A 57,671-nucleotide genomic window follows, 5' to 3' on the forward strand; every position below is an offset into this window, starting at 1 on the left:
AGCTGGGCGCGCTTCTGCGAAGTCGTCAAGCATCGACGACGGTTTTTCTTTGCGCACCTAGGTGGCACGGACGACGATAGGGACTCCTACTCATGCGGCGCCCTCCTTCACGAAATCGCGACAATGTCAGAGCGAATGGGACTCGTCAACACACTGCCCAGTGAGACATTGCTTTGGCGCGCCAGAACGGACATCAAAAAAGGCAAGAAGGTCGTATGGACTGACTTTGGCCCACCACCCGAGGAATTTGCCAATCAGAGCAATCGCATGAACCCTGCTGGCATTCCGATGATGTATCTCGCCTCGTCTGCGGCAGGCGCAACGAAGGAAACGCGAGCCACCTCGGCTCGGGTCGGCTGCTGGACCACTCTTCGCGATGCGAGGATCCTTGATCTTCGTAGCATACCGGCCGTGCCAGGGATATTTGCGGAAGCCACGCGCGATGCAACCCTCGCGTTGAGCTTCCTGAATAGCTTCGTCGCGGCAATTACAAGTCCCGTCGCACGTGATGATCGCGTCCACGTCGAATACTTGCCATCGCAGGTCGTCTCGGAATTTCTTCGAGGCTTCAGATTCGACGCCGGCGCTCTAGCAGGCTGTTGAAATATCCTTTTGTGAACGCGCGCTCGCTTATTCGGAAGAGCTGGCGCGATGCGGTGTTCGGAATGAATCGATGCCGACGTTCCTTGATTCAGGTGCTGCCGATGCCGCTTTACTTCTCACTGACGCTTTCAAGCTGCCCGAGCAGCAAGGGTTCGCATGCGGGTCAAGTTGTACGCTGCCTGAGTCAGCAGAAAAAGCTGGTCGATTCGCCTCAGACCTCGATACATCGCCTGCCGAATCCCGCCGACGGTCTTGCCCCACCTAAACACCTGCTCGATGCGTTTGCGTTTGCACTGACTGATTGCATAGCCAGGCCATCGCGTCGTTCGAGCGTCAATCGCGGAACCGCCCGCGCGTGCATCGTTTTGCGCTACATGCGGTGTCACATTGTTCGCGCGGCACGTTGCCACGAAGGCGGCCGTGTCGTAGTTCTTGTCAGCACCGACCGTAATGGACGCACCGGCAAATCGCGCAGCATCTGCAAGCATCTCTGCGGCCGCATCCCGCTCGGCGGTGCCGTTGGCCTGTGTGACCTGTGCGTTCACTACGAGGCCGTGCCGGTTATCGGTCAGCACGTGGCCCATGTAGCAAAGCACCGCGCCCGTACCACGACTCTTGCGGAACAGTCGCGCCTGATTGTCCGTGCTCGATTCATGGGTGTCGTTGCTGCGCTTCTCGCCGCGCCAGTTTTCCTGAGAGCCGGCGCCGCCGTCAGGCGGCGAGTCGTCATCCGGCTTCGTCTTAGGCACAAAGCTCTTGTGTCCCGCCCAAGCCTGAATGAGCGTGCCGTCGACGCTGAAATGCTCGCCCGACAGGTGCCCGCGCACGCGCGCCGTCTCGACCGTCTCGTTGAACAGACTGACAATGACATCATGGACTATCAGCCGGTCGCGGTTCTTGCTGAAGGTGGAGTGGTCCCAAACCGCATCGTCCATTGCCAGTCCGACGAACCATCGAAACAACATGTTGTAGGAGATTTGCTCCATCAACATGCGTTCGCTTCGAATCGAATACAGCACTTGCAACAGCAGGGCGCGAACCAGCTTCTCTGGCGCAATGCTCGGACGACCGTCCCTCGCATCGCTCTCGTACATGCGAGAAAAGACCGTATCCATGCGGGCGAGCGCCTCGTTCAGCCACAAGCGAATCGGTCGAAGCGGATGATTGGCCGGAACGAAGTCGTCCAGCTTGGACATCGTGAACATCGATTCGGTGTAGCCGTCCGCTCCGCGCATCGTTTCAGTCTCAGTGTCGTTCGATTCCTTGAATCAACGTTTCTCCCTTGCGCACGGATGACCCCCGCAGAGGGTATTTCAACAGCCTGCTAGACGTTCAAACCGGTGTCGTTGCAGCGTTGCAGCGTACAGGGCAGGCGCTATACTCGCCGCCTCTCCCCACGCCCTATCGAACCATGAAACGATTTGTTGTATGTCGCTCGCCAATCCACGGCAGAGGCGTCTTTGCGCTTCGCCCCATTCCAGCGGGCGAACGGATAGTCGAATACAAGGGGTTGGTGACATCCTGGAGTGAGGCCGCGCACTACTGCGCGCAGAGAGCAGAGGACGGACACACGTTTCTTTTCGGGCTGGCTGATGGCCGCGTTATCGACGGCGCGCGAGGGGGCAACAGTGCACGCTGGTTCAACCACGCGTGCGTTGCCAATTGCTCGGCGGTCGAAGAAGCCGGCCGCGTCTATTTCGACGCAAACCGCGCAATCAAGCCTAGCGAGGAACTGTTCATCGATTATGCGCTGGAACTTCCAAAGCCCAGGACGCGAAAATCTGTGGCGGCATATCGATGCTATTGTGGCGTAAAACGCTGCCGCGGGACGATGCTCGGCTCGGCTCCGTGATCTGGCCGGTGCTGCCGCCGCGCTGAACGACGAGCATAGGATGTTTCAACGAGGATTTGGCTAACAGTCCTTGAGCAGTACGCTGAACGAGCCAATGGGAATGGCCGGCTGTTCATCATGCGAATGCCGTTGCGATGCAGAACATATCCTGACCACGGTATTGATTAACGCCGCATCGTCGCCGGACCAGTGGTGCAAGAACGATTCCAGACGCACAGAGCCGTCTTTCTCGCCGTAGAAATAACGCATCGACCACCCGTCGAAGCGGCGCACACCAATGGTTTCGATGGCGAGAATCTTCATCGCGCGATGCCGGGGATCGGTTTCCATGCGCCGCAACAGAGCGGCCACGCGCGCACGGTCGCCCTCCAGATACTGGATAAAGTTTGGTCCCGCGCGGACCAGAAATCCCGAAATTCCCCGGGCACTGTTCAGCCGTTGTGAATCCGCCACCAACTGCTCGATATCGGAGGCGCGCAGTCCTTCTGATACTTCGCTGATATACACAGCGCTTAACATCTGGATCTCCGTTCATGCACCATCGCAATATTCCAGTTTCCCGGGCAGAGGGGCTTCTTACGACAAACTCCGAATCCCGGTGTAACGGAAAGCAACCGTCGTGCCTCGGCGGCGCGTCCGGGTTCTATCGACCACCCGGCCCCGCCGCCCACAGTCACTGTCGCCAGCCAAGATCACGAATCAGGCGATTGATGTGTGAGGACGAATAGCGAATGTGAAACTCCCGCTCAATGAAGTAACGAATTAGCTCATTCGTCCAGTGATCGCCAGGCAAGCCTTGATGTTCAGGTGCCATCTTCAATGCTCTGGAGATCCGTGCCAACGCTTCAGCAGGAAGCTGACGGCGGCGACCCACGTCTCCAAGCTCCATCAGTGCCTGCACGCCCCCGCTTTCAAACGCAGCACGATAGCGCCGCGCGGTGGCCGGACTTAGCATGAGCTCCTGTGAAACCCGCTTCAGACTGATTCCTGATGCCAGCATCTGCGCAGCACACGCGCGTCGATCCGACCAGGGGGGGCGGCAAACCGGCTTGTTGGTCATCGTGATCGCTCCCCTCGCTAGCGTTCCTGATTATCGCCCAGGCGATGCAACCACGTCGTCCGGTGGCAGCGCGAGGCACGCGCGTGCGCTGTCCGAAACCTTGGAGGCGAATTTTTAGGCGGTCGTGGTTCCCGCGAAGATCCTTATCTTTTTCCAGACGACACCACGCTTGACGGTTAGTTGCACGAAATATATTCAAAACCGTCAGATCCTGTGTCAGCCGTCTGGCTTGACTTTGCGGCACGCTCTGTAGCCTGGACTAGCCGTCGCTGTGGCGGTAATCTCCAAGGAGCATCCCATGTCGTATCGAAGTTCTTTCTTCCCCATCGTCTATCCCGGCGAGACGGGCCGTCCGAGCACCATGGAATACCGCGTGGTGTTCACTGCTCGAGAACCGTGGCTGGCTATCATCGAACTGCGGCAAAACCTCGTCGAGTTCCCCAGTCCCGTCGCGGCGGCAAGCGCGCGCGACCAGGTGGTCAACCGCGTGCTCGACAATGACGTCCGCGGCCTGCCACTTGGCGCGCTACGGCTTGTCGCAACCGACGACTCCGGTTCATTTGAGTACGAGATGCAGCCGGACATTCACGACTATCTCGAGCGTGGCAACCGGTATAAAGCCACACCGCATCGGACGCGCGGTGGCCAGCACATCGAACGCATCGAGATTAGCCCGGCCAACCTTGTTGCAGGACGGGTGCGCGTCGACACCGTGCACGCAACGGCCGCAGCCCTGTCCGGCGAGGTAGCTGCCGCATTGCGCTGACAAGCTTGCCGGTCTGGTTGTCGCTCATTGACAGGTGGAGCACGCCGGCGGCGCAAGCTCAAAAAATAAAGCCCGCGACGTCGGAGACGTCGCGGGCTTCTTCATTGCAGGACGGTCGGGAACGACACGACGTTGACCGTTGCGTGCGATTTAACCCGGTAGCGGCGTGAGACCGCGCGCCGGAGACATGCTGCAAAGATTGCGCGTGTCAGCATAAGCAGAGAGTGCGCACAGACAGGCCGCAGCGACGATCGACGCCGCGACGGTTGCGATAACGATCTGCCTTCGCATCTGTACCTCCTTTGCTGGAATGGCAGTTCACATGATCGACGACGGCCCGTACCCCATGCCGGGGGACAAGTCGTCGCCTGATCAACGTGTCCGGTGTTAGCCCGTATAGAAGACCGCCCAGGTACGGCGGCATTGAACAGTTCACGTTGCGATGTGCGGTGCCGGCGGCTCGCTGACGTTCACCGTAATCCAGCGGCCCTCAACGAGCACGTCGCGCAGACGCGAGCCGTTGAGCATGTACTCGTGCTCTCGACCACAACGAGGCATGGCCTCACGCACCGCATGCGTGGTCGAGCGGACAACCGAAGAATGCATCTGAAACATGGTTGCTCTCCAGAGAGAAGACGAAGAGCGCCCCTCGCGGGGAATCGCTCCCCGCAAGGGTTAAAAAAAATCAACCAGCCATCGCTTCAACGTCGATAACCGCATCGGCTTCGAGCAGGAGGTCGAGTGTCTGTGAAATGAAGAATTCACGCTCGTAGCCCCCCTGTCGGAGCACTTCGCGCTTCATCTTCATGAACTGCGCCTTGCGTTCAGGGTCGAGCGGTCCGTCCGACTCGTCGCTGAACAGGGTCCCGTACGGCTGGGCGGCATGGCGTGCGAGATAAAGGGCAATGCCACGCGTAAGGCACTCGTTGATCCAGACCTTCTGTCCACCCGACATCACCGATACCGCCTTGGCGCTGTCGTTATCGGCGTCGTGGACCAGGATCTCGAAACCTTCGCGCAGATCGCCGTTTGCAAGCTCACGCTGCGTGCGGATCTCGACCGTGAAACGCGGTCCATAGCACGCAAGCAGCAGGTCATTGACCGTCTGCGTCAATGCCGGGCCCGCGTCGTCGATCGTCAACGCAACCAGACCGTCGTTCCCGAGGCCCTTTGCGAGCAGCTTCCAGTGCGCAATCTCCCCGGACAGCAGGTCAGCCCGCAAGCGGGTCGCATCGAAACCGCCAAGTTCCGTCGTCATGGCGTCGCGCTGTGTTTCGCGCGTCGCATGCTGACGGATCAATGCCTCGATGCGTGCGTCGAGCGCAGCACTGGCCTCGCGGTTCGCGACCATCTGCCGATCCAGACCTGCGATGGCGACCGAGACATCCAGTGCCGAAAGTCGCGAGACTTCCGTCTGGACATCCTGCAAGGCACTCTCCAGACGCTTCGTCTCGGCGTCACGATGCTCTGTGACCTTCGAGCGTTGCGCATCCACGCCCGCCAGCTCCGTCCGCGCCTCCGACAGCGCTCCCGCGGCCGCCTCGAGAAGCGGCTTGCGCGCCGCAAGTGTCGTTGCCGCCTGCAGATCACCACGTGCTTTCGACAACGTGTCGACCGCCTCCTTCAACGCGACGCGTTTGGGCGCAAGCCCGGCCACGACGGGCGTCAGCTTTTCCACGACCGCCTTGCGCTCACGATAGTTCGCACGAAGCTGCTCGATGGAAACGCGCTGCTCGGCCGCCCTGGAAGACGCCTCGCGCGCCTGGGCAAGCAACGGGCAGGACGCGTGCATGGCATGACCCGTACATGGCACCTGATGGATCACCGCTGCCTGCTGCTGCAACGTCGCCAGCAATGCCGCTTTCGTCTGCCCCCGCTCGTGCACGCCTTGCAGCGCGGCACTTGCGTCAGTCAGGACAGTCTGCTGCGGCTCCAGCTGCGCGATATCGTTCTGGAGCGCCTGAATGCGCGCTTCTTCGCGACCGATGATCAACTGGGCCTGATCGCACTGCGCCTGGGCGCCTTCGATCTTGGCGCGCTGCGAGAGCGTGGCTTCGTGCATGACAACACTCTTTCCAAGTGCTGCGCGCCGTTCATCGAGGTGCCTGAGAAGCTCAGCGGCCTGCGACGCCATGCGCGAGAGCGATGCATTGATCTCGCCACGCTGCTTCTCAAGCTCGCGAAGGCGTGCCTCGACCGTGGCCGATTCCGCCTGCTTCGCTGCCAGCGTTGCCCGCTGCTGCGTGAGCGTCTGCGCAGTGGCCAGAAGGCCCTCGCGCTCGCGCCGTGCAGCCGCAATCGTCTCGGCATCCGTTGCGATCGCGCGTTCGGTCGCCGTCAGCGTGTCGCGCTTCTGGCTCAGGGCTGCGAGTTCGCGCTGGATGGCGTCAAGCTTGCCACCAAGCACCTTTGCGACCTCGCCGGCTTTCGCCGACAACGCCCGCAAGTGATCGATGTGAAGCAGCTCTGCAAGCAGCGACTTGATCTCGCTGGCGTTGTAGGAGGCAAGCGGTCGCCGGTTCTGGGCAGAAAAAACGCTCGTGAAAAACGATTCGAGCGAACCGCACACCGACTCGACGCAGCGGTCGTAGGTGTCCGCCTTCCCATCCGATCGCGTACCATCCGGCGCCGTGAACGGTTGCCAGAGACCGGCTCCATCACGCCACGCAAGGAAATATTCCGCCTTGTTGGTCTTGCCGGGTTTGCGAAAGGCGAAGGTCGAGCGGTAACGCACGTTGGCGTGGTCCCATTCGAGGATCTTCTGCGCATGAGGCCCACTCACGTGGTCCCAGTACGAGAAGGCGTCGACCGAGAGCTTCGCGGCGTGCGAGGGCATGATCCGGTACGGCTGCAGGTTATCCATGAGCGTCGACTTGCCCGCACCGTTTTTCCCCTTGAGGGCAATCAGGCCAACGGGCAGCGACTCGAGATCGAGCGTGACGCTCTCGCGACGCATGCCGTCCCGCACGCCGTGAAAGCCTTCGAGCGTGAGGGTCAGTGGTCGCATGGGAGGCCCCCGTCCGTCGTACCGGGCAGACCGGCTGGATCATCATGCAGGTAGTCCGAGGGCAGCCACGGCACATCGTCATCGTCGGGAAACGACGATGAAACGATCCGGTCGACGGGCGCAACGGCAACCGTCGTGGCAACCCGCTCTACCGGTGCCGCTGGTTGCGCAGGCGCCGGCGGCACAATGGTGCCGTCAATCGCACGCTCGAGCGCCGTGCAGGCCGCGGAGAAGCGCATCCCTGCCATCTTGAGAAGCTGCTCCCAGTTTTCGCAACCGGTGAGCGCCTTGATCTCACGAGCCGACCACTGACTCGCATAGCCGTGGCTGTGCGACCAGAGCAGGTTCGTCATCTTCACGTCCGGTGCGACGACGAGTTCGAGCTCGTCGGCGTCACGTTCATGGACCATCACAACGAAGCCGTGGCGGACAGCAACAACGGCGCCGCGCGCGGGCCCGTAGGGCTGATGGAAAAGCGCCGCGGTGAAACCGGCATGCTTCACGAGAAGCTGCTGGATGTCGACTGCGGACAACGTTGCATTGAAATGCCGGACCCAGTCGGGACCAGCGGGATAAAGACCAAACATGGATACACTCCGGATAGAAAGGACGGAGTGCGCCCCCGTCGGGAGATCGCTCCCCGTCAGGGTCAAAAGAAAATGGATGCAGTGCGTGCTGCGATCGATGCGCCAGGGCGCGGGGTGAACCTTGTTCCGGCAGTGCGCTCGCGGGCGTTACCCCGAACGCACTTCCGGAACACGGCAGTGTTCCGCGCGTGAGCGGACCATACGGGCCCCGCTCACGTGATGGCGGCGTGTTGGCTACGCCGCGAAAAGATCGCCTTCTAGCCAGTCACGATCGGCCGCGACTGGTGCCGGCGACGCCTGTGAGGGCGCCTCGACTTCGACGGCTGCGCTGGATACCAGCGACAGTCCCTTGGCCACAGGCGGCCCGTCAAGCCCGGCCAGCACCGCATCTACGATCAATGCGGCATCGCCGGTCTCGAGCATCGGCAGACGTTGCAGCAGCGGCGATGATTCGACGCTGGCCACACTGCACCAGCGCGCGAGCTTCGCTTCGACCGACGTCTCCAGACTGATGCCCTGTGCGCGGCTGCGCACGACCGGAAGAATGCGAGGTTCGAGCTTCACGCCAGGAGCGTGGGCGAACAATGCCTCGATTGCCCCGCGATCCACAGCCTGACGATGTTCCTCGTCGATCTGCCAGCGGATGCGAACGAACGCGTCGCCCGACGCCGCAGCGAGCGTGGCAAGCCGCTCCATGTCGGGCGGGCCGTCGAAGTCGATGCACACCATGCGGCGTGCAGGTGTGGCCACCAGTTCGGCCGAGGCCGAACGGGTATCCACTTCCCATAGGAGGTAACCCTTCTCCCCCTGCTCACCGAAATGAAAACGGCCGATCGACCCGGGATAGGCAATGCGACGCCCGCCGCTCTCCCAGGACTGATGCTTGTGGATGTGGCCAAGTAGAAACGCAGAACACTGCGCGTCGAAGAGTGCCGAGAGCGAGAATTCATGATCGAATCCCGCCATCGTGACGCCGTGCTCCGTCTCACAACCCACCACGGTGCCGTGCGAAATGCCGACGGTCGCAATGCCTGCCTCACGCAACTGCGTGTTCACCGTGCCGGATGCGGCCAGATACGTACCCAGCACGTCACCAAGATCGGTGGCCGCAGCGAGCGCGCCAACGCTTGCCGCGAACTGCCCCTTGTTGATCGTTGGAACACAGGTGAATACCGCATCGGATCGCATGGCGACAACGAGCGCCAGTTCCTCTTCGCTGAACACCGGGCCCGCCGACGCGAGAAAGCCGCCGTTCGCAAACGCCACCTGCTGGATGCGATCGGCAACAAACACCGTATTCGCAGACCCCATCAGCGCAAAGTTATCGAGCGTGCCGGGTGGCTCGTGCGAGAACGTGCCCTGGAGCATGATGACCGGCATCGCGGCGGCGAGCCGGTGAACGCGGCGCGCGAGTGCGTTGAGCGCCGGCGAATGTGCATCGAGCCGGTGATCGGTCGAGTCCCCCGAGATGATTGCGACGTGCGCGTTGCGTGCGATCGCGTCCTCGACGGCAAAGCCGAAACAGTGATCCGCTTCGTCCAGCCGTTCGGGCGAGTAATGCAGGTCAGAAAAATGGGCAATCTTCAAAAGTCACCTCCGTAAACGAAAATGGCTGCCCGGAGGCAGCCTTCAGTGGATTTACCGGTCGGGCCGGCAGGGATTTATTCGAACACAGCGTCCCGCACCGCTTTCGCAATCTCACGCTCAAGCAGGGTGTGATCGTCGAGAGCAGCGGCGAGGGTCGTGTTCATGCTGTCAACGTCGGCAGTACGCTGCGTCCAGCCGCGACCGAACTTCGCATGCGCGTAACAGCGGAAATCCCGCTGGCGCGTCTCTGCGTTCAGGCCGAGGCGGTTCAGCAGATCGGACATGCGGTCGCGCTTTTCTTCCAGCGTTTCCTCATGCGGCATGGGCTCACGCTCTGCGTCGTCGGCATGTGAATCGCCAACGCCCTGAGACACCGCCTCTCCAACGCTTCCGGACATGGCCGGACGCAGCGTGTGAACGTTGCCGCTGCCCTCAAGCAATGCCGAGGCGTGCGTTGCCGCTTCCAGCGCCGGGGGATGATCGTCGGCGCCGTCGAGCAGTGCGCTGATATCGATCTCCGCGTCGAGCACAGTGAGCATCTGCGCCTGCCGTACCGGATCGCCCGTTTCGTTGATCCGCGTGATCTCGAATTCGCGCTTGGAGAGCGTGAATCGCGTGCCGGTGAGCCGGCCGCGCGCAAGCGCAACGGTCTGCATCGCCGAATATGCTTTCTGCAGCACGTAGATCGAGTTGGTCGGCAGCTCGATGAGTCCCAGCCCCTTGATCTCCGGTACCGCAAAGACGAAGCGTGCGGAGAGATTGCATTGCCGCGACTGGTACTGCGGACACCGCTCGGGATTGCAGACGCCATCGGGTATCGCATCGTCCACGCGCAGTACGCTCTGGCGGGGGCCAAAGTTGCGCTGCGCCCGCTGTGCCCGCGGGTCGCGCTCCGGCTTCGCATACAGCTTGCAGAAGCGCGTGCCGTCCGGGCCGTATTCAGAGAAATACTTGCGTCCCGTCGTGCCCCACGTCGCCATCTCGTTCGGGATGTTGGCCATCCAGTCGTTGAAGGCAAAGGTAACCGGGAAGCGGTAGAGCCTTAGCCCGTCCCCGCGGTCTTCGCCGTACAGCCGCAGGATTTCGTCGGCGATCTCGGGATTCGTGAAATCGGAACGCCGGCAGGTGAAATACGGCACGTTGCGTGGTGCGAGCGCATTGCGGACGTTGCAGCGGCGCTCGATCTCCTCGCCGATCCGCTCAAACGACTCGCCGGCGGCGAGCAGTTCGTCGTACAGCTTCGCGGCACGTTCGTTCTTGCGCGCGACCGACGTGAGCACCTTGATGCCGGGCCGGATACGCCCAATGACGGGCGGCCGCGGGGCGCGCTCCTCGACGATGCTCCGCACGGGCGCACCGTTCATGCTGATGACAGCGTTCATGATGGTTTTCTCGCAAGGATAAAGATCGCCGAGGTGCGCATCTGGCTGGCCGACTGCGCCAGGTTCGATGCTGCGGCCTCACCGCGGTGCGTGGCGATGTGGGAAAGAACGACACGACGCTCGCTGTCGGCAAGCATCGCGATCTGCGCGACCTCACAGCGCGCGCGCCAGGTGGGCGTCGTGGTGTCGTTTGTGGCGCGCTCGCTTTCGATCGTGCGGCTGATCGTGTCGGCGATGCGCTGGTCAACGGAACTGGAGAGAAGCATGAGGCGCCTCCGGGAAGGGAATGAAAAAACACAGGACGAAAAAAAACGCGTACCTCGCTGTGGAGGAACGCGTTTTCTGGAACCGGATGGAGATGACCCGCACGCCACGTCCCTTTCGGGGACGTGGCGCACAGGGAGCCGTTGGGCTCATAGCGGGGAACGGAAAGTCGTTCCCGGCGCGACATGGTCACGTCGCGCAGGACAGCCCTTTTTCGAAAACATCCAGTTTTCGCCGCAGGATCACGGGTCAGTCCACTTCGATCGCTCTGCCCAGGCTGGCGCCTTGAGAGAGAACACCCGAATGACAGGGCCTCGAACGATGTCGCGGCGCAAATGAATGCGACCGGCAACGAGTATCACGACTGACTGAAGGGGAGCGCGTGGCGAGACGCTCAGCACAAGAGAGATTCCACACCAGGGCCAGCTGGTCGGAGCATGCCGCGAGGGCATGGCTTGGGGCAGTAGACGGACTCCGGGCTACGGAGTCGAGGTCGATGCGTCGGTAGACGCGAGCAATGAAGTCAGTATCAGCGAAAAACGCCCCTGCTGCGCCCGGAATGATGACCGATATCGTGCAGCTTTTGCCCATTCTCGTCCGACGAATACCGTTGACAATGGCATCCGAGAGAGACCACACCGCAAAACACATCATGGCCGCCGTACTTGAAACGGCGCCGCTGCCGGACGATCGTCCCGGCGGGCCGGCGCATGGCGGGACGCCCGACGCGCCCGCCAACCTCACTGCAGTGCCGTCGGGCACCGGGCTCAAGCCCATCGAGCGTCTAACGAGCGACACGCGCTACGCGAAGATCATCGCCGAAGCGGAGCACCTCACGACATTGCAGTATTGCTCCCTCTTCACGCGCACGTTTGTCCGGTCTGATTACAACTTCTGCGCGAGCAAGATCTCGGTCGCGCGGGGAGGCAAACTGCAGGCTCTCGACGCTGCCATGCGTGAAACCAGTGAATGGTTCCGGATGGCCATCGACTGGGTCGAGCAGCTCGGTGCACGCCAGATGCCCTGGCCGTCGGAAAGCATCGGGCTGGAGGTGAAACGTCCCCTCGCTGGCCAGCTGGTCCGCTGCCTGTCGCAATATGAGCGACTGTTCAAGCGCGCTGCCGAAGCCAACCGCGAAGGCAAGCTCAGCGCCGAACGGACCGCTGCCATGCTCGCGAACGCCGAGAAAAAGCTCAAGCACATCGTTCAGGTGTGTATTCCCGACAACGAAGAATACGAGGCCGGTGGCGAACGCCGCGACGGCTGAATACCGATACGTCCGCCATGCCCGTCATGTTCGCCAGCTTGACTTCGTTGCTGGCCGGATACGCTCGCCCCTAACCACCGTGAGGAGAACAAGCATGGAGATCGATCTCCGCGAAATCCAGGACCTGCACGCGCGCTATGCGCGCGTGCCCGTCACCATTGACCTTGAGGCGCAGGTCCGTTCGCGCCCCGCCCCATTGCTGCTCGCACACGATGCCGCGATTCGCCCGTCCGGAGTCCGGCGAGTCTGGGACGCGCGAGGGAAGGTGGGGCGCAGCGCACTGATGGTGATTGGTGGCACCGTTGTCTGTGCAGCGATCGGTATGGGAGCCGCGAAGCTCTACGGACTGGGGGGCAATACCGCTCACGTTCAACCGCATGACGCGGCGACGAAACCAGCGGCGTCGATTGCGACGCCCAGCGCGGCCGGTGAAAATCCCGTGAGCGACGCCGACGCGCTAACGCAAGGGGATTTTGACCAGCCCCCGGCACGCGCCAGCGGACTGACCGCCATTGATCCGTCTCAACTGACGCATCAGGCAGCTACGGCCGCATCGACTTCCGCCTCTCGCTCCGGCTCGACACCAACGGTTACCGTTGCCGCTATCGACGAGCAGCGCGTGGCCGCTTCGCCGATCCGCCAGCACAGCGTCCAGCACCCGGACGCGCTCGCCGTGTCGCAACCCGCGTCCGCGTCCGCGTCGGCGTCGGCGTCGGCAGCAGCGGATCCGCATGCGAAAGCGGCGGATAACAGTAGCGTTGAGCCGGCCACGTCGGCACGAACCGCATCCGGCTCGCCATCACCGGCGCCGGCGCAGCTGCCCGTTCGTCGCACGGCGCATCGCGTCCCGTCGACCGCGCATGAGTCGCAGCAGTCAACCGCCGACGGCAAGACGGTACAGACCAAACCTCTCGCCCCCGCAACCCGCGGCGGCGACGTCCAACTTTTCTGAGGCATACGCGAATGAAGAACCAGCTCAACGTTACGCTGCTGGCGCCGGGCGCCATGATCGAGGGCAATCTCATTCTGGATCATGGTTTGAGCCTGTTCGGCATCGTCGACGGCAACCTGATTGCCAACGAGGGCCTGCTACACATCGGTCAGGGTGGTCTGGTCAAGGGACAGGTCGAGGGTGAACACGTGCGCGTCGACGGCACTGTCGAAGGCGATCTGCACGCGCGAGGATCGCTGGAAATCAACGGGCGCGTAAAGGGAAACATTTTTTACTGTGGCTCCATCAGACTCGGACCATCCGCATCACTCGACGGACAACTCAAGCGGGTCGGTCGCGAACTGGTGATCGAGAACACCGCTACGGCTTCCGCCGACCCGACGCCATCCAACGTTCAGCATCTCTCGCGGCCTGCCAGCGCCGTTTAGTCTCGAGATCCGGAAAGGTTCAGGCTTTCAGCCCTCGAAAGGCCTCACTCGCGCCACCCATCCTCGCGACGCGCTCCAGCAGGTCCTCAAGGCTCGCGGGATCAACGGGCTTGACCAGGTGCTCGTCGAAGCCTGCGGCCTTCGTACGCTGATAATCCTCAGCCTGCCCCCAGCCCGTTATCGCTACCAGCCACACCCCCGCCTGCGTGGTCCTCGCACGGAGTTCTCGGGCCACGGCATGGCCGTCCATGCCGGGCATCCCTATGTCCACCAGCGCGAGCGCGGGTGCGATCCCGTCGACCGCGTCCAGCGCGTCTGCGCCCGAGTAAAACACGTGGGCGTTGCCCCCCGCGAGTTCGACAAGTGCGCCAAGACTGTCGGCCGAGTCGCGGTTATCGTCGACGATGAGAACCTTCAATCCCATACAAGAAAATGTCCTACGGGCACGCGGAGCCCCTTTTCTCCCCGGGGCCGTGATGAGCGGTAGTGTGACGGTAAAACAACTGCCCTTGCCGGGACCCTCGCTTGTCACCGCAATCGCTCCAGCGTGCAATTCGACGAGCTTGCGGGCCAACGCGAGTCCGACGCCAAGTCCTTCGCTGTGCACCGAAGCGGGCTCAAGACGCGTGAACAAGGCAAACAGCCGGCCAACGTCGGCGGGCGCGATGCCTATGCCCCTGTCGACGACGCGCACGACCGCCCTGTCGCCCACTCGCTGCATCGACAGATCGATGAGCCCCGCTTCGGGCGAGTACTTTGCGGCATTGTTGAGCAGGTTGGAAAACACCTGCGTCAGTCGTACCTCGTCTCCGTTTACCCAGAGCGGCTCTGCGGGGAAGCGGATCTGAAGTTCGTGGCTGCCCTTCTCGATCGCAGGCCGGCTGAGATCAAATGCCGATTTCAACGTTTCGGCCAGATCGACGTCTGCCCGACGAAGTTCAAGACTGCCCGTACTGATTCGCGCCACGTCCATCAGGTCGTCAACGAGGCGAACGAGATGCGTGACCTGACGCTCCATCATCGTCACAATGCTGCTGGCCTTTTCACCGACTGCTAGCGTTCTGAGCAATCGCAAGCCGTTGCGGATCGGGGCGAGGGGATTGCGCAGTTCGTGCGCGAGCATGGCGAGAAAGCGGTCCTTCATGCGGTCCGCCTCGATCAGGCTTCGTTCGGCATCTTTCTGTACCGTGATATCGGTCGCGGTACCGAACCATTCGACGACTTTGCCATCAGCATCGCAGATCGGGACCGCCCGCGAAAGCGCCCACCCCAATGAACCATCCGCACGAATCACCCGGTGTTCCAGTTCAAAGGAACCTTGTGTCTGTACCGCCTCGTCGATCGCTGAGCGAACGCGTTGGCGCTCCGCCGGCGGCACATAGCTGTCGAACCACGCACAGTCTGCCCTGGCATCGCTGACGAAGCCACGCCCCTTGAGCTCGCGCAGTTCACCCCAGTCAGCGCTCAACCGGTAGATCGCGTTGGAACTCGCCAGCGTGAGCGCCCGCAACTGGGCTTCGTTTTCCCGCAGCCGCCGCTGAGCAAGCATCTTGTCGGTAGCCTCCCACACCGTGCAGACTAACCCTTGAATCGCGCCGGTCTGATCGCGCAGGGGTGAATAGGAGAAGGAAAACCATGTCTGTTCCGCTTGCCCAGAGCGGTCGATCACAAGGGGCAGATCTTCCCGATATACAGGGTGCCCATCCAGTGCGGTCTGGACGAGCGCACCGACGTCGGCCCAGATCTCACCCCAGACGATCTTTAGCGGACTCCCGAGTGATTTTGGATGTTTTCCTCCAAGCATCGACACGTACGGCGTGTTGTAGACCATACAAAGTGAAGTTCCCCACGCAGCCCACATCGGGACATGAGAATCCATCATCAGTTGCACGATCGTGCGAAATTCAGGAGCCCAGGTATCCGGAAAACCAAGCGGACTCGTACTCCAGTCGTGCGCTGCGATCACCTGTTCCATTTCTTGCGACTGAGTGGGCCGCGTCTGCTGGCGTGCCGAAGCGACCCTCGCATAGCCTGGGCTCGGTGGCACGTCAGATGTGACGGAAACGTCAACGCGTCGGGTCATTGTGTAATCCAGGTGTTTTGCGTCAGAAGACCGTCGGACGTTCCAGTTTAACGTGCGATGAAAACGGTTGGGCCGTACAGCCGGAATCCTTCACAGCATGGCCTTCATGAATGGTGGCCGCCAATGTACCCAACTCACAACCCGGCACGCCCCGTGTGTGGGCTGTCGCAGCTCTCAAGGTAGTTCGACATACGGAGGAACCGAACATGGCTATCGTTGACCCCCAACCGGGTACACCCGGGGCGCAAATCATTGGCAACGGAGCGGGCCAAGGCCCGGGTCCCGAGATCATGGCCGCAGGAACGCTCGACGGCACCAGGGTCTTTTCGGCAGACGGCGAGCACGTTGGCAAGATTTCATCGATCATGCTGGACGTCAGTGGCGGACACATCGCCTATGCTGTGCTCGCCGAGGGAGGCTTTCTCGGCGTGGGCGCGACCCTTCACGCCATCCCGTGGAATGCGCTGACCCTCGATACCAGCGAAAAATGCTTCCGGGTAGGGATTTCGGCCCAGCGTATCAAGGATGACCCGGGCTTCGACAAGGATCACTGGCCTACCATGGCCGATCCCTCCTGGGGCGCGCAGTTGCACGAGCACTATGACCGGCGACCGTACTGGCTCGCCACCGGGGCTCTGCCGGGGCGCGACGCCGAAGCCGGCAATCCGCCTGTCGACCTATGATCAGGTCCTGAATCGCTCAGGGAGAAAAAAAATCGCCATGCGCCGGGGCCGGAAATACCGGCGCAGCCGTGACCTCGACACCCCCAAAAAGCTCCCAACCGGGAGGCCAGACGTTCTCGTTTGCATGCGGGTCATCATGGCCAGCACGCAGCGTTGATTGCCGTCCAGTGAGAGGCGGCGGTAAGCTCACACCGCAAAATTGCCTGCCTGCAAATTGGGCCATGTTGCGTCGCGCGCGTCGGCGCGGCGAGACGCACCGCCAACAGCGCTGAAACGGCTTCCAGCAATTCGTTGACCACTATCGGCTTGCGAAAGAACCGCGTCCAGCAATGCGGACAGTCATCGGGTTCCACGGCAGCAGAGAGGAGGAACAGTGGAATGCCGGCAAGCGATGGATGGGAGCGCAAGGCGCAGCACAACTGCACGCCGTCGACGTACGGCATCTGGTAATCCGTGATGACACACTCGATGGCGTCGCGATGAACGATCTCTGCCGCCCGTCTCGAATCATCGGTCATGCTCACCCGGTGGCCGTCGCCTTCGAGAGCGAGAGCCAGTGGCAGAAGATTTTCCAGGTCGTCATCAACGATCAACAGATTCGCCACGGCACCCGCTCCTGGATGTTTCGTTATCCAAAGAAATGCCAGATCCCTGCGGCCAGCTGCCATGCAGGCGTTTGCTGTCCGCTCAGGTCGGCGTGGCATAAAAGGCCGTGACGCATTTTCCGCAATCGGTATGCCACATATCCGCGATTGTGAACCTGCTCACGGTGCGCGGCGGCCGGATATCCAGATGAGGAAAGGCCCGCCGGACGTCTGTTGCACGGGTTTTTGAGGAATCCGGCAGATGAGGCAAAATATCGTCAATCGTGCCCCAGAATCTGTGCAACCTGTCCCGCACGTTGCCGCGCACGCGTCCGTCACCCGTTAAACAATGGCAGGCAATTTAATGACAGGCATCCGCCACCCCATTCTCCTTGTCGAGGACAGCGAAAACGACATCGAGCTGACGTTGATTGCCCTGGAGCGCGGAGGCATCCGCAATCCCGTTCATGTCGCTCGTGACGGCGTTCAAGCCATGGAATTCCTGCGCCGTGCCGGGAAATGGGCCGATCGCGAAGACGAGCATCCGGTCCTGGTGATCCTCGACAAGAAGCTTCCCCGACTCGATGGGCACGAGGTCATCGAACAGGTCAAGGGCGACCCGGCACTACGTGGCATTCCACTCGTCATGCTGACGTCTTCCCGGCATGAGGCTGATCTGCTGCGCAGTTACGATCTGGGCGTGAACGCGTATGTCGTGAAGCCCCTGAAGTTTGACGACTTCATGGAGGCCATAGGCGACATGGGTGCTTTCTGGATTGACCACAATACGCTGCGGCCAAGGGGATTTCTCGCCGGCGAGTAACGGCAGGCGTGCGGGTTACGTCTCCAGGGCCGGAAGCCGGACCGTGAACGTCGCGCCCTGCCCGGCGCCATCGCTGCGAACTGCGATGTCGCCGCCATGTCGCTCCGTCAGCGTTTTGGCCAGCCACAGTCCGAGTCCCAGTCCGCCTACGCGCCCCGCATGGCCAGCGTTGACCTGCTCGAAACGGTCGAAGATTTTTTCCATCGCATTGGCGGAAATACCGCAGCCGGTATCGCTCACCTGCAGCACTGCCCAGCCTGCCTGGCGGGTCAGTGTCATCGTGATACCGCCCGACTCACAGAACTTGATGGCATTTCCTGCCAGGTTCCACACAATCTGCCGGATGCGCGCTTCGTCGGCCCGCACGCGGACCGGCTCACGGGCCGTCACCTCAAGCTGAAGACCCTTGCGCTGCGCGTCAAAGCGCAACCCGTCAGCAATATCGCCTACCAGCGCGTCCAGTGAAAATTCGACGGGATCGATGGAAAGCTTGCCCGACACGATCGCGCCCGTGTCGAGAAGGTCGTCGACCATCATCGACAGTTGCCGCGCACTTCTCTGGATCGTTCCGCCGACGGTAACAGCATCAAGGCGCGTGGAGAAACGCTGCAACATTTCCGCCCAGTTCAGGATCACGCCGATGGGCGAGCGAAGCTCGTGCGTGACCGCGGCAAGAAAATGGTCCTTGGCGATCGAGGATCGTTCGCTTTCCTCCCGTGCCTCGCGCTCGACACCCGCAAGCCGCTGGTGCTCCAGCTCTCCCATCTTCCGGGCAGTAATGTCCAGCGAAAATCCCAGCATGCGCACCGGCCTGCCCTGTCCGTCGTAACGCGTGCTGCCTCCCGCCAGAACCCACCTGCCCGCCGGATAAACGATGCGGTACTCTGCCTCGTAGGTACGTCGGTGTCCTATCGCATCGGCCAGCTCCGCGCGCACCCGCTCGCGGTCGTCCGGATGCATGATCTCGTTGAACAGGCTCTGTTCCGTCAACGGGTCTTCCCGACGGATCCCCATGTTGAGTTTGCACTGGTCGGTGCACGAAATGGCACCGGTCGAAAAGTCGAGTTCCCACGCACCCACCCGGGCAAACGACAGGGCACTCTCAAGCAGTTCGCGGCTTTCGGCCAGTTTCTGGCCCGCCTCCTCTGAAATCACCTGCCGCAGTTGCGCCTGGGAGCGAAGCAGCGCCTTCTCCCGCCTTTCCTCGATCCGGGCCTCCGCCTCGCGGGTCACGTCGGAAACGCACAAGGCAAACCGGGCCGGGGAGCCGATCGGGCCGATCATCGATACCCGGATTTTCAGATATCGCGAAGCCGGGATTTGCCCTGCCGATACCGCCTCGTAACGGAAAAAAGGGGACGTGAGTGCTTCGTCCCGGGTGACGCGCGCCAACGCTGCGCGTATCCACGTTTCGCGGACCTCATCATCCGGCCCCGAAATTGACCAACAGACGCCGGAGATGACCGACCCACCGTTTCCCGGGGCGGGTGTTCCACACCAGCGGACGAAGGCACGGTTAAGTGCGACGGCGCGCCATGTCATATCGGCGATGAGGTACGCGTCATCGAGCCATTCGAACAGATCCAGCCCGGGGTTAATTTCAGGGTTCAAGACGCAGGTACTCTCGGATACATAACCGGCCTTTGGTGCCACGGACCGGCATTGGCCCATGCCAGCATGATAAGGCACGGATCGTTCGAATGCGGAAAGGCTACCGTTACCGCGTTAGCAAGCTCGCGGGCGCCCTTTGCTGTCTCTGCGAACTAGAGACATAATCAGCCGCCGAAAAGGTCAGCCATGACCAGAAAGGCCGCGGCTACTTACCATGCTCAACATCCGCGAACATCGGCGTAGAGGCGTTCAAAAATCCCATCACCATTCGCGCGAGCGCGTCTTCGAACTGCTCTGTGCCTAGTCGAGTAAAGCCCTGTAGCGTCGCACGACGCAACGTCTCGACGAGCCCACCGGACAGAACAAAGACTTCGCTTTCGTCGAGCGGCCGCGCATCTGCGCCTCTTCCTTGCCAAACTTCAAGAATTGCCTGAACGGCCGTATCAGGAACCGCGGGGAGCCCGTTTGCCAACGCATGCCGGGTGAGCGCCTGAACGAGCCGGCGCTCTGGCAAGCGATGCCGGGCAAACGCCCGATGCAGTACCTGAATGATGCTGCGGATCTGTCTTTCCGGCGTTGCGTCGCCCTCAACATCCAGGACAATCGCTATTTGTTGGCGCACCTGCTCGCGTTGACGTTCGATCAAACCAAGCACGATCGCTTCCCGATTCGGAAAGTACTGGTAAACGGTGCCAATCGAATACCCGGCCTTTTGCGCAACATAGTTGGTCGTAAGGCGTTCGCTCCCTTCGGTGGCCAAAATCTGAGCAGTTGCTTCGAGCAACGTTTCCAGCGTTTTCCGTGCGCGAGACTGTCGGGGAATTTTCCTCTTCAGATCAGACATTTACGTGGTGGGCTTTGAAAGATTAAACCGCGCTCGTAAAGCGAGTATGAAAACCGAGCATTGCTCATTATATTGGAATCGACACAACGAGCGGATATCCCATGCATTTCGAGCCGACGCGCCTTTGCCGGCGTTTATACACAAAAACGCTTGCCCTGACCGTCCTGATCAAAGGCATTCTTCTCACGCCAGCGGTTGCCATCGCAGGACCGTCGGGGCTGGTGCCATCGCGGGACGCATCGTGGCACGAGCAGGTGAAAGCCGCCGGCTACGTCCACAAGACCACCCAGGTCAATAACGTCACCCTTAGCTATGTCGAAGGACCCGACAACGGCCCACCGCTCGTGCTGCTTCACGCGCAGCTGCTCGACTGGTTCAGTTACAGTCGCGTACTTCCAGCCCTCGCCAAGACTTTTCACGTCTTCGACATTGATTACCCGGGACACGGTCAAACGAAAACGCCCGCCAATTATCCGATGACGGCCAACCAGATCGGCGCCGATCTCGGCGACTTTATCGAACACGACATAGGCAAGCCGGTCTTTATCACCGGTAATTCTTCGGGAGGCCTCCTGGCCACATGGCTTGCTGCGTATCGCCCCAAACTGGTTAGGGCTGTAGTCCTGGAAGACCCGCCCTTATTCTCCTCTGAATATCCCCGCATCAAGCAGACCATCGCTTATCGCGCGTTCAGAACGAGTTATACCGCCGCCGCGCACGATCATCCGGACGATTTTCTGCTGTACTGGATACACGAAAATGCACCTTTCTTCCGGAAAAATGTCGGTCCGGGGACGCCCTTCATCCTGACGCGCGCGATACAGGGCTACCGAAGAAAAAACCCGGGCCGACCGCCAGAGATTGCACTCATCAAGGACGACACCGTCCGTATGATGTTGCGAGGTCTCGATCGATACGATCCACGCTTCGGCGCGGCCTTTTACGATGGCACCTGGAATCAGGACTTTGACCATGCGCACGCATTGCAGAAAGTTACCTGCCCGGTCCTGCTCATGCAGGCCAATACTTCCGCACTGCCCGACGGTACACTCAACGGTGCCATGAGCGAAGAGGAAGCGCTGCGAGCAGCGTCCCTGTTGACGCATGGACAGTATGTGAAAATCGATTCAGGTCACGTCATCGATCTTGAGAAACCGGAACTCTTTGTGGAGAAGCTCAATCACTTCTTCTTTTCTCCTTAAGGCGTCGGTCAAACAAAGACGAGATAGCGACGAAGCTGCAGGATGCGCAATTTATCCAGCGAACGAGGCCGGCTACGATCGCAGTCAGCCTGCTCAGCGTTGCATTCTCTGGACAGCATGTGCCGGAACCTTGCAATCGCCACCGAACGAGCAGCCCTACCCATCTGCATAAATGCAGTAGAGCCGCCTCTCGCTGTGGTCGCTCAACTCTGCGTGAAAGTCCGGTCAATAGGTCGCCTCATTCTGCATAAAAACGCAGCCATAACTGCGCATCCGATAAGGACCATTCCATATGACTGCGTGGCCACTGCCAACGCCATTCCCATGCCGATCAACAGATAGTATATAAGCCCAAAAACTGCGCCGGCTGTGCCAACCAGATCCTGATAACCGTTCAGCGCCTCGCCAAGCACGTTGGGAATCGCAACGCCAAATGCCACCGTTACCAGCGTTGCCGGCAACAAAAACCAGAGAGTCCCATCCAGCAACTGGACGCCAATACCCGCGAGCAACGTCAGCATCGCGGCGCGACCGACAATCCGCATGGTGGCAACCCCTCGATGCACCAGTCTTTTATTTAGCCAGGTGCCCGCGGAAGATCCCACGGCCATCAACACGCCGCTATATCCATAGGGCAACCCGCCTCGATGCAGCCGCTGGAAGATAAATGGGCCAAGCGCATAGTAGCTAAGCAGCGCAACGTTGAACGCGGCAACAAGTAACGCCGAGCGCCAGAGTTCGACATCTGAAAGCATGGCCCGGCAGGTCGTGCGAAAGGACGACGCCACATTGCCTGACGGGCGTGTCTCCGGAAGCACCAACGCGCACCAGCAGAGAAGCGCGAGCGCCAGTCCGAGCAGCGAGAACAGTGCTCCTTTGTAGCCGAATCCCCGCACGGAAGCGGCGCCGACGATTAGCCCCACAGCTGGACAGGCAGCCGCGGCCGTTCCAGCTACGGCAAACGCCTTCGCCAGTTCACTGCCCGAAAAACGGTCGCGCAGGACAGTCTGGGTTACCACAGATCCCACCGCGGCGCCGGCCGAAGCAACCCCTTGGGTGAACAGCAGAGCAGTGAAAGAAGTGACCATGAGCGCCCCGCTACAACCTGCCGTATAAGTTAACAAACCCAGAATCATGGCTGGCCTGCGCCCGATCCTGTCGCATGCGAGTCCCCATACGACGACGCCCGCCGCGAAGCAAAGAAAGTACGTAACCGATACCTGCGCTGCGCTCGCAGCGGACACGGCGAACGTCCGCGCGAGATCCTCAAGCGCCGGACTGTACAGAGCCTGTGCAAACTGTGGAAACATGAGCAAAGCGATCGCAAGAGAAAGAAGCCCCGAGTTTTTCATCGTTGGTACCATGAACCGAAAACTGCATTGTCGAGTGCCGAACGGATTCCCGGCATCGATGTATGGACATTAAATGTGTAAAGTTGGACAATCTCTCGATGGCATGGCTTGAAGAAACGTCCCGTTTCGATCCCGATGCATACACGTCAGAGGTGATCGGCCTCGCGACCGTCCTGTCCCATCACGACTCGGGCATACACTCTCACCGCAAGGCGCAGCTCCTTTATACGCGCCATGGATGCGTTCGCATCACGCTAGCCAATTGCCTCTGCCTGTTACCGCCGTCCCGCGCAGCCTGGATTCCCCCTCGCGTCACGCATCGTGTGCAGATCCGCAGTGCTGTCGAGTACCGGTCGGTCTATCTCCGTGAGGACATCTGTGCCACGTTGCCGGCAGACGTGCGCGTGATTGCGGTCAGCCCGCTACTGGAAGCTGTACTGGAGGCCATCGCAAACTCGGATTTTGAGCAGGAGTGGGCCGATGGCCGCCACACCCATATACTTGGATTGTGTATCGACGAGATTCGCAACTCGAAGCTTGAGCCCATGTTGCTAGTGTTGCCAAAGGACCGTCGGGTTGCCCGCTCAATCACAAAAGGCAACCGGGTACCCCCGGAACTGAAGGTCCTTGAACGCGAAGCCGGGGCAACGGGCAAGACAATCACGCGAATTTTCCAGAAAGAAACCGGTATGACTTACCATCAATGGCGGCAACAATGGCGCGTAATGAGAGCCATTGAACTCCTTGCCACAGGTCAGAGCATCTCTCATGTCGCGGCAGAACTGAAATTCTCCAGCAATAGCGTATTCATCGCCTTCTTCCGGAAAATGGTCGGAAGCACGCCCGGGAGGTACCTTCAAAAGGCCGGGGCATAAACAGTTGCTCCTGGAACGATTTCGCGCCTAGAGAATGAAAGGGGCCTCCCTCACCTGTGACTCATGAATGAATCGCGTGGGTGAATTCTTTCGGATAGAGGAAATCACTAGGGTTTCCCTCGCGCGTGTCATTGCGACGTAAAAAAGCCGCCGCTCTTCCGACTCCGGACTTTTCAGATCCGGGACGATATTCTCTTCGGCCCGTGTGATCCACACATGATCCCATTCCAGCCCTTTCGAACTGTGCATCGTCGTGAGCACCAGCGCGTCTTTCGCGGGCTCGTTGTTCGCTCGTCTCAGGAATTCGATGCGCTCCGCGAACGTGCCATTCAGGCGCGATATCACGTCGTAAGTAGCCTGTACGGCTCGCTCAGCCGTTTCCTTGCGCACGTACGTCATCATCCACTCGCGTACACCTTCAAGCGTCAGCGAATGGAACTGCCGCTCGCAAAGCGACTGCCATTCCGCCAGCCGCTTCATGAACGCGCGATACGCCGTCGCGGTGTCCTCGCTCAGGCCAAGGGCGAGAAGGTCTTTCTTCTGCTTTTGCAGGAGCGTCGCGCCCATGGCGTTGTGTAGCGCGGTCAGGTCGCGCGTGCTCATGCCGGCATAGCCAAGCACAGCATCCAGACCATTAAGCTTCACGCGCTGCACGATCTGCAGGAGGTTGCACATGAGCGCGCCCTCGGGCTGATCCAGGACCGAGCGTCCGGACGCTCGGTAGTATTTCACGCCGTGAGACCGGCACACCGACTCAATCGCATCCAGTACGCGGTTTGTGCGCGCGAGGATCGCGCACGTTTGGCCCGCTCGCAGCTGCGGTTGCAGCGTTTCGACGGCGGCCGCCGCGTCGTCATACTCGTCGTTAAAACGCCGCGCGACGATCGTGCCGCCCTCGCCTCTATCCGCGTAGAGGATCTTCGCGATGCGGTCCGTGTTGTGCTGGATCAACCGGTCCGCGGCCGAGAGAATTTCAGCGCGGCACCGGTAGTTGCTGTCGAGAATAACGCGTTGCGCTTCGAACTTCGAGGCGAAGCCCTCCATGCCACGGTAACCCATCGCAGCACGGAAGCCGTAGATGCTCTGGTCATCGTCTCCGACGACAGTTACGCAGGCCCCAGCCTGTGCGTGCAGTTCGACCCAGCGATACTGTAGTGGGTCGGTATCCTGGAACTCGTCAACGAGCAGATGGGTGAACGCGTAAGGTTCGATGTCGCCCGACTCCATGCCTGCGATCGACAACCGCAGCATGTCCTGGAAGTCGATCTTGTCATTGCGCGCGAGCGCCTCCTCGTAGGCGGCGTACAGGATTGCCTCGGGCGAGCCGTCGATCGCGTGCGTGATACCCGTCTTCAACTGCTCGATGACCGGGACGGCTTCCTCGACTTTCCAGTTCAGGCCCGTTTCCGCGAGCACGCGAATCAGCAGTCCGGTCCGGTCGCCGTCGGACGCGATATCGCGTTTGCGCCCCGGCTTCTGGATCTGCCGGAATCCGAGCGAATGGAATGTACCCGCCACGAGGCGAGTTTTCGCACCCGGGCCCGCAAGCTTGAGGATGCGATCCCGCAACTCGATCGCAGCGTCCTTGCTGAACGTCACGGCCCCCACGCGCGCGCCAGGCTCCGCGAGCAATGCCGCTGCTTTGGCCGCGATGGTCTTCGTCTTGCCCGCGCCCGGACAGGCGACGGCCAGACAATGTCGCCGCGCCTGCGCGACCTCCAGTTGCTGCGGATTCAGCCCATCGAGCATAGCCGGTCGCCTAGATCGAGCGAACCGTCGTCATCAGACGCAGATGGGTCATGTACCCGCGCACGCCGACCGGATGGAACTTGCGCAGGAAGCGCCCCACCTCTTCGTCAACATCGCCCTGGTCACGCACGCCGTTCCACACGAGAAAGTCGAAGTGGTCCATCACGCGGTCAAAGCGCGTGATGACGGACAGCAGGCGCATCGAAAAGCGCGAATACGCCTCCACCTCGATCGCCAGCGACGGCTTCGTCACCGACGGCTCGAACACGATGTCACCACGCCCCACCATCTCGCGCTTCGTGCGCTCACGGAAGCTTTCCGACACTTCGAACTGCTCGGTCACGTAGGCCTCGAGGCCGTCGAGCTGCTTGTCGAAGAACGCGTTGACCGTGGACATGTCCTGCTCACCAAAGGTCGAGCGCCCGAAGCGCTGCATATTGATGCTCATGCGGTTCAGGTACGGCCACCATTGTTCGAAGAGCGGGCGCAGGCGCGTATGGTTAAGACGGACCGCCGCAGGCACGATGGCCGCGCCCGTGAGCTGCCGGTCCAGCAGGATTCGCCCGATCTCTCGGCGCCGGCGGATGATCGCGGCGCGCTCGGCCGGCGGCAGTTCGCGGAAAAGCTTGCGCGTGCGCGCCACCTGCTCACGTTTTTCGTCCGCCTCGCTTTCGGAGATCATGCCCTCGCGATGCAGCGTCGCAGCGTCGCTTTCCATACGCTGCAGTTCGTCTTCGAGTTCGTGATCGTCCGCGCCATCGGTCACCGCGCGATTGTCGTCCAGGCCAGCCGGGCCGGCGGACGCAACCGCCGGGTTATTGCTGCCTGCCGCATCGATCTTCGTCGTCTCTTCGTTGAGGGTACTCATGGGTCGATCCTGAGGAAATTGCACGCGCACCAGCGCGCGGCACACCCCTATTGTTGCGACCTTGCGTCATCGGGGACCGCGAAAACGCGGCAGATTAAAGCGCCTTTTTGGATCGAGGCGGCGGCCGCGACATCGTTCGCGGGCACGATAGCCCTTCGTGGTGCAGTCGCCTGCGCTCCAAAACGCAAAAAGCTCGCGAATTTCGCGAGCTTTCCGGAACGAGAGCGATAACGACGGAATCTACCGTGTCACGTCGACGAGTTGGCGACCCACAGCAGCAGCGGCAGCAACACCGCGAGCGCCGTCCAGCTCTGCGCAACAAGCGGCACGGGTAGAAGAAGCACAACGAAGGCGATGCCCGCTGTCACCAGCAGCGCATGGACAGCCAGGTGAAATTTCAAGGGACTGGCGAAGCCGGCAGCCGCCGCCCGGATCTTGCGTCGCACAGCACCGTCAACGGTTGCAGCGATGCAGAGCAGCAGGATGCCCGCCAGCCACGTATGCATCACGACCGCGCGGTAAATTGCTCGGTAGATGAGCATCCAGAACTGCCGGGCCCAGGTTCGCGCGAAACTGTGCATGCCGTCGGCGTCGAGCTCGTCGTCGCCGCCTGCGTCAAGGGTCGCCTGCACCGCCCCCGTGTTGACAAACATGCGCCGGAACGACGCGTTCGTCGTGTCAACCGCCGCCGCTGCGCGATCGTCGCCGAGTGCGCGTGCCACCGATTGCGATTCCGCGTCGCTGATCTCAAAGAGCGCGCGATCGGGGACTGCGGGAAGAATCACGCACGCGAGCAGCGGCAGCACGAAAAACCACCATTTCACGTGGCTGACGAAGCGGCTTCCGCTAGCCATGGATCCACGCTCCGATCTGGAAGATCAGATATGCGGGGAACACCAGCAGACCCGTCAGCCCGATCCAGAACCGCACCGGATTTCGGGCCATCACGACTGCGAGCGCCCACGCACGTGCAGATCGGCCGCCGCGAAACTCCGCGGGCGGCATGGCGGTCAGATCGTCCTGCGCGCGCACCGACAGCACAATGCGCGTCGCATCGGACTCGTCAAGCCCCGACAGCTTCGAGATCAGCGTAGTCGTGAGCGACATCGTAGTCCTCGAAGTAGAGACGAAAGCTTTCGCCGTTCAATGCCCGCGCGGCAAGCTGGAACGCAGCGGTTTTGGGCGTGATCCGCTCCGGACAGGCCTCGTCGATCATCTCGGTCACGCTATCGCTATAGCGCGCTTCGAACGCCGTCACGGCCTCGAACATCGGCGACCAGACATGCACGCGCTCGCCCTCCCGCGCGACATAGCGACGGGCGTAGAGCAGATGCGCGCGCTGGAACAGCCCGCGCATGAACGCGACGTGCGGCTCGCCAGTCTTGCGTACCCGCTTGTACCCGTCGAGGCCGTCTTCGAGCATTTCGCGAAGGAGCGGCTCCCGTTCCCCCACGAAACGCTCGCCGATGAAATCGGCCAGGCGCGTGCACGCCAGCTCAAGCTCGGGGGCGAGGGTAAAGACGGGCACGAGCCGGGAGGACAGCCTGTTTTCACGGATGATTTTCTTGAACACGGTCGAATTCATGTGTTTGCTGGATTAGCCCTGAAGGATTGGAATACGGCCCTGATATACCGCGCCACCGGAGATACGCAGGAAGTACTGAAGGTTGGGAAGTCGCTGGATCAGCGCGGTCGGGATGAGCGGCGCGGTCTCCTGCTGCAGCGAGCGTGTGATGCTTCCGTTGAACTCGCCCAGATGCCCCTCGCTGCCGCGGCTCGTGCCGCCCGATACCTGGATGTTGCGGATGACGGTGTCCCCTACCTTTTCCGAGAACCACTTTGCGGTGTCGGTGTCTTCCAATCTTAGGATGATCTGAACTGTAATCCTGTAACAGTTACCGCAGATAGCCCGGTTATGTCCTATATTTCGCGGCAGCAGTGTCGTTCAGGAGTGCTTTCATGGGACCGTGGACTGTCGCCGACATCGAGCGCGCTAGGGCTGTGCCTTTCCATGTGCTCCTTCGCTTCACTGGTGCTTATTGCAAACTTGATCGAGACTACCGGTCACACACATCACACGAAAGCGTCCGCGTTCACGTAAATCACGGCGGACGCGACTTCCGATTTGTGTTCACCGGAGAGAAATGGGTCAACGAGCTATTGCCACCTCACCAAGGGAAAAGAGGGGGTGCTGGCGCCATCGATCTGATAGCGCATATTACGGGGCTCGATTTCGTTCTGTCAGTAAAGGTTTGCCTAGACGCGCTTAAGAGCGAGCACTCAAAATGAGGCTCTTTTACTCAACGAATGAATTCGTCTACAAAGGTCATCCCTACCCCGGGATACCGTTCATTTGCCACGAGGACCTAGAACTAGTCAAGCCAGCGAGCGATTACCTTCTATGGCTAGCGCTCGAGAATCCCAGAACAAGAAGTCCAGCCACGTGGAAGAGCTATGCGGAAGGAATCTACGACTATTTTTCGTGGCTCGAAGCGAATTCACTGTCGTGGGATGTAGCACCGTTACGAACGGACACTATCGATGAGGTCTCCAACGTCGCACTCTATCGCAATTGGTCCCTCGAAGTCCGAGAAGCATCCTCTGGGCGCCACTCTATGCAGCCGAGCACGGTACGCAAACGACTAGCTCAGATCATGCGTTTCTACAATTGGGCCGCGGCGCGAAATCGGATCAATAACATTCCGTGGGATATCTCGCTCTGTGACTGCAAGGAGGATTCGCTTTATCGCGTGATCAAAGAGTCTATGCTTCCGATTGTACCTCGCCAACCGATCAAATTTCTCGATATAGACCAGTGCCGGCTTCTCATTCGACACTGTGGCAGCCGGACACTGAGGCTGATGACGAAACTCATGCTTCAAACGGGTCTACGTAACGAGGAATGCAGAACTTTTCCTACGAAGTACCTTTTTGACCCATCGCCCAGCAGGTTTTCGCACCGAATCGCAATCGACCTCCGTCCCTCCGACATGAGACTGAAGGGCAACAGGCCACGCCGAATCTATGCCTCGGGACAACTGCTCAAAGACCTGTTTGACTTCATCAGTTTCGGCGAGGGCGCCGGGCGTGCAAAACTCTATCGAATCGCTCAAGGTGAAGCTTCACCGTATGTATTCCTCAATCGGCACGGGGCGCCGTGGAGTGAGAAGGGGCTATGTAACGCCTACCGAAAATTGTGGTGCCCAAGCGAGCCGCTCCGCCCTGATCTTGGCTTCAAAGTCACCCCGCACATGTTGCGCCATACGTTTGCCACGTTAGAACTATATGCGGAAAGCCAACACCGCAACCTGGGGTATGCACTTGCGTGGGTCCGCGATCGCCTAGGTCACGCTTCGATTTCAACCACGACGATATATGTCCATTGTCTCGACATGCTTGGTGAACGACATCTCAACCGATACCAGCAGGAAATTGATGCACTCCTCGCTGCAGGAGACACCGAGTGAAACGCAAGGACTATCATCGCGACCCAGTGCCGCAGCGCGCTGATACGCTCCAAGTTGAAGAAGAAAATCCGTGGATCGTCGAAACGACATCAATCCTGGATTTTCGTCGTTGGCAATGCCACAGGGAGACACGGGTTCACGCAGAGCGTGACGATCTCCTCAAAACGATGGCAACCTGCCTGCGACGGCTCACGACAACGCGCAATGCCCGGACGATCAAGGCCATATTTCAAAGCTCCTTGCAGGTATGGTTCGAGTTCCTCGACATTGAGAAAGCTTCTCTTCCTCCTGTTCATCGAATAGCGGACCTCAATCGTCCCTTGCTCGATCAGTTCATCAACTGGCTGACGAATCGCCCTTCTCGAACAGAAACCGGTCGCTTGTCCTATGCGACGACGCGCTCGATCTACGGTGGCCTCCGCACAGTTCTTGCGCAGTGCGTTCTAACGGGCCAACTAAGCATGGACTGCTTTCCACGACGGCCATTCCCTGATGTGGCGCGAACCTACAAATCGCATCAGCCCTACACAAAAGAAGAAATGCAGGCACTGATGTTCGCCCTCGCTCGCGATCTACGTGCAATCAAGGATGGCGCTTTCGACGGCAACGAATCAGACAGGTTGCTAGTCTACTTTTTGCTTGTTGCGGCAAGGACAGGCAGGAATCCGACCGCGCTCTACGAAATGGAACGTGACGCCGTCCAACCACACCCGCTAAAACCTGATACGCACTGTCTGCTAACGACGTACAAACGACGTGGCAATTCGGTTTCCATACAATCGTTTCAAAAGCCACAGCCTGCAGAACATATCAGCATGCTTACGGCGGACACTACCGCACTCATACGTGATTTACTAACTATGACTAGTGACCTAGTCGACGAGGCTCCTACCGAGCTTCGGAACCGCCTTTGGTTGTATCGCCGAGGTCACCGGAAAGATCTTGGCCCTGTCGGACTCTTCTCCATTCACATGTTCATGTATTGCGCTGAACGTTTTGTGGAACGTCACGGTCTGCTCGCATATAGCGCATCCACTCGTTCCGAGAACGCACCACCCCTACGAATCACAATCATGCGATTGCGAAAGACGTTTGCCTCGCGCATGTGGGAACTCACGGGAGGAGATGTGGTCACGACCGCCAACTTGCTTGGCAACAAACCGCAAGTCACAGACACCCATTATCTCGCGGTAACTCCTGACATGCTTCGCAACCACCATTTTTTAGGCAAGTGTCTCGAAGCTGAGCTTCGTGGAACGACTGACGACGCGGTAACGTTGGCGAGTCTTGCAGAAGAGATGCGTATCGGGATCGACGATGTCAAGCGAATTCTCAAAGGGGAAAACAACACGGGCGTCGGTCGGTGCTCATCTCCATTTCAGGGACGATACGCACCGAAAGATGGGAGAACGGCATGCTCTGCATTCCTTTATTGCTTTAGATGCCCAAATCAGGTTGTTATGGAAAGCGATCTGTATCGCCTCTATAGCTTCTATTGGTTGCTCGTTAAAGAGCGCAACCTCATTGGCAGAAATCAATGGCACAAAATCTACGGATGGGTAGTAAGGGAAATTGACAAAGTCATTGCATCTCAATTTCCCCCTCATAAGATAAGGGAAGCGAAAGAAAAGGCTTTGACAGCCCCGCATCCAATGTGGCGTGACCGCTCAATGCTCTTGGCTGTCGGTCATGCATAGCACGGGTCAACATCTCGTCGATCTGGCTTCGGTGCAGGCTGGCGACCTGGACAATGTCATTGTCAGCCAACGCGGAGGCACAGTCATCTCCCGTTATGGTGACGACACGTGGAATCTTGCGCCCTACCTCGCACCGAAGAACAGCCGGGAAACGCGTATCATATTCAATTACCCGTTCAAGGGAGGATACCGGCTTACGGACCCCGCTTATTCAACATTACTCGCTTCGGTCAAGCGCTTCTTGTACACGCGCTGGCGCGTTCCGGGCGGCCATCTCGGACGGCCTGTATCTGCCGCAACGGTGCGTTCTACCTGGAGCCAGATCAGGCACGTTGTCTCATGGATGATAGACGAAGAGATTTTCTCGTTCAGTGAGCTTACGCCAGAACATTGTGGCCGCTATGCCGCAAGTGTTGGGCGAGGATTCCAACCGGGGACAGTTGCAATGGTGTTGGGCGCAGTCACGACCTACTACAGCTTGCGTGATCACCTGATAGACCGGATGCCTGACTATCCTTGGCAGCCGAAGTACGGCTCAGCTACTGGCCTCGCCAGAACGGGGCGCCGACCAAGAGGAGAGAATTGGAGGCAGGCGACAACCTAAGTAATTCCTCTTCGGATTCTGAGCAGGCTTGTGCAAACCGCTTTGGACTATGTCGAAAATCGCGCGGAAGCACTACTGCTCTTGCGTGATCGGCTCGCAGGGCGTGCCCGGCGCAAGTACCTAGATGTAAAAAAGGCACACCGCAATACGTATCCGTCAAGTTTCGCCAGCGTTTGTAATACTGAGGAGGAGTATCTACGCATCAAAGCTTCACATCGTTGGACCCAACGGGAATCCGATGGCCTTATGATGCAAGGTTATCGGTCGCGGCGACAGGTACAGACTGAGCTTGTTCACCTTAGAACTGCTTGCTACATCCTTTGCGCCGCGTTCTCGGGCATGCGCGACTCGGAGCTCGCTTCGCTGGAGGTAGGATGCTTCGTCAAACGAACCGGTTATGACGGCGAGACCGTTTGTTGGTTGAAGGGAACGACTTACAAGCTCGAACGCGATCCAAAACCCGCTGAATGGATGGTTCCGGCGATTGTCGGCAAGGCGGTTGCCGTTGCAACAAGGCTCGGGCTAGCTGAGCGTGCACGAATCGCCAACAGGCTCAAGGCCTTAGAGCGTGCAGCGAAGTCCCGCGATCTTGACGAACGGGCTCGGGTCGAAATAGAAGTCGAAATAGAGCGTGCGAAACGGGGGATAAATGCGCTGTTTTTGACCGACAAGGTGTCCGGGAGGTTTTCTGCTGTCGGTCGCGATGTGGCTCGGAGGGCGCTGCATGAGTTCGGCAAAAATTCTGGAGTCAAAGTCGAGGAGGAAGACATGGAGGGTGTACTTAGACGGGACCAGGTGCATCCCGGTGGAGAATGGCCCTTCTCACCCCATCAGTTCAGGCGTACGTTTGCGGTGTACGTTGCAAAACATGTGCTGGGAGATATTCGCTACCTGCGGGAACACTTCAAGCACTGGTCCCTCGACATGACTCTTTACTATGCGCGGCACGACAGTGCGGCAGACCGTTCTCTTATCAGCGACATACTGACCGAGCGCGAAGAATTGCAGGCTCTGCTGATCGAGAGCTGGATGCATACGCATAGCTCGCTAGCTGGCAAGGGTGGGCACCGCATAATGGCGTTCCGCGGCCGTGGAGAGCTCAAAACCGTACATAACATGCGCGACTTCTGCCGCAAGCTGGGTGAGAACGTGTTCATCCGCGGGACCGGGCACTCGTGGTGCATGGCAAGCGGCAACGGCTGCGGCGGCCAAGGGTTATATGATGCCGTGAGATGTACTTCGTGCGGAGAGGCGGTAATCGACTCGACGCATGTGGAGATCTGGAAAGGAATACGTCAACAGCAGATCGATGTGTTGCAATGCCCGGACCTGGGCGAACCATCAAAACAACGATGCATCGATCATCTTCGTGCTGCTGAGCGCGTGCTCACCGACTTGGGAGCGGATATTCCCCCTTCTCTTCCTGCTGCGGAGGCTAAGCGTCGTGAATGAACATGGGAGTACCACACGCCGTCGCCTCGAGCTTGCGTTGCGACGATTGCAGCATGGGAGGATGCAGTCCAGCTCTACTGAAAGGATAAGCATTGCAGGCGTTGCCCGCGAAGCGGGGGTTAGCAACGCCACGATCCACAATCGTTACCCCGACATCGCCGAGCGTGTCCGTGCCCTGCAGAGCAAAGCCGGCAAGCGCAGCACGAAAGCTTTGCCTGATACTACCGACATCCTACAGCGCAAGCTGGCCGAGGCACATGAAGAGATCGATCGGTTGAAAGCGGACCTTGTAAGGTCGCAGTCTATTAATCTTCGGTTGATCAGAGAATACGAACTTTTGCAGGCAAGCCTGCAAGGACGTAAATAGGCTCGCTCCAGATAGTTATTGCTCAGCAGCGAATGCAGCGCTGAACTGCCTCATCCGCAGCAATTCATCAGCATGAATGTATTTCGAGGTCGTTGTGATTGACGCATGCCGAAGATTGTCGCGGACGTTTCGAAGATCGACGCCGCGCGCGAGCGCATATGTCGCATGCGTGTGTCTAAGCCAGTGGGGGCTCGCCTGCTCAAACCTGTGCGCGGCGACCCGATCGGAAGCATGGATCTGCTGCGCGACGAGACCGAAGAATCGCCTCACGATAGAACGCAGCCGGGTCCCGGAAACGCTCACCGTTCGCTCCCTGCTCAACGCTGGTACGAGCGGAACGTTCCGCTTGCATTGCCGAGGATCGGCTGGCAGGCCTCGCTGTACGAGGAAAGTCTCCAGTGCGTGCATTGCGAGCGGTGGAATGGCGACCTTTGCAACACGCCGGCCCTTGCCGCACAGACGCAACCATACATCCGCAGCGTCGCCGAAGAATATGTCCCCCGTCCTCGCCCGGACCAGTTCGTCAGCACGAAGTCCTGTCGCCAGTTCGAAGTCTAGAATGAAGCACAGTCGTTGCGTCGCTTCTAGTGACCAGCCGTGTGCTGTCGATAACTCGTCGGCGACGCGTCGGGCATATCGCCACTCTTCATCCCGGAATGATCGCATGGGGGGCGCTATGACGGATCGTGTGATACCTGCCGCCATACCCGCAAAAGGGTTGGCAACCAGGTATTGTTGTTCGACAAGCCATCGGAACATTGCGGACAGCACAGAGATAGCGTACGCCACAGACGATGGACGCAACCGGCGAAAGAAAGGTCTCCACTCGTCCGACTGACGACTTCGCCGCGGGCCAACCCACCGATCACTCGGTTCAGGAAGACGCAGGAATGATCTGTAGGCGATCGCATCTTCGGTGTTAAGCGACGAGAGCGCGCGCCTACGTTCCAGATTCGCCCAAAGAAGCAGACGCTCCGCCTCCTTGCGATATGCCCTCGACGTCGCATCCGTCTCGTGCAAAGCAAGCCAGGCCTCGATTGCTTCCCGGTCGTTGGTAGCGCTCAGCAGGCACCTAGCCTTCGGTGCACGGTACCTGCCCCTAGAGCCGTCGAGCCTGCGCACACAGGAGAACTGCCGACAAACGAAGTGGTCGTGCGACTCAAAGCGTTCCACGAGCAGACGAGCGGTTTCCGTCAGCGCGGGATGGCGCCAGAAGAATACCTCGATATCTCGTGCCGACGCCGGCCCGATGCCTGAAATGTTCACCCACCAGAGACGGCGCCGGGGTACCCTTAACGTCAGGTCCGCGAGAGTGGCAATTCCTTGAGCTCTCAAGGCCGCGATCGTGCGTGGCGGCAACCAGAGACGAATGTCGTCGTTAATCTGTGGTTCGCGAACAACCAGATCTCGCAATGCCTCAATTGCCCGGTGTACCGGTATCGCCTGCCGGGTGCGATCCGTGCCGCGACTTGTGAAGATTGAGGCGATGTCGTTGCGTCCGTATGCCTCAGCGATGCGTACCAGGCGTTGTCTGATACGCCCAAGGATACCGCGCGAAGACTGAGCTTTTGCACGCGTGTGCGAGAGGTAGCGGGTTACCGCAGCACGGGCTGTGAAACCCTCATACCATGCACGCAACGCCGCGAGTGATGCGTGATCGGGAAACGCATCGATCGAAGCGGGTCGGAATGTCTCACCCTGGCTTGAGTGCTTCACGTTGGCCTCCGAACGTCGGCAGCAGTCCCAGAAGCGTAAGACACGGACACCGTCATTGCCTAGCCCACACCATCGATGATGCTATTCCGATAACGGATCTTATCGACATAGGACCACCGGCCTCCCAAATTCGTACGTCGGTAGATTCCGGCCCAGAAAGGTATTCGTCAGCGATTGGCCGGCGCGTGAGAATGTGCCATCATTACCAGATGTCCTGCGCTCTGCCCTCACCGCAGAACCGGTGACGAGAAGTATCCAAATGAGCGCCTAACTCCGTCGTCGACGAGATCAAAACGCTGAATTCAAACATCCATGCTGTTGTTCCTCGACACCGAGTACACGGGATATTCAGAACCCGCGCCGCAACTCATAAGTCTGGCGCTGGTGACGGAGGATGGAAGGCGAGAGTTTTATATTGAGATTTCAGACACGTGGCGCCTCACTGACTGCACCGATTTCGTCAAACGAGAGGTTCTACCATTGCTCGACGGCGTTGGTCGCAGCACCGAGGAGGCGCGCGCTGAACTCCGTCAATGGCTTGCAGACTGTCCACGCAAGGTTCAAGCGGCATGCGACTCACCCACAGACTTTGCTTTCCTGCTCCGCCTCGCCGGCTTGCCGCGCCCCGCTAACCTCGCATCAGACTATTTTGATTTACGCCCTCTGATCGATACGACGGTCTATGACAAGTCTGTTACGTCGTATTATGAAGTGGACGCCCGAATCCATCATGCCTTGGCCGATGCCCGGGCCTATCGCCGCGGCTGGTTGGCTTGGATGGATAGCCGGAAAGGTGGATTATCAAGACTCATTTGAGTCCTCAGTAGCTTGCGCCGAGCAGAGACCATTTTCCGATGGACAAGAAAGACAAACAGAAACGCTCCCCTTTAACGGGCACCCAGCTCATGAGCACCGTTGCTACTGGTGGAGGAGGTGGCGTGTTCCAGGCTCGGGTCGGGGCGCTTTACCTTGCAAACATGCTGACAGGGGCGCCGACTGCCCTCGGCCTGCACGGCGCTCGCGTCGAGACGCTTCGATTTGAAGCCCGCTATACCGGCGCGCATACCGACGACATCTACTGTCAGTTTCGTGACAACGAGGGCTCCCGACTACAGCTCATCCAGTGCAAACGAGGACTCGACGCGACGCCCGGAAATACCGAGTTCGTAGATGGGTTGCAAGGCGCCTGGAGAGACTTTCTTGGTGCAGAAGGGAGTCCCTTTGATCGGGCCAGCGACGTGCTGGTTTTGGCAACGGTGGCTCCGGGGACACCGGCCACTAGGGCAGCCAAGCGTCTATGCGAGCTGTCGCGGTCCTCGCTCGACTTGACCGACTTTGTCCATAAGGTCGAATCGAAGCTCTTTGACGCTCAGCATAAGCGTACCTGGCGCGCCTTCAAGGAAGTCTCCAAGACCACGCTAGCCGAGAAGTACACCGACGAGCTCGTCTTCGACCTCTTGCAGCGGCTGCGTGTCGACATGCATGACCTCGGCACAGAGGATTCGCAAGAGCTGAGCCTTGTCCAAGCGCTTTTGACGTCGAGTGAGCCCGACGAGTCTGGAGGGCAGGTGTGGAGCGGCCTGTTCGCGTATGTATTCGAGCAAGGTATCACCGTGGGCACTGTCACTCGGGAGACTTGGGCGACGACCGCGCCTGTCGGTATCCAAGACGCCGTCCGCCGCCTGTCTGGGAAAACGGGGCTTGGCCACATCGCTGCGCGCGTCAGCGACCGAGCAAGTCTTCAGCTCTCGCTCATCTCGACGAGGCTTCCTAACGAAAAGCACATTCCCCGCGGTCAGTGCGTCGGTCAGGTGTTGACGAGCTTCGATGAACGGCAACTCGTCATCATCACCGGTGGCCCCGGTTCGGGTAAGTCAGCGGTCGTTGCGGAACTCGCACCACTGCTTCGCGAGTCTGGTCCGCTGTTCTTCTTCCGGGCAGACGAACTCGACGAACCGAGCTTGGCAGCGGTTCAGTCACTCAAGGACATGCCTGATCCGGTGCTTAGCTTCGCGAGCCTATTGTGCAGTGGCACCCCGACTATCGTCATAGATTCGCTCGAGAAGGCGTTGGAAGGAAGAAATCCAGGTGCCCTTGAGGAACTGTTGGCGCTGGTCCGTCGGAACAAGAGGGTCAGGCTTTGTGTCACGACTCGCTCCTACGCGCTTAACGCGCTCTATTCTCTTTTCCTTTCTGACTTCTCGTACCAAGTCGTCAACGTTCCTTTGCTGACCGATGCAGAGATTTCTGCAGCGGTGGCCGGGACCGCTCTTCAAGATATCGCTGACGCGGATGGAGGGGTGCGAGAAGTTTTCCGAGCGCCCTACTACCTCCGCCTTGCCTTTAGCTATACTGCGGCCGGAGCAGCTCTACCCCAAACGGCCGGCAACGACTTGCGGCTGCGCCTCTGGATGGAACGAATCGCGCCCAGTAAAGGCTTGCCAGCTGGGTTAGCCGCACGCCGTCGAGTAGCTTTCGACGAGGTTTGCTATGCGCGAACGGAGCGCTTCGCCCAGTTCGTCGAAGGGCCGAACGACGCCGAGGCCGTAGCTTCACTTGTGCAAGACGCGGTGCTTGTAAAAGATGCGACGGACCGGGTAGCTCCTAGTCACGATGTCTTGGAGGACTGGTCACTCTTTTTTAGGGTTGAACGAGAGGTGCGAGGTGCCGAGTGCGCCTGGGCTGAGCTCTTCAGCAAACTTGGCTCCCATGCCGGCATGCGACGCGCACTGCGCGCATGGACAGCACAGCGTTCGGCCGAAGGCGACGCGAATGCTTATACGCTGCTCGAAGCCGCGCTCGGAATGGATTCAACCATCCCGCAGCTCTGGCGAGACGAGGTAGCCGTTGGCCTTCTTCGCTCAGATCTGGTCAATGAACTTGTCCCGAGACTTGGCACTAGTGTGTCCTTCGACAATGCCAGCCTCCTGCAGCGTCTTAGCCACTTGCTGCGCGTTGCTTGCAAAGGGCCAACCTCTATCGACTACTCGCACCTAGCGGACGACCCTGAAAACAAGGAGCTCGTGTTGCGGCTCGGGATGGCCGCGCCCGTAGGAAAAGCCTGGGACGTTGTAGTCGGATTGGTTGCAAGAGCGTTCCCGAGCATGCCACCAGAATGCAACTCGTGGGTTGTCCAGCTCGCGGAAGACGCCACATCTCATGATGATAGCTGGAGTGAACCTACGGAGAGAGTGCTCGATGTGTTCAACATCGCTGAGCACTTCTGCAGGCGCGATCAAGATAGCTGGTACGGCGATCAATCTGTTGGCAAGCGCTTCTATGCGCTTTTGTGCCGCTGCGCCGGTGCGGACTCCGGCCGGTTCACAACGTTCATCGAGGCGCTTTTGCAGCGCCTCTTGGTTGCCCCCGACGGCCACGATCGATGTGCGGAGCAACGTCTCGAATTCTTAGTCGACTTCAAGCACTGTCGCGAGGCTAGTTTCTTCGTTCCAGACCTAACATGGAGGGTGTTCTGGTCCCTGTACACAGAGCGTGGGCCGAAGGTTGATCGAGAGTTCAGCCGGATGGGGTGGGAAGCCGAGCTTGGACTCAGCGACCGTGCGGCCCATTCATTCTTCCCACCGTCGGTTTTTCAGGGCCCATTCCGTTCATTGTTGCTCTACGCACGAGCGAAGAGCGTGCGTTTCGTGGTTGACCTGTGCAACCATGCGGCCTCCTCATTCGCGAGAACGAGTGTGAATGAAGTGTCGATCGTCCCTCTTGGACAAAGCCCAAACTGTCGATTACACATTCACGACGCTCGCCTGTGGGTTGCGTATCGCGGGCAGTCGGTTACCAGTTACATCTTGAACGCGGCGTTGATGGCGCTGGAAGAACGCTTACTTTTTGATGCCGAAGCGCATCCAGAGGCCATCTCCCGGGTGCTCGAGTTCATCCTAGATATGGGGGAGTCGAGCTTTACCACAGGAATGGTGGCGGGGGTCTTGATGGCCCGCCCGGAGCTTGTCACCGAGAAGCTGCTTTCCATCTTTAAGTGTCCCCAGTTCTTCTCCGCCGACATTGGTCGCGTCGTACAAGAAGGGACTACGCTGGCAATCCACGGCGGCAACGATGGATGGGACGCTGCTAGGCAGAAGGAGCGCATGGCTAGCAATCGGTTGCCGCACCGGAAACAGACCTTGGAGGGCCTGTTTCTTCGGCTACAGTTCGAGCGACCAGACCTTCGCGAGGCCATTTACGCGATCCTGGACGCCCATCTTGCAGCCCTGAATGGCGACGAATTCCCTGACGGTTGGCGCATAGGGCTAAAGCGAATGGATTCCCGCGGGTTGAAGATTGGGCAACCAGTCGGCGACAGTAAGTGGTTGCCGCTCGAGATCGCTAACCTCGAACCAGAGCTTCAGCAGGCCAGTGAGAACGCCCAGGTCCGCATGCAACGCATGAACCGCATGGCTACCGTACGTACCTGGGCCACAGCAGTCACAGGGCGGTTCTCAACGGCAGAGCCTGGGACCGCAGACCGCTATTCGACGCCTTCGGATCCATACGAAGAGTTCCTTCGCCTCTGCGATGAACTTGAAGAACAAGACATCGAGATGGTCGCCGGGCTGGAGGAGGAACTGAGCTGTGCCCTGATTCGCAAGTGGCCCAACGACACCTCGCAGGCGCTCCGGTGGGCTCGAGACCTCGTGCTTGATCGCGCCGCAGACCGCGAAGACAAGGATGCGTGGTTGTACCGAGACGCTTCGATGGGTGAAGTGCGGGCGCGTACGGTCATCTCGCTTGCTGCCGTCGACCTGTCCCTTCCCAGGATGGTTGAGGCCTTGGTCAACGTTGTGACCGAGCCGATGTGGAAGTTACGCCGAGCGGCGGCAAGGACAATCTCCGATGAACTGAGGCCCAAGCAGCCAGTCTTGGCCGAGATACTGACTACCGGCCTGGCGCAGTATGCCGAAAGACTGGACGCGACGATTGAGCGCCGGCGAGCAGGTGCCCCGGACTTCGTCGATGAAGCTCGGGCGGCGACTATCAAATCACTCAGCGAGGAGTTGCGGGACATGAAGCCGGGGTTGCGTCCGACACCCCGCAGCCTGGCTGCTGTCAAGGAGTGGACGATTGCCCTCGACGCATCACGCAGCGATACGCCCGACACCTGGCGAATTCAGTCGCTCTCGACGCTGGCAAAGCTCATGGCCGACCAGGAAGATGGACCTCAAGTGCGTCGGCACGACCCCGGCCATGTAGATTTCGAGGCACGGCATGAGTTCGGCGACCTGCTAGCCTTCGAACTCATGACACAGACAGATGCTAGTTCATCGCTGTTCGAGGTCCTTGACTACTGCCTGGAGAAAGCGCCTGAGCTAAGCGAAAGGATCCTGGACGCTGTACTTGGCGCGTGCATGAAACAGGAGTTTGCGAACTCGGCGCCCTTCTGGCGGATATGGGACCGGGCTACATCGAAGGTCTTCGCTGACGATTCCCTGAGAACCAAGAGTCGACGATCCTACAGCCGATTCGACAAGGTGCTCACGACGCTTCTGCTGTGTTCGATGCCATGGCCGAAGACTTGGCATGATCTGAAGCTTTTCAAGTCGCGCCCGCGTTTCATTGCCGACTGCCTCGCCGCCGTTGGCGACAGCCGAGTAGGTCTAGAGCACCTGCTGCGGCTGATGGCAGGTATCGGCCGTGTGTCGGCAGTACCTTCGTCCCTACCCCAGTTACGCGACGCCTTGATCAGATCCCCGGCCGACTTGTTCGACGACGGGAATAGTCTGTGGCATGCGGAGACCATTTGCCAAGTTGCAGTGCATGAGCATAGAGAGGCGCTGATTCGCGACGCTAACATACGCAGAGCGACGCTCGACATTCTTGACCGGCTCGTGGACGCCGGGTCATCGCTCGGTTTCCAACTTCGCGACTATCTGGCGACCTCATCTACTGCAACTAAACACGAGGGGGAGTAAGCGAACATGCTCGTGACGAAAGTCGACGCCGCCCGGCGGCAACTCATCACGGCCATTCGCCTTTTCTTCGATGGCGGCGATCCTGTATCAGTGTATTCGCTGGCATCGAACGCATGGGAGATCATCGACGTGCTCTGTGCGAGCACTGGGGTCGAGAGCTTCTCCAAGCAGGCTCGCGAAAACCTGCCAGCCGGACACACGTTGAAGTACTACGTTAACGAGCCGTGTCGAAACTTCTTCAAGCACGCCGAGCAAGACCCTAATCCAAATAGGTCAGTCGAACTACGCGAAGCCAACGTTGCCGCCATCCTGTTTCTGGCGGTGGAGGACTACATACGGTTTCGGCAGGGCGGTCCTTTAGAGGTGCAGGTCTTCCAAGCGTGGTTTATTGCCGTCTTCCCGGAGAAGGTCGCCGAAGACGACTCCGCGGCGCAATCAAAGCTCGAGGATGCCAAACGCGTCTTTCCGGGCATCGCGACACTTGATCCGTTCGACCGTATAGAAATGGGGCGGAAGGTGCTGGAAGACGCGAGCAAAGATGCTGAACTCGCGGCTGACCCGAGAACAGAGCCGAGCCTCTGATTTTCCATTAACTTCGGCGCATACGGTTCGCGCGCGAACTCCGTTGACGCCGCAGGGGCTCGCATCAAGCCTGGTTCGCTCGTTTAACGCATCCCCGCGTCAAAGCAAGACTTAGCGTGGCTTCAGGCGCGTGGAGATACTGACACAAACATGCTGGTCGGCGAAATACCGAGCTTCTGTGCCCGAAAACCGTGACGAGCCGGAACGCGCTCTCGGGACATCCGACGCTGACAAAGGCGTCTTGGAGATCACGTGCTCATACACCGCGGAAGGGACCGCAAAGCTTCGTGTGACAGGTCCCGCTGTGGAAGTCCGACAGAGTTCCACTTGTGACCGTTCTTGACATGCCAATATTCGACCAAAAGCGGTATCGGGCTCGCCTAAAGACCTGCAGCTTGGAAAAGCTCAGCTAACTTGCAATCCAATGCCTTTGCGATTCGCAACAGATTTAGCACGGTCACATTGCGTTCGCCACGCTCAATGCGCCCCATGTGGCTCCGATCCAATCCGGCCCAGTCCGCCAATGCTTCTTGGGAGATGTTTTTTTCCTTGCGGATGCCGCGGATGGCGGAACCCAGGATCGCGAGCTCCGCATCGACGTCAGTTTTGGACGATACCCTCTGCATGAGCGTATCGTCGTGGCCGACCGCAAAAACGACCACGGCATTTACGGCCCATTATAATATTATTTTTCTACTTTCCCCGCCATGGGCGAACCTAGCGTGACCCAAGAATCCAATAACCAGCAGATCCTTCTTCGGCTCCCTCGAGCCGTCTTCGATGCGTTGCTGAAGCATTCTGCGCAGGAAACCCTCCTACGCAACGAACGGGTGACCATACAAACCGTCGTCAGGGAAGCGGTTTCCGAGTATCTGGAAGGTCGAGAGCGCTGCGATACGTCGCGGAAATAGGCTGCCGAGCGTTATCCGTCAAAGATGTCGGCCACTGTTTTCCACTGGAAAGTGCTGTAACAGATACGAAGGTTACGGTTGTCGTGCATGAGGCCGACGTCGAAGTCGCAACGACCTGCTTCAATGAGCCGGCGCATCGCACCGTAGGCGTCCTCGCGCGAGCGAAAGAAAAAACCTTCGCCCGCGACGTTCAGCGTCCACGGCCATGCACGCCCCCTGTATGCGGACTCGTTGAGCGCGATCCCGGCGAGCACCTTCGGATCGACGCTCGTGTGCAGCAGTTCGAACGGCGCAACCGCATTCGCACACGCCCAGCCGCCACGACCCTCAGTCATTGCGGCCTGCGCATCGTCATCGAGATCGGGCGGCAGGAGCCATCCGCTGCGGACCATCAGCGCAGCGAGCGACACGTCGCGCGCATCGACCGAGACGGTCATGCCTGCATCGGGCGAGCTGCGCACCGGCTGACCCAGCAGCGGCGCAGCCCATCTGTCAAACGCACCCAGTCCGCAATACAGCACGGGCTTGCCGTCCAGTGGCGCAACTTCGCGCGCGCTGCCCGAACCCAGCACGAAGGACACCGGGCTGATGACCTGCGTAATCGAAGCCGCGTGCACCGCGCCGCAAGCGGTCAGGCAAAACATGAGACCGATTTGGCGGATGTTTGCAAGGGCGCGCTTACCCACGATATGGCTCCAGGTGGATATCGCGGTTCACCTTGATCATGAAGCGCTGACCCGGCTTGATCGTGATCGTGGGCGGGATATTCTGGTAGCGGTTCAGGATCGATTGCGACGTCTGCGCGGCGACCTGCCCTGCCGTATTGCCGACCTGCGTCACACCGTACGGCCCGCTCGTGGTCGAACTCGTATCGCTGCCGTCAAAGTGGTTGAGCAGGATGGCCGTGAGAAACGAGGCGCCGAAGATCTTCCAGAAGTGGTTGTTCACGTCACCGGAAAAGCCCGCGTAGCCGTTCTGGTCGGCGCCCTGCGCGCCATAGAGCGGCACCTGCTTGCCGTTGGGCAGGCGCATCTCGGTGGCAGCCACGAGAATGCTTTCCTGCCCCACCTTGATATCGCTCTGATACGGCGCGGTAATCATGGTCCCCTTCGGAATCATGAGACAGGTGCCTGTAACGCTGTCGTAGACATCCTGTTCGACCATGAGCGCGGCCGTGCCGGGCCGGTCGGAGTTCTCGCCCTCGATCACCAGCACGCCGATATGGTGCGGAGGCGACAGCGTGCACGCTCCGGTCTGTCCGACGAAGCCCGCACTGAGAAACCCCTCGCCCGACGCGGATTGCGCCTTTGCATCCTTGATGAACTGGAGATCGCGTTGCTCGGACGAAGCCGGTTGCGCGCCGCCCTGACCGGATGCGGCGGCGAGCGCCCTGGCCTGCGCCTCTGCGGATGCCGTGGCCGACTGCTGGGCTGCGGTGCCCTGTTGTGCCATCTGGCCGGGCGTCAGAAGTCCTGCGATGCCGGTAGCGGCCGCGGAGTCAGTCCCTTCCTTGACCTTGTGCCCGGGAATGAAGATGGGCGATGCATAGATGTCGTCGTGTTTAGCGTCTGCCGCAAGTCCTGACGACGACGCTTCCTTTGCGAACTGGTCGAGCGACAGCCCCGGCTTCGTGCCAGCCTGGGGCGCCGAGGCGGCGGCCGCCTCGCGCGCCCTGCGCTCTGCCTCACGCGCGGCGGCCTGCTGGTCCCGGATAATCTTGTCGATATCGGTGCTGTTCGGCGCATGGTCGACCGAAGCCGCCGTCTTCGCAGCCTTCTCCGCTTTTGCGTCAGCGTCGGCCTTGCTCGCTTCCTTCGACTGGTAATAGAAACCGAGCGTGCCGATGATCAGCGCGAACAGCACGCCGACGGCAACCAGCGCGCGGCGCGGCGACTTGCCGCGCGTGACGCGTTCCTGATCGGTTGCGGTTTGCGGGTTCGGGGTCGACATGCTCAGAACCCGAAAATGCCGTGGCGGCCGCGCGTGATCTTGACCTCATCGCTCGCCGCGCGCAGCACGATCGTGTCCGCGAGCTGTTGCACCACGATGTACTGTCCACGACGAATGAAGTTTGGCGCGACATCGTCGCCGTGGTCGTTCACGATCGGCACCGCGAACGGCGCACCCGCAGGCAGTCGCAACCAGACGAACCTGCCGTCATCAAACACGGTCTCGGGCTTGAACGGCGCGGAGCCGGACACGGTGTAATCGAAGTTGAGCTTGTCCGGAGAAACGCCAAGCGGGCCTGAATCCGTTCCGCTGGTACCACCACCCTCCGCGCCGGCGGCAGAGCCATCAACACCGGCGCGCGCACGAACCTTCGCCATCAGCGACTCCGGGTAGTGAAAGCGCACCGTTTGATAGAACAGGCCACCAGCGGGCGACGACACGAGCGTCATGTCGTATTCGCGCAGGTTCGTGGTGAGGTGCAAAGTGTTCACGAGACCGGGACGCACCGGCTTGACGAAGACGTGGTTCGCGCCGTCCGTGTCGATGATCCACTGCACCGAGTCGCCCATCGCCGGGTCGACGATGAGCTTCTCGCCGGGCGCGAGCTCGATGGTCGTGAGCTTGAGAGGCGCCGCCATGATGCGAAAGATCTGGTCGCGGCTGTAGTTGAAGACCACGATCCGGGCGTCATTGGGCATCGCCACCGGGTCAGAGCCGCTGTTGTACGGGTTCACCGGGCTCATCGGATCGCCCATGATCGCGCCGACATCGAGCGGGCCGGTCGCAGTCGGCGCTTGGCGCGCGGCGTGGGCGACTTGTGCGGCGTGCGCGGTCGAGAGAAACAGCGCGCACGCGAGCGCGGCGGGCAGCAGATAGCGGTTTGCCGGGATCGTCATGCGGTTTTCTGGAGCGTGAAGAACGGGAAAAAGATCCCGAAGGGGTTGGTCCCAACCGCATCGTCGGAACTCGCCGGCACGATCTGGTAGCGCAGCGTGAGCGCGTACCGCACCTCAACGGGCTTGTCGGCGGGGAACTGGGTGGTGGTCGTGGAGAACTCCACGATGACGGTCGAATCGTCGAGCACCGACACGCTGCCTACCCTCACCTCGCGAACCAGCTTCGGGTTAGCGGTGATGGTCTGGAACGGAGCATCGAGCTTGAGCCACGAGGCGAACTGGTTCTTCGCGTTGTCGAGCATCTGCGCCTTGACGGCGTTGATGTTGCGCGCGAGGCGCGACGTTTCGATCGTCGGCGTAAGAACCGGTTCGATCGTGAACCAGCGCTGCACTGAGTCCGCAATGGACGAACGCAGCGCCTGGTCGTCAGGCTTGTACGCCGCGAGTTGCCGGATAAGCGGTCGCCCACCCGCATCGGCAGAAATGCCGTAGGACTTCACAACGGAGGGAGGCGGTTGACGAGTCCACACTGCGCCGGCCGCCACGACCGCCATCACGAAGCTGAAGAGTTTCCAGTGGTTCGCCTCGACGCGCAGGCGCGTGCCGCGATCGAAGATGATCTTTTCGGGATCTTCTTCGGAGTAGCCGCCCGGGGCTGTGGAGAGGGCGACCTGTTTTCGGGAACGACGGAACAGGGGCATGACGCGCGCGCAAGACGAGTTGGTTCGCGTCAATTGAAACAGTGGAGGTGCGGTCGCTTAGGGGCAAAAGCAGCGGTATTTTCCATACCATTGCCCGGGCGAGGCGTTTGCAGAGCTGGTGACAGGCGCCTGCTGTTGTTTTCCCGGAATGGTGATGTTTTTGGCTATCTTTTCATCCGCTCCCCCCGTGGCCGACAGATACGCTGCTGAAAAAACGTGGCAACCACGTTGCACGTTTTGCACAACGCCGTTTTTGGGCGACGCGTGCAAAAACGTCTTTCAAATCAAGACCGCGGTTTTTTGATCGGGTGGAAAAAAGGCCTTTTTGGTGACATGCGCCTGTCATGGGTTTTTCTTTTTTCGATACAATGATGTCATTTTAGGCCGTAAATTATCCATTTAATGCAATTTCCAATCCTAATAATTTAGGATTTTGGTCGTCACCTAAGCTCCCTCTCGATCGCTAGCTTTTCGACGTCAAATTTAACAATCTTCATATAACCTAGATGCTAGGCATGCTGCTAGGATTTTTTGCCAATACAAAACCAAATCCTTGCAGAAGCGGCGATCTTTGCCCAGAATACTCGGAACGCTAACCTTGTCCGAGAGGCATGTTTTGAACTTCAAGCCCTACAAAGTCCAGGCAGTGGCGCGATTACTCGGCACCACAACCGACAGTGTTCGCCGAATGGTCGACGAGTCGGGCATTGAGGTCGCGCGCCAGGACTCGGGGCCGAAAACGCGGATGTTCTCAGTCGAGAACATTTTTGATCTCGCACGCTTCAGGGCCACGAAAAAGACAAAAGAAAAGCGAGGCCAGCGTAAGCAGGTCGTTGCCACCGTTTACGCACCGAATGGCGGCGTTGGAAAGACTACACTGGCCGGCAACTTCTCGTCCTGTTTCAGTCTTCGCGGGCTGAAAACGTTGACTATTGACCTGGATTTCCAGGCGGACCTCACGTCGAGCCTGGGCTACGATTCTGAGTTAACTCTCGAAGAAGCGGCCGAGATCGGAAAGCCGCCGTCGCAGCTGGTCGATTACCATTTCGGGAACCTCATGCCGAATTGGCCTTCAGGGAGACGAACACTCGATGAAGTTGTCAAAATGCCGTATGGCGAAAATGGCCCTCACCTGATTCCGTCGGACCTTACGCTAGATCGTCTCAACACGATGCTGAGTTATGAAGCGTTGGAAGGGAGAATGGCCGACATGGCGATCGCCAAACTTCTCCGCGACGGCCGCGCGAAGAAGGATTCGCATTTCGATATTTCGAATTACGACATTGTGCTCTTCGACGCGCCACCGTCAAAAAACCGAATCACCTGCGGTGCGTTGCTCGCGTCAGATTACGTTATCTGCCCTGTGTCGATGGAGAAGTATTCGACGAAGGCACTCTCCTATCTATCTAGCGTCCTGAGCGAAATGCACGATCAGTTCGGGCGCAGCCCCGAGTTGATCATCGTCGGAAATTTTTTCGATTCCGCTCGAGTACGGGTCATGACGCAACTCAGCATGATTATGCAAACGTACAAGCAATCGCTATTGGATTACTGGATTCGGTATAGCGAAGAATTTCCGAAGGCCATCGACAACGAAGCGGACGTTCCTCTCGTACTCTCGAAGCCCGGATGCAGCGCGTCAAGCGATTTGCAAAACTGTGCCGACGCGCTGCTTACCCACATGCGGGTGACAGATACTTAAAGCCACCAGCGACAACAAGATTCTGCGCAGCTGCAAAATCGGCCTGCGCCTGCTGGAACCATAAAGTTAAATGTCCGCCCAAAGAATGAAAGGGATTTCCCGTCCCGAGGCCGAGGCGGAAGCCGCGAGTCGGCATCAATGTGCCAAGAATGCTGATGTTCACGAAGAACTGATCCACCGGCCGCGTCAGCGCGTTCGTGAGACGCCGGCATGAGGAGCAGGCGGTAGCGCCGCGCAGAAAGGCCTTCCTGCGTGCCACTCGCCTTCGGCGAAGCCCCCAGCTCGACTGCAGCTGCGAATACGCGTCCATCGTACGACTGCGGGGACGCCTGGAGGGCGCACACGTCAACCTCAATGCCAGCCCGGCGCTCTGGCTCGTCACCTATCCCACGCAGAGCCACGAGAAGCGCACACGGCTGTTCTTGGCCGCTGATGCGCCGCCGGGTCTTTTCGGCTTCCTCGATCAGCTTGAATGCCTGGCCCAGGAAGGTAGGGCGCGACACGCAGTTGCGCGTGCGCGTAGTGCGCTGGAGCATCCGCCGCCGCTTGACTGCGATGCCAGCGCGGTATTCTCAGGCAGCGTTTCTTCGACGAAAACGTAAAATGACCTTCATCTTCGACTCAAAACGGGTGCCGAACCGGGTAACGGCTAAAAGCGTACACGCGGACTTGCGAAACCGAGGCGCCTCTCATTTCGAAATAGGCTGCTTCTATCGAGCGATGCTCGCGAGACGGTTTTGGCCGACGCAAAGCAGCATGTCGGATTTTTTTGAAGTCTCAAATTCGCTCGTCTCGCGGACGATCTCATTGACTCGTATTCCCAGTGCGGTCGTAGACGCGCTGGGCGGCCCCGAACCTATTACGTTTCGGGTAGGTGACCTTTTGCTTGACGCCTTAGGTCAGCACGGCGAGCAAGAGATCTCGCGCCGTGCTCGACAAGCTGCTTCATTAGGATGCACGTCGGTGAGCGATATCCTCGACCTGGTCATCACAAATCGCAGACCGAAACGGAAGATATCGAACGTCAAGATTCGTCTCTCGAGAGATCGGAAAACTTTCCAGGTTGAAATTGCTGAGTTGGAACGATTTCTTCCGCATCTCGGCCAGCTCGAGGAGTTTCTGTCGCGCATGCTGCTGTGGTTCGAAGCGGACCTCGAGAGTGAGGCCGTCGAGTCATCGCTGGCGACTTCCGGAGATTTAGCGAAAGAAGTGGATGCGACTTTACCGGACCATCCGAAAGTCCGGGTTTAGCCCGGAGATTGATATAAATTTGCAGTCAGTCCGGTCAAATCCCGGAGTTTTACCTTCAGCGAAAGCCTAAGTTGAGTGGGCGACGCGTAAATTCTCACGAGTGGATCGGGATCGGAGATCTGGCTTTCAGTGTTCGGTGTGTTCGGTCATTGGAAGCGATCGAGCGCCGGCTCGTCATCTTTAGTTGTAGCCGGGTAATTGCGAGCAAACATCGAGCGGATCTCATTCATCATCCGTTGCCCTTCCGCCCGCAGGAAGATCGACGTGGCTTGGGTTGTGCGATGGACAAGAACGAGCTGCACGACGTCAATCGCCACGTCGCTGGCCGCTCTCTTGTGGCCGATCCCATTCCAACACCAACGGTTTGACGTTTTTGAGGCGATTGCTAAATAGGTCAACGTCTATGGTCCCTGCTTTCAGCCGATGCCCGACAGGAGAACGTCTATGGTTCAGGTCAACGAAGGCATCAAGTCGCTAGACGAAAGTGGGCCGATCGTGGGTCGATTCGATGAGTTCGACCGTAACGGGATGTCTGAGATTTGAACCCGCGGGCGCGTATGAGATGAACGCGTATGGTTCAGCTCGTTTGACAATGTTGAAGAGCACCAGCGACGTTTACGTGTTTCAGTTAACACGTTTACATCCTTTAATAGTTTACACACCGCAAAGCCTTATCCCGTAGGGGTTTCAGCCCGATATGGTTCAACCCTATGGTTCTCGAGGGGCATGTCCATGGGTCGGAAGGTGAATGCACATGGTACGGAAGGGGCACACGGATGGTTCGACAGGTGAATGCACATGGGCAAAAGGTGAACGCACATGGTTTTCGGCCAATTCCGCAGTGCTTAGAGACCGTCGTTTCGGTCTTACGTGTATGCCGCTGGTTCGACCTTGCTCCTGCGTGCGTTCTGAGAAATCGTGCAGCATAACGTCGTATATCACTGATTTTTAAGGTTTTTTGTTTTTATTGAACTCAAAAGGTGAACGCGTATGGTTCAGTAAATCTGCCTAATGCTGGATGTTCGGAGCACAGCTTGCGTCTTTAGGTGAACCCCTATGGTTCGCAGCGCGGCCTTTTCCGGTAAACACGCAGCTTCGCGGCGTTAGGTGAACGTCTATGGTTCTGTCAAGGGGGCAAAAGCTCATCTTTTTGAGCAGCTTTCTGCGGAAAGGTGAACATGTATGGGGTAAAGATGACCCGGAAGTGAGCGGTCACAAACTTGTAAGTATATGATTTAAATGCACTTATTTTAGAGATCTGCCTGTTTTGCCGATTGGTCAACGTCTATGGTTCTAGCCAAGGCTGTTGTGCCGTCTTGCTGATGAAGCTCTTGAAGGTGAACATCGTACAGTGTATTGTTACCTTTAACTGATCCATCTCTTTGACGCATAGTGTCCAAAAAGAACGAATCCAAGCTCGAACCCACGCAGATCGCCTTGTTTCAAATTCCCGATCTGCCCGAGCCGTTCCGTAAAGCGGTTCCTGCCGTGCACATCGCACCGCAGGCAGGTCCGATATCGCTTCAGCAAGCGAAAATGTTCAACGCTCTCATCAAAAATGCGATTGAGCAAAACAAGGAAGGTGAACGCGTATGGTTCGAGTACGCTGTCACTGAGCTCATCTCGGATGTTGGGCTAAACACAAAGAACCGGGATTACGTCAAATCAACGATCAATTCGTTGATAGGGCTTGTTGTGAACTGGGATCATCTTTCGGGCACGCCGGTGTGGAATGCTAGCGGGTTGGTTGCTGGAGCAAAGCTGGCCGGGTCAACGCTGCGATATCAGTTTTCCGAGAATATCCGCGAGATTTTGATGAATCCGAGAATTTACGCGAGCATCGACATGCGGATCGCTCGCGAATTCAAGCGGGGACACTCTTTGACCTTGTGGGAAAACGTTGTCCGTTACGAAGGAGTCGGACGCACTCCGAGACTTAGTGTTGATACACTGCGAGATCTGCTTTTGGGCATGGAGTGGAAGCGCGGCTCTTACGCTCAATACAAGACCTTCAAGAGTCGTGTCCTTCTTCCCGCAATCGAGGAGATTAATCGCATCGCGGACCACGAGGTTGAGCTCGTTGAATTCAAGGTCGGGCGGACGGTCGCGGATATTCAGTTCATCATCAGGGAAAAGAGAAAGGCGGATACGGTCCAGGAAGATGACCTTGAGCTCCTGACCGCGATGACGCGATTCGACATTCCACTGACCGAGGCGCGGAAGCTGTTGGCTGAGCATGGAGCGACCGCTGTTCAAAAAGCGATCAAATACACTGATCAACGGGTCATCAAGAAAAACGCTCAACCCATCGAGAATGTAGGTGCGTACTTCCGCAAAGCCCTTCAGGCCGGCTGGCAGAGCGAGGAGCAGCGCACGCATGCCACGAGCGGGGTTATCGCGATGGAGGCCAGGCAAGGCCGCGCAGAGGACCAACTACTCGCAAAATATCAAGCTTACCGTGCGACCGAAGCACAGAGCTATTTCAACGAGCTTAATGTAGAAGAGCAGAATGAGTACGTGAGCAAGTACAACGATCAGGCAGCGACCCAGCTGAAAATCTTGGCAGGAAAGAAGATTAAGAAGACGGCTGAATCGTCGTTCTTCAATTGGCTGGCCGAACAGGTGTGGGGCAAGCCGACTGATCGCGATTTGTTGAACTTCCTTCTGAAAGATGCGGCAGTCGGCGCAAGGTGACCGCTGAGGTTGCGTATGTGCAGCGCCCATTACGCTGCACTGCGTTTACTTCGCTTTGTGCCCATCGGCTTCCAGCAGCCGACGGAGGGCCTCGATGTAAGCCTCGGCACGCTCCGGGTTGTCGAGCGCAAGACTTACTTGGATGTTGCCGCTGCCCCATTCCTTAATCGTCCCGATCGAAGCGCCTGCGGAATTCGACACCTTGTACTGACGAGAGAAGGTCTTCCGTGGTGCACGTTGCTGAGCTAGCCCCTCTCGAGCTGCCTTTACCTTAAGGAAAGACAGTCCCTCCTCCACAATGCGCTGCGCGAACTCCTTCGTCCGAGCTTCATCTGTGGCTTTGTAATACAAGGCCAGCTCGTACGAAATATTGATGCCAAATTGCTCCGGGTAAATGGAAATGAATTCATGCAAGACTGGTGGCAAGTCCAAGACGGCCAAGGTTTTACTGACCTTCGTTTTTCCTTCTCCCACCAAGGCCGCGAGCTCGTCATTTGAGTTCGCATATCCTTCGTCGAGCAATTTTTTGTATCCCAGCGCGACATCGAGGACAGTTTCTTGTTCACGCTCGTTGTTTGCCGCACGTGCCAACCGATAAAAGTCGATGGGTTCAAGGCCTTCCAACACTTTCAACTCTAGCTCGGTCCAGCGATTTCGCAATGCACCTTGCTTTCGATAATGGCCATCAATCAGAATCACCCGCTCAGGGATGCTCGGGTGACGTGCCGCTAACGCGGGCACGAGCTGCCCGTCTTTGGCCATTGATGCTGCGCGGGCAGCGGTTTTTTCTTCCTGATAAATAGTTCGGCTATTCAGAGGATTGTCATCAATCTTATCGATTGGCCACGAGACGTACGCAGTTCTGACCTTCCCCTCTTTTTCGAGAGTTTCTATGTAGAAACTGGTCGAGTCCGTTTTAAGCGTTTGCACCGGAGCTGCCGCATCAAGGAGCGTTTCGCGGCCGTCGAGCGCAGCCTCTACACGGTCGAAACGCCCCACGACGGATTTATCTCGCAACTCTTGGTCGCGCTTCACGCCCGCGTTCAACGCTGCGGAAAAATCTTTCTTCGCCATTGTCACTCTCCGATTACGGCAAGCACTTCGTCCACGAAAGCATTAATTTCCTTTTGTGCTGCCTTTGCGCCGCGGATTTGCAAGACCGTAGTTCCTGATACTTCAGCTTCCTTGTAAGCGGTGCGGAAGCCCAACCGGGTCTTGAGCATTGGGATTTCCTCATCCTGTTCAGCCGCTTTAAAAATTTGCTGAACAATGGAGACTTTTTGATCCATATTAGCGAGGGAACGCAGCTTTAGATCTCCATTTGTCACTTGTGCAGTGAGGCCTAGCCTCTTGGCCTCTTGGACGGCCCACAGATTTCCGCCAGACGCACCTACGGGAATCAAACCGAGATCGGAGATTAGCAGTGCGACGGAGGGCGCGCTCGACCTGATGGCAGGCGGACAGTCGATGACGATGAAATCGTAGTCATCGACGAATTTTGCGATTTCGCGATCTGGGCGTGGAGAGCGAGAAAGATTTGACAGAGCTGCCGGAAACGGTCGATCGTCAGCTGCGGCACCTACGGATAAGGTGGCCGTGCCCTGTTCATCCAGATCCACGAGCAGAGTTTTGAATCCGCGTGACCCCAAGACACCGGCTAGGTTGCACGAGGTGGTCGTCTTTCCGGACCCACCCTTTTGATTGAAGACCGTAATAATTTTCGCGGGCATTTGTACTCCGATCGTTTCCGTGCTGCTCGTGATGGTGCAGTTTCTACGTAGAAACTGCACGCGCGTAGAGTGTGAATGATGATAGTTTCATAATCTAAATTTCTCAAGAAAAATTCGCCTAGATAGCGATAGTCATCAACGAAATAATGTGAGTGATCTTGCTTTGTACCGGGTGAAATCACGGTCCGATGTCTTTGGCGAATTGCTCGGAGCTTGACTTCGAGTCTGTTGTAGCTTTTTTCGCGTGGAAACTACTAGCCGTAGTTTCTACGTAGAAACTGGGATGGACTATGACGGTCGGCGCGTGACCCTATCGGCCCGGTTCTCGCTACGCCCATAGTTTCTACGTAGAAACTATGGGTCGAGAGCCGCTTTCAGTGGACCATTCCTCGCGTGAAATCTGCCCAACATGAGTTTCGAGTACTTTATTCGGAGTGCCCTTGAAACGCGATGTCGCGTTTCGCCCTGATCGGTTAGCAGACACGACCATGAAGGGAAATGCAATTATCCGTTCGGGCCAGTCGAGATATGCAATTGATTGTCGCGCGCGCCAGTTTCTACGTAGAAACTGGCAGGTGCCGAGATCGGCTGAGCGAGGCTTCACGTAGAAACTGAGGGATCTGCCCTCGGAAGGGACGCCATCATCGTGCGCGGCGGGTTCGGACAGTGGGCAGCGCTCGTTTTATCGGTTTTACCGTCTACATACCGATTGAAGGTAGTAGCTCCATGTGTCCCATATCCGTGAGAGTCGCGAATATCGAGGCCAGAGTCCACCGCTTCCGTTAGCCCCTTCGCGCACGAGTGGCGTGAGAGTGCGTCGACGCCTCGTTGATCTGTTGAAAGTCGACCACTCGACCTTGATGTTGGGCCCAAGCGATCGCCTCGCGCAGACCAATACATAATTTCCGTATTGCGGCCCTCTTGGGGGGACCTGTCCATTCGGCAGATTTTGTTCGACGAACTGCGACGCGACCGGCTCGACATTGGAGATCTTTCGCTATAAGCATGCACCGAGGGAAGGGCGCTCGCGGTGAGACGTTACATCGCCGTGACCCGTTATTGGTTGCTGCTGGCGCAGAAGCGGCTCGCCGGGTAAGTTGGAGCCCGTGAGGAGACCGCTAGATGTCCGACGCTACGTCGATAGGCTCAGAGACACCGTTGGCAGGCCGCTGGTTTTCGGACTCGAGGCGGCGTCCAAACATAGCGCCGACTTCGGTCATCATGCGCCGCTTTTCCGCCTGTAGATAGATGGATGTCGTCTGAATCGACCGGTGCCCGAGGACGCGCTGAACGACGTCGAGTGGCACGTCGTTAGCGGCCGCCAACGTGCCAAAGGTGTGGCGAAAGGCGTGCGGCGTCGTTTGCTCAAGCTGAGCGTGCGTTGCGGGCGAAAGATTCTGGAGTTCAGCAAGTAGGCGTGCGCGCAGCCACTCGATCAATCGGTAGAGATGGTTGCTCTCGTAGGGCATGCGTTCGCCGCTGACATGCTTGCGGCGCGCTGCCTCGGTGTGAGGAATAATCAGCGGTGACAGCAGGGGGCCGGCAGCGGCAGGGACATCAAAGTCGTCACCCCTGTCCTGCCAGTGCGCGCGCAGCGCGTCGACGGTCTCGACACTGACGGGAACGGTGCGCTCCCGGTTGCGCTTGCCGACGATCGTCAAAGCCCAGACTTCCACATTACTGTCGCTCACGTACGGCTGGAGGCGCTCGCGTCGTGCGGCCGCCGCTTCTTCACGCCGCAGGCCAGAGTCACCCATCAGCAACATCAATGCGTGCACGATACGCCAGCGCTGGCTCTCCGCTGCGGCACACCTGCGTCGAACATGAGCGCGAACATCGGACCACAGCTCGCCGTTCAACGCACGCTCGATCTGAATCTCTCCCTCGCGCCGGATAGTCTCCGGGTCCCTGACACCTTTCCAAGGATTTCCCGCCAAGTAACGCATGTCGACGAGCCACGCGAAGGCGGCGCGGAGAACGCGAACCGCGTATACCTGGGACTCGGGACTTAGTTGGTCACTCGCGAAAGGTCGCCACCGGCGCGACGAGCGCGGTGCTCGCGCGCCGATGAATGACGGGGAGGGCAGCTTCAGAAAATCCTTGTAGGCTTCGCAATCATCGACGAGCAGGGAACTGAGCGCCTTTCCGCGAACGGTGACAGCCCACAGCACAAATCGCTCAATCTCTTTGGTGTAGGCGCGTAGTGTTTTCGGTCGATCGCGGTAGAGATGCAGCCACGCACGAACGGCGGCCAGATCGTTTTGGGCGGCAATGTACGGGAAGGCTGTGGATCGGTTGATGCCGGTAGAGCCATCGAGCACTTCGCGTAGCGCCATGCGCTCGAGCGGAGCCAGAACGCCAGCCGTGCCGCCGACGGCGACGATCTCGGCGTCGGGAGCGACAAGTGGATCGACAAGGTCCACATCCGCATCAACGTGCAGCCCGATATCTCGCTCGTGTCGGCGCAGCCATCCCACGATCGCGCGCGCGCGGCCCGGGCCGATCCGGGGAACGGAGCGCCACCAGCTGCCGCCTCGTGCGTTGCAGTACGCAATCAGGTTTTCGAGCGTCGACACGCCCCGCATGCGGAGATAGCGCGTGACCAACGGTCGGAACCACATCCCGATGCCATGTTCTGCAGCCGGTCGCGCCGCTGCGAGACGTGCTGCGTCCTCCACCATCTTCAGAGAGGCCGCGGTGAGGCGCGCGCTCCCGTGTCGGCGGATGGAGGCTCTCAGGTGATCGGCGAGAACAGGGGAGCCGTGATCAATCGCCAGCTCAACGAGCGTGGCCAGCATGTCTCGCAGATAGCGTTCGGTCGCCCCGGGTGTGGCAGCGTGCGGGTCGTAGTCCTCGTTGAAATAGGTTCGCGCGATGACCGCCGGCGGCAGGCGCTGGACGAAGGCTCGCAGTGCCGCGAAATCTTTCGCGGTGTACAGGCGTTGGCGGTCAAGGGTTTCGGACAACACTGCTCCTAATGCAACTAACGCTCAGGCTCGGTTAAAACACGCATACGCCTTCGGCGCTGCGGAAATCGCACTCATGGGGCTTTGGGGCCGCCCACCGGCAGACCGATCTGACTGAGCCAGATGCGCATCGGCGTAGCCGATTTCGGGGTGGCGGTCGAGGATCTGCTGGAAACGCGTCGCCAGCGCCGACAGCGGGCGAGAGGGAAACCGTGCCTCGAAAGCGAGGATGACGTGGGCGAAACGAACGGGGCCGAAGCGAATCACCGCCTGCAACCGACCTTCAAGCCTGTCCGTGAACAGATCGGTGCCGAATGCGTCCACCATCGCGTTGACGATTTCGGCGGCCGCTGGCGTGAACGGTGGCATGGCGCGCACGAGCTGCATCTGAGGAGAGCCTTCGTCGCCGAAGACTGAAAACCGCTCAGCGCCTTCGACGTCGAGCGCGAGCCGGCTGACGGGAAGGGCTGCGCTGAAGATAAAGATTCGCAGTCGCTCGGTCAGAGCGGCAGCAGACGTATCGGGCGGCGCGGAATCGTTTCGCAAACGTCCTCCAGAGTGAGGTTCGACGGGAATTCCCCGTATTTTAGCAATCAAACGCAAGCATGATAATAACAATTATCATGCTTGAG

Annotated in this window: 52 protein-coding genes and 1 pseudogene; 20 read left to right on the top strand and 33 right to left on the bottom strand. The window is 59.1% G+C overall.

Annotated features, from left to right (window positions below):
• A partial coding sequence (locus U5805_RS23830; protein WP_322105971.1) for an RES family NAD+ phosphorylase occupies window positions 1-603 on the top strand: 603 nt, incomplete at its 5' end.
• A gap of 128 nt (window positions 604-731) precedes the next feature.
• Here U5805_RS23830 and U5805_RS23835 read toward each other — a convergent pair.
• Window positions 732-1,838, bottom strand: a complete 1,107-nt coding sequence (locus tag U5805_RS23835; RefSeq protein ID WP_322105972.1) for an IS5 family transposase — start codon at window positions 1,836-1,838, stop codon at window positions 732-734.
• 176 nt (window positions 1,839-2,014) lie between these two features.
• On the opposite strand from U5805_RS23835, the gene U5805_RS23840 reads away from it, so the two are divergent.
• The gene (locus tag U5805_RS23840; protein WP_322105973.1) at window positions 2,015-2,455 is read left to right on the top strand and encodes an SET domain-containing protein; all 441 of its coding nucleotides are present in this window, start codon (window positions 2,015-2,017) and stop codon (window positions 2,453-2,455) included.
• Between the two features lie 60 nt (window positions 2,456-2,515).
• Here the strand turns inward: U5805_RS23840 and U5805_RS23845 are convergent, their stop codons facing one another.
• Both U5805_RS23845 and U5805_RS23850 read right to left on the bottom strand, forming a co-directional pair.
• Window positions 2,516-2,974 (bottom strand): BLUF domain-containing protein, encoded by a 459-nt coding sequence (locus U5805_RS23845; protein ID WP_322105974.1) that lies wholly within the window; start codon window positions 2,972-2,974, stop codon window positions 2,516-2,518.
• A gap of 154 nt (window positions 2,975-3,128) precedes the next feature.
• Window positions 3,129-3,515, bottom strand: coding sequence for a helix-turn-helix domain-containing protein (locus U5805_RS23850; RefSeq protein ID WP_322105975.1), 387 nt, complete (start codon window positions 3,513-3,515; stop codon window positions 3,129-3,131).
• A 298-nt stretch (window positions 3,516-3,813) separates the two neighbouring features.
• Between U5805_RS23850 and U5805_RS23855 the strand changes: the two genes are divergently transcribed.
• The gene (locus tag U5805_RS23855) at window positions 3,814-4,281 is read left to right on the top strand and encodes a hypothetical protein (RefSeq protein ID WP_322105976.1); all 468 of its coding nucleotides are present in this window, start codon (window positions 3,814-3,816) and stop codon (window positions 4,279-4,281) included.
• Between the two features lie 432 nt (window positions 4,282-4,713).
• Here the strand turns inward: U5805_RS23855 and U5805_RS23860 are convergent, their stop codons facing one another.
• The 6 genes from U5805_RS23860 to U5805_RS23885 form a co-directional block, all read right to left on the bottom strand.
• Complete coding sequence (locus U5805_RS23860; protein WP_322105977.1) at window positions 4,714-4,896, bottom strand: hypothetical protein; 183 nt, start codon at window positions 4,894-4,896, stop codon at window positions 4,714-4,716.
• A 70-nt stretch (window positions 4,897-4,966) separates the two neighbouring features.
• Complete coding sequence (locus U5805_RS23865) at window positions 4,967-7,288, bottom strand: SMC family ATPase (RefSeq protein WP_322105978.1); 2,322 nt, start codon at window positions 7,286-7,288, stop codon at window positions 4,967-4,969.
• Complete coding sequence (locus tag U5805_RS23870) at window positions 7,276-7,875, bottom strand: hypothetical protein (protein WP_322105979.1); 600 nt, start codon at window positions 7,873-7,875, stop codon at window positions 7,276-7,278. Before U5805_RS23870 ends, U5805_RS23865 begins: the two co-directional genes overlap by 13 nt.
• Before the next feature lie 234 nt (window positions 7,876-8,109).
• Window positions 8,110-9,462, bottom strand: a complete 1,353-nt coding sequence (locus U5805_RS23875) for a metallophosphatase family protein (RefSeq protein ID WP_322105980.1) — start codon at window positions 9,460-9,462, stop codon at window positions 8,110-8,112.
• 74 nt (window positions 9,463-9,536) lie between these two features.
• Entirely contained in the window at window positions 9,537-10,844 is a 1,308-nt protein-coding gene (locus U5805_RS23880; RefSeq protein WP_322105981.1) for a hypothetical protein, read from the bottom strand.
• Window positions 10,841-11,110 (bottom strand): hypothetical protein, encoded by a 270-nt coding sequence (locus tag U5805_RS23885; protein ID WP_322105982.1) that lies wholly within the window; start codon window positions 11,108-11,110, stop codon window positions 10,841-10,843. The genes U5805_RS23880 and U5805_RS23885 overlap by 4 nt, the downstream gene beginning before the upstream one ends.
• A gap of 557 nt (window positions 11,111-11,667) precedes the next feature.
• Between U5805_RS23885 and U5805_RS23890 the strand changes: the two genes are divergently transcribed.
• The 3 genes from U5805_RS23890 to U5805_RS23900 all read left to right on the top strand — a co-directional run bounded on the left by U5805_RS23890 (window position 11,668) and on the right by U5805_RS23900 (window position 13,755).
• Window positions 11,668-12,375, top strand: a complete 708-nt coding sequence (locus U5805_RS23890) for a DUF1845 domain-containing protein (protein WP_322105983.1) — start codon at window positions 11,668-11,670, stop codon at window positions 12,373-12,375.
• Between the two features lie 94 nt (window positions 12,376-12,469).
• The gene (locus U5805_RS23895; protein WP_322105984.1) at window positions 12,470-13,327 is read left to right on the top strand and encodes a hypothetical protein; all 858 of its coding nucleotides are present in this window, start codon (window positions 12,470-12,472) and stop codon (window positions 13,325-13,327) included.
• Between the two features lie 11 nt (window positions 13,328-13,338).
• Window positions 13,339-13,755: a polymer-forming cytoskeletal protein gene (locus tag U5805_RS23900; RefSeq protein ID WP_322105985.1), complete on the top strand. Its 417-nt coding sequence runs from the start codon at window positions 13,339-13,341 to the stop codon at window positions 13,753-13,755.
• 19 nt (window positions 13,756-13,774) lie between these two features.
• On the opposite strand, the gene U5805_RS23905 is transcribed toward U5805_RS23900, so the two are convergent.
• A complete protein-coding gene (locus tag U5805_RS23905) occupies window positions 13,775-15,730 on the bottom strand; it encodes an ATP-binding protein (RefSeq protein WP_322105986.1) in 1,956 nt (651 codons plus the stop codon).
• 314 nt (window positions 15,731-16,044) lie between these two features.
• Between U5805_RS23905 and U5805_RS23910 the strand changes: the two genes are divergently transcribed.
• Window positions 16,045-16,521 (top strand): PRC-barrel domain-containing protein, encoded by a 477-nt coding sequence (locus U5805_RS23910; protein WP_322105987.1) that lies wholly within the window; start codon window positions 16,045-16,047, stop codon window positions 16,519-16,521.
• A gap of 134 nt (window positions 16,522-16,655) precedes the next feature.
• Here U5805_RS23910 and U5805_RS23915 read toward each other — a convergent pair whose 3' ends face one another.
• On the bottom strand, window positions 16,656-17,126 hold the full coding sequence (locus U5805_RS23915; RefSeq protein WP_322105988.1) for a response regulator: 471 nt from the start codon (window positions 17,124-17,126) through the stop codon (window positions 16,656-16,658).
• A 352-nt stretch (window positions 17,127-17,478) separates the two neighbouring features.
• Here U5805_RS23915 and U5805_RS23920 point away from each other — a divergent pair, with 352 nt between their 5' ends.
• Window positions 17,479-17,928 (top strand): response regulator, encoded by a 450-nt coding sequence (locus tag U5805_RS23920; RefSeq protein ID WP_322106043.1) that lies wholly within the window; start codon window positions 17,479-17,481, stop codon window positions 17,926-17,928.
• Window positions 17,929-17,943: 15 nt separating this feature from the next.
• On the opposite strand, the gene U5805_RS23925 is transcribed toward U5805_RS23920, so the two are convergent.
• A complete protein-coding gene (locus U5805_RS23925) occupies window positions 17,944-19,539 on the bottom strand; it encodes a sensor histidine kinase (RefSeq protein ID WP_322105989.1) in 1,596 nt (531 codons plus the stop codon).
• Between the two features lie 205 nt (window positions 19,540-19,744).
• Window positions 19,745-20,383: a TetR/AcrR family transcriptional regulator gene (locus tag U5805_RS23930; protein ID WP_322105990.1), complete on the bottom strand. Its 639-nt coding sequence runs from the start codon at window positions 20,381-20,383 to the stop codon at window positions 19,745-19,747.
• Window positions 20,384-20,484: 101 nt separating this feature from the next.
• Between U5805_RS23930 and U5805_RS23935 the strand changes: the two genes are divergently transcribed.
• Complete coding sequence (locus U5805_RS23935) at window positions 20,485-21,585, top strand: alpha/beta hydrolase (RefSeq protein ID WP_322105991.1); 1,101 nt, start codon at window positions 20,485-20,487, stop codon at window positions 21,583-21,585.
• Window positions 21,586-21,788: 203 nt separating this feature from the next.
• On the opposite strand, the gene U5805_RS23940 is transcribed toward U5805_RS23935, so the two are convergent.
• On the bottom strand, window positions 21,789-22,937 hold the full coding sequence (locus tag U5805_RS23940) for an MFS transporter (protein WP_322105992.1): 1,149 nt from the start codon (window positions 22,935-22,937) through the stop codon (window positions 21,789-21,791).
• Between the two features lie 83 nt (window positions 22,938-23,020).
• Here U5805_RS23940 and U5805_RS23945 point away from each other — a divergent pair, with 83 nt between their 5' ends.
• Window positions 23,021-23,812, top strand: coding sequence for a helix-turn-helix transcriptional regulator (locus U5805_RS23945; RefSeq protein WP_322105993.1), 792 nt, complete (start codon window positions 23,021-23,023; stop codon window positions 23,810-23,812).
• A 27-nt stretch (window positions 23,813-23,839) separates the two neighbouring features.
• On the opposite strand, the gene U5805_RS23950 is transcribed toward U5805_RS23945, so the two are convergent.
• The 6 genes from U5805_RS23950 to U5805_RS23975 form a co-directional block, all read right to left on the bottom strand.
• On the bottom strand, window positions 23,840-25,561 hold the full coding sequence (locus U5805_RS23950; protein WP_322105994.1) for an ATP-dependent helicase: 1,722 nt from the start codon (window positions 25,559-25,561) through the stop codon (window positions 23,840-23,842).
• A 10-nt stretch (window positions 25,562-25,571) separates the two neighbouring features.
• The gene (locus U5805_RS23955; protein WP_322105995.1) at window positions 25,572-26,429 is read right to left on the bottom strand and encodes an ATPase; all 858 of its coding nucleotides are present in this window, start codon (window positions 26,427-26,429) and stop codon (window positions 25,572-25,574) included.
• A gap of 248 nt (window positions 26,430-26,677) precedes the next feature.
• Window positions 26,678-27,283 (bottom strand): DUF4400 domain-containing protein, encoded by a 606-nt coding sequence (locus U5805_RS23960; protein WP_322105996.1) that lies wholly within the window; start codon window positions 27,281-27,283, stop codon window positions 26,678-26,680.
• Entirely contained in the window at window positions 27,276-27,536 is a 261-nt protein-coding gene (locus tag U5805_RS23965; protein WP_322105997.1) for a hypothetical protein, read from the bottom strand. The genes U5805_RS23960 and U5805_RS23965 overlap by 8 nt, the downstream gene beginning before the upstream one ends.
• Window positions 27,493-28,014, bottom strand: coding sequence for a hypothetical protein (locus U5805_RS23970; protein ID WP_322105998.1), 522 nt, complete (start codon window positions 28,012-28,014; stop codon window positions 27,493-27,495). Before U5805_RS23970 ends, U5805_RS23965 begins: the two co-directional genes overlap by 44 nt.
• Before the next feature lie 12 nt (window positions 28,015-28,026).
• On the bottom strand, window positions 28,027-28,368 hold the full coding sequence (locus tag U5805_RS23975; RefSeq protein ID WP_322106044.1) for a TraM recognition domain-containing protein: 342 nt from the start codon (window positions 28,366-28,368) through the stop codon (window positions 28,027-28,029).
• A 715-nt stretch (window positions 28,369-29,083) separates the two neighbouring features.
• On the opposite strand from U5805_RS23975, the gene U5805_RS23980 reads away from it, so the two are divergent.
• The 4 genes from U5805_RS23980 to U5805_RS23995 all read left to right on the top strand — a co-directional run bounded on the left by U5805_RS23980 (window position 29,084) and on the right by U5805_RS23995 (window position 34,016).
• Window positions 29,084-29,896, top strand: a complete 813-nt coding sequence (locus U5805_RS23980; protein WP_322105999.1) for a site-specific integrase — start codon at window positions 29,084-29,086, stop codon at window positions 29,894-29,896.
• The gene (locus U5805_RS23985; protein WP_322106000.1) at window positions 29,893-31,593 is read left to right on the top strand and encodes an integrase; all 1,701 of its coding nucleotides are present in this window, start codon (window positions 29,893-29,895) and stop codon (window positions 31,591-31,593) included. The genes U5805_RS23980 and U5805_RS23985 overlap by 4 nt, the downstream gene beginning before the upstream one ends.
• A gap of 646 nt (window positions 31,594-32,239) precedes the next feature.
• Window positions 32,240-33,649 carry a hypothetical protein gene (locus tag U5805_RS23990; protein ID WP_322106001.1) on the top strand — a complete coding sequence of 470 codons (1,410 nt, stop codon included), beginning with the start codon at window positions 32,240-32,242 and terminating at the stop codon, window positions 33,647-33,649.
• 61 nt (window positions 33,650-33,710) lie between these two features.
• Window positions 33,711-34,016 (top strand): hypothetical protein, encoded by a 306-nt coding sequence (locus tag U5805_RS23995; protein WP_322106002.1) that lies wholly within the window; start codon window positions 33,711-33,713, stop codon window positions 34,014-34,016.
• Window positions 34,017-34,031: 15 nt separating this feature from the next.
• On the opposite strand, the gene U5805_RS24000 is transcribed toward U5805_RS23995, so the two are convergent.
• Window positions 34,032-35,732, bottom strand: coding sequence for a phage integrase family protein (locus tag U5805_RS24000; protein ID WP_322106003.1), 1,701 nt, complete (start codon window positions 35,730-35,732; stop codon window positions 34,032-34,034).
• Between the two features lie 312 nt (window positions 35,733-36,044).
• Here U5805_RS24000 and U5805_RS24005 point away from each other — a divergent pair, with 312 nt between their 5' ends.
• Genes U5805_RS24005 through U5805_RS24015 form a run of 3 tightly spaced genes read left to right on the top strand, consistent with a single transcriptional unit; the run spans window position 36,045 to window position 42,238 of the window.
• Window positions 36,045-36,548, top strand: a complete 504-nt coding sequence (locus U5805_RS24005; protein WP_322106004.1) for a 3'-5' exoribonuclease — start codon at window positions 36,045-36,047, stop codon at window positions 36,546-36,548.
• Window positions 36,549-36,586: 38 nt separating this feature from the next.
• On the top strand, window positions 36,587-41,656 hold the full coding sequence (locus tag U5805_RS24010) for a hypothetical protein (protein WP_322106005.1): 5,070 nt from the start codon (window positions 36,587-36,589) through the stop codon (window positions 41,654-41,656).
• Window positions 41,657-41,662: 6 nt separating this feature from the next.
• Window positions 41,663-42,238 carry a hypothetical protein gene (locus U5805_RS24015; protein WP_322106006.1) on the top strand — a complete coding sequence of 192 codons (576 nt, stop codon included), beginning with the start codon at window positions 41,663-41,665 and terminating at the stop codon, window positions 42,236-42,238.
• 380 nt (window positions 42,239-42,618) lie between these two features.
• Here the strand turns inward: U5805_RS24015 and U5805_RS24020 are convergent, their stop codons facing one another.
• From U5805_RS24020 to U5805_RS24040, 5 genes are all read right to left on the bottom strand, one after another.
• Entirely contained in the window at window positions 42,619-42,864 is a 246-nt protein-coding gene (locus U5805_RS24020) for a helix-turn-helix transcriptional regulator (RefSeq protein WP_322106007.1), read from the bottom strand.
• A 296-nt stretch (window positions 42,865-43,160) separates the two neighbouring features.
• Window positions 43,161-43,835 (bottom strand): lytic transglycosylase, encoded by a 675-nt coding sequence (locus tag U5805_RS24025; RefSeq protein ID WP_415914654.1) that lies wholly within the window; start codon window positions 43,833-43,835, stop codon window positions 43,161-43,163.
• On the bottom strand, window positions 43,828-45,099 hold the full coding sequence (locus U5805_RS24030) for a TrbI/VirB10 family protein (protein WP_322106008.1): 1,272 nt from the start codon (window positions 45,097-45,099) through the stop codon (window positions 43,828-43,830). The genes U5805_RS24025 and U5805_RS24030 overlap by 8 nt, the downstream gene beginning before the upstream one ends.
• Window positions 45,100-45,101: 2 nt before the next feature.
• Entirely contained in the window at window positions 45,102-45,995 is an 894-nt protein-coding gene (locus U5805_RS24035) for a TrbG/VirB9 family P-type conjugative transfer protein (protein WP_415914655.1), read from the bottom strand.
• Window positions 45,992-46,696 (bottom strand): type IV secretion system protein, encoded by a 705-nt coding sequence (locus tag U5805_RS24040; RefSeq protein ID WP_322106009.1) that lies wholly within the window; start codon window positions 46,694-46,696, stop codon window positions 45,992-45,994. Before U5805_RS24040 ends, U5805_RS24035 begins: the two co-directional genes overlap by 4 nt.
• Before the next feature lie 616 nt (window positions 46,697-47,312).
• Here U5805_RS24040 and U5805_RS24045 point away from each other — a divergent pair.
• Window positions 47,313-48,398, top strand: a complete 1,086-nt coding sequence (locus U5805_RS24045) for a ParA family protein (protein ID WP_322106010.1) — start codon at window positions 47,313-47,315, stop codon at window positions 48,396-48,398.
• Here the strand turns inward: U5805_RS24045 and U5805_RS24050 are convergent.
• Together U5805_RS24050 and U5805_RS31870 are read right to left on the bottom strand one after the other, a co-directional pair.
• The gene (locus U5805_RS24050; RefSeq protein ID WP_322106048.1) at window positions 48,370-48,561 is read right to left on the bottom strand and encodes a hypothetical protein; all 192 of its coding nucleotides are present in this window, start codon (window positions 48,559-48,561) and stop codon (window positions 48,370-48,372) included. The two genes, U5805_RS24045 and U5805_RS24050, sit on opposite strands and share 29 nt — an antisense overlap.
• Window positions 48,562-48,799: 238 nt before the next feature.
• A pseudogene (locus tag U5805_RS31870) lies at window positions 48,800-48,925 on the bottom strand (IS256 family transposase); the annotation flags it as partial.
• 76 nt (window positions 48,926-49,001) lie between these two features.
• On the opposite strand from U5805_RS31870, the gene U5805_RS24055 reads away from it, so the two are divergent.
• Window positions 49,002-49,649 carry a hypothetical protein gene (locus U5805_RS24055; RefSeq protein WP_322106011.1) on the top strand — a complete coding sequence of 216 codons (648 nt, stop codon included), beginning with the start codon at window positions 49,002-49,004 and terminating at the stop codon, window positions 49,647-49,649.
• A gap of 146 nt (window positions 49,650-49,795) precedes the next feature.
• Here U5805_RS24055 and U5805_RS24060 read toward each other — a convergent pair whose 3' ends face one another.
• Window positions 49,796-50,047 carry a hypothetical protein gene (locus U5805_RS24060; protein ID WP_322106012.1) on the bottom strand — a complete coding sequence of 84 codons (252 nt, stop codon included), beginning with the start codon at window positions 50,045-50,047 and terminating at the stop codon, window positions 49,796-49,798.
• A 994-nt stretch (window positions 50,048-51,041) separates the two neighbouring features.
• Between U5805_RS24060 and U5805_RS24065 the strand changes: the two genes are divergently transcribed.
• Window positions 51,042-52,343: a replication initiation protein gene (locus U5805_RS24065; RefSeq protein WP_322106013.1), complete on the top strand. Its 1,302-nt coding sequence runs from the start codon at window positions 51,042-51,044 to the stop codon at window positions 52,341-52,343.
• Window positions 52,344-52,388: 45 nt separating this feature from the next.
• Here U5805_RS24065 and U5805_RS24070 read toward each other — a convergent pair whose 3' ends face one another.
• The 4 genes from U5805_RS24070 to U5805_RS24085 form a co-directional block, all read right to left on the bottom strand.
• On the bottom strand, window positions 52,389-53,417 hold the full coding sequence (locus U5805_RS24070; protein WP_322106014.1) for a ParB/RepB/Spo0J family partition protein: 1,029 nt from the start codon (window positions 53,415-53,417) through the stop codon (window positions 52,389-52,391).
• A 2-nt stretch (window positions 53,418-53,419) separates the two neighbouring features.
• On the bottom strand, window positions 53,420-54,073 hold the full coding sequence (locus U5805_RS24075) for an AAA family ATPase (protein WP_322106015.1): 654 nt from the start codon (window positions 54,071-54,073) through the stop codon (window positions 53,420-53,422).
• Between the two features lie 1,118 nt (window positions 54,074-55,191).
• A complete protein-coding gene (locus U5805_RS24080; protein ID WP_322106016.1) occupies window positions 55,192-57,039 on the bottom strand; it encodes a phage integrase family protein in 1,848 nt (615 codons plus the stop codon).
• A 24-nt stretch (window positions 57,040-57,063) separates the two neighbouring features.
• A complete protein-coding gene (locus tag U5805_RS24085) occupies window positions 57,064-57,585 on the bottom strand; it encodes a hypothetical protein (protein ID WP_322106017.1) in 522 nt (173 codons plus the stop codon).
• Window positions 57,586-57,671: the final 86 nt, after the last annotated feature.

Source organism: Paraburkholderia sp. J41 (genome assembly GCF_905220235.1).
Taxonomy (GTDB): Bacteria; Pseudomonadota; Gammaproteobacteria; order Burkholderiales; family Burkholderiaceae; genus Paraburkholderia.

Excerpts from the sequence above, each read along its gene's own strand:
- U5805_RS23995 (WP_322106002.1), top strand. The coding sequence starts at position 33,711 with ATGCAGTCCAGCTCTACTGAAAGGATAAGCATTGCAGGCGTTGCCCGC.
- U5805_RS23845 (WP_322105974.1), bottom strand. The coding sequence starts at position 2,974 with ATGTTAAGCGCTGTGTATATCAGCGAAGTATCAGAAGGACTGCGCGCC.
- U5805_RS23885 (WP_322105982.1), bottom strand. The coding sequence starts at position 11,110 with ATGCTTCTCTCCAGTTCCGTTGACCAGCGCATCGCCGACACGATCAGC.
- U5805_RS23935 (WP_322105991.1), top strand. The coding sequence starts at position 20,485 with ATGCATTTCGAGCCGACGCGCCTTTGCCGGCGTTTATACACAAAAACG.
- U5805_RS24075 (WP_322106015.1), bottom strand. The coding sequence starts at position 54,073 with ATGCCCGCGAAAATTATTACGGTCTTCAATCAAAAGGGTGGGTCCGGA.
- U5805_RS23955 (WP_322105995.1), bottom strand. The coding sequence starts at position 26,429 with ATGAGTACCCTCAACGAAGAGACGACGAAGATCGATGCGGCAGGCAGC.
- U5805_RS24020 (WP_322106007.1), bottom strand. The coding sequence starts at position 42,864 with ATGCAGAGGGTATCGTCCAAAACTGACGTCGATGCGGAGCTCGCGATC.
- U5805_RS23860 (WP_322105977.1), bottom strand. The coding sequence starts at position 4,896 with ATGTTTCAGATGCATTCTTCGGTTGTCCGCTCGACCACGCATGCGGTG.
- U5805_RS24015 (WP_322106006.1), top strand. The coding sequence starts at position 41,663 with ATGCTCGTGACGAAAGTCGACGCCGCCCGGCGGCAACTCATCACGGCC.
- U5805_RS23880 (WP_322105981.1), bottom strand. The coding sequence starts at position 10,844 with ATGAACGCTGTCATCAGCATGAACGGTGCGCCCGTGCGGAGCATCGTC.
- U5805_RS23940 (WP_322105992.1), bottom strand. The coding sequence starts at position 22,937 with ATGAAAAACTCGGGGCTTCTTTCTCTTGCGATCGCTTTGCTCATGTTT.
- U5805_RS24055 (WP_322106011.1), top strand. The coding sequence starts at position 49,002 with ATGACCTTCATCTTCGACTCAAAACGGGTGCCGAACCGGGTAACGGCT.
- U5805_RS24005 (WP_322106004.1), top strand. The coding sequence starts at position 36,045 with ATGCTGTTGTTCCTCGACACCGAGTACACGGGATATTCAGAACCCGCG.
- U5805_RS23835 (WP_322105972.1), bottom strand. The coding sequence starts at position 1,838 with ATGCGCGGAGCGGACGGCTACACCGAATCGATGTTCACGATGTCCAAG.
- U5805_RS24030 (WP_322106008.1), bottom strand. The coding sequence starts at position 45,099 with ATGTCGACCCCGAACCCGCAAACCGCAACCGATCAGGAACGCGTCACG.
- U5805_RS23855 (WP_322105976.1), top strand. The coding sequence starts at position 3,814 with ATGTCGTATCGAAGTTCTTTCTTCCCCATCGTCTATCCCGGCGAGACG.
- U5805_RS23840 (WP_322105973.1), top strand. The coding sequence starts at position 2,015 with ATGAAACGATTTGTTGTATGTCGCTCGCCAATCCACGGCAGAGGCGTC.
- U5805_RS23865 (WP_322105978.1), bottom strand. The coding sequence starts at position 7,288 with ATGCGACCACTGACCCTCACGCTCGAAGGCTTTCACGGCGTGCGGGAC.
- U5805_RS23910 (WP_322105987.1), top strand. The coding sequence starts at position 16,045 with ATGGCTATCGTTGACCCCCAACCGGGTACACCCGGGGCGCAAATCATT.
- U5805_RS23970 (WP_322105998.1), bottom strand. The coding sequence starts at position 28,014 with ATGAATTCGACCGTGTTCAAGAAAATCATCCGTGAAAACAGGCTGTCC.
- U5805_RS23965 (WP_322105997.1), bottom strand. The coding sequence starts at position 27,536 with ATGTCGCTCACGACTACGCTGATCTCGAAGCTGTCGGGGCTTGACGAG.
- U5805_RS23960 (WP_322105996.1), bottom strand. The coding sequence starts at position 27,283 with ATGGCTAGCGGAAGCCGCTTCGTCAGCCACGTGAAATGGTGGTTTTTC.
- U5805_RS23900 (WP_322105985.1), top strand. The coding sequence starts at position 13,339 with ATGAAGAACCAGCTCAACGTTACGCTGCTGGCGCCGGGCGCCATGATC.
- U5805_RS24035 (WP_415914655.1), bottom strand. The coding sequence starts at position 45,995 with ATGACGATCCCGGCAAACCGCTATCTGCTGCCCGCCGCGCTCGCGTGC.
- U5805_RS23895 (WP_322105984.1), top strand. The coding sequence starts at position 12,470 with ATGGAGATCGATCTCCGCGAAATCCAGGACCTGCACGCGCGCTATGCG.
- U5805_RS23870 (WP_322105979.1), bottom strand. The coding sequence starts at position 7,875 with ATGTTTGGTCTTTATCCCGCTGGTCCCGACTGGGTCCGGCATTTCAAT.
- U5805_RS24010 (WP_322106005.1), top strand. The coding sequence starts at position 36,587 with ATGGACAAGAAAGACAAACAGAAACGCTCCCCTTTAACGGGCACCCAG.
- U5805_RS23905 (WP_322105986.1), bottom strand. The coding sequence starts at position 15,730 with ATGGAACAGGTGATCGCAGCGCACGACTGGAGTACGAGTCCGCTTGGT.
- U5805_RS23980 (WP_322105999.1), top strand. The coding sequence starts at position 29,084 with ATGCGTTTCTACAATTGGGCCGCGGCGCGAAATCGGATCAATAACATT.
- U5805_RS23950 (WP_322105994.1), bottom strand. The coding sequence starts at position 25,561 with ATGCTCGATGGGCTGAATCCGCAGCAACTGGAGGTCGCGCAGGCGCGG.
- U5805_RS24070 (WP_322106014.1), bottom strand. The coding sequence starts at position 53,417 with ATGGCGAAGAAAGATTTTTCCGCAGCGTTGAACGCGGGCGTGAAGCGC.
- U5805_RS23930 (WP_322105990.1), bottom strand. The coding sequence starts at position 20,383 with ATGTCTGATCTGAAGAGGAAAATTCCCCGACAGTCTCGCGCACGGAAA.
- U5805_RS23850 (WP_322105975.1), bottom strand. The coding sequence starts at position 3,515 with ATGACCAACAAGCCGGTTTGCCGCCCCCCCTGGTCGGATCGACGCGCG.
- U5805_RS24040 (WP_322106009.1), bottom strand. The coding sequence starts at position 46,696 with ATGCCCCTGTTCCGTCGTTCCCGAAAACAGGTCGCCCTCTCCACAGCC.
- U5805_RS23890 (WP_322105983.1), top strand. The coding sequence starts at position 11,668 with ATGATGACCGATATCGTGCAGCTTTTGCCCATTCTCGTCCGACGAATA.